Source organism: Bradyrhizobium sp. USDA 4341 (assembly GCF_054063755.1).
In genome coordinates this window covers 9,758,092-9,811,896 of the sequence record NZ_JBSSGO010000002.1, presented here as the reverse complement: position 1 = coordinate 9,811,896, position 53,805 = coordinate 9,758,092, and the positions used below count along the sequence as shown (strand labels likewise).

Below are 53,805 nucleotides of genomic sequence, written 5' to 3'. Positions count from 1 at the left end.
TCGGCCAGCAGCACCTTGAACTCCGGCGGCACCGTGACCGGATCGGGCGTGAACAGCACCGCGATATCAGGTCCCGACAGCAGTGCGCCGAGCGCGGCAAAACTATTGGCCGACATATCGACCATGTCGGCGAAGGGTCCGATGGCGACCGGAAAGCGCCTTGCCTCGGCGCCGCCTTCCGCAAGGTCCCGTTGCCTCGTGGTCAGCGCGCTCCAGATTGGGCGATCAAGCGGATGGATCGGCGGGACTTCGGACATGCGGCGCTTCGCTCCTGATTTTCCTCGAACAGAGCAAGAAGCGCCGACAAAATCCAGCGTGGCGTGATCTCATTACAGCTCACAATCACGCCAGCAGGATTTCTTCGCCGTGCCGAACCGATCCTTAGGCGACCTTCAGGCAGAGCTCGGTACCGCCCTTGAGCGGCAGCGTGATCGACACAAAGCCATTTTTGGGATCGCGCACGAACTCCAGAAAATCCGCCTCGGCATTGTCGTTCATGACATAGCCACCGACGCGAAGCTGCGGAGCAACGATCTCGATCACCTGGCGGGCGAGTGTCGGTCCCTTCTCACCCGGCCAGCCGTCGATCAGGATGAAGTCGACCGGGCCGCCGAGATCGCGCAGCGTTTGGCGCGCATCGCCCTCGCGGATCTCGGCGTAGTCGGCAAGGCCGGCCTCGGCGAGATTGCGTTTTGCGGTTGCGACCTTGGCCGGCACGATCTCCGAGCCGATCACCTTGCCGCCGCCATTGTCGCGCAGCGCGGCGGCGAAATACAGCGTCGACATTCCGACCGACGTCGCGAACTCCGCGACGCGTTTGGCGCGCAGGCCGCGGCACAGCAGATAGATCAGCTCGCCCTGCTCCGGATGGATCGAGAAGCCCTGCTCGGCGTAGTCGAGAGGATCGCGACTCATCGTCGGATTGCCGCGCGGACCGCCGGCGGCCGGCCTGCGGCGCGTGGCCTGCAGGCGCGCGATGACGGCAGCGACGCGGGCGTCGGCAATCGCGCTGTGCGGTTCAGCGTTGTACATGAAGGGTCTCCTTTGCTGCGACTGCGTCATTGCTGCAGGATTTCGGCGGCGGCGCGGTCGAGGATTTTCGCGATGCGGCGCGCCTCGGCGGCATCGCAGCCGCGCTTCTGGCGCAGCGCGCTCTTCAGGGCGTGACGGGCGCGGTGCACGTCGTCGGAGGATTCGCCATCGAGATCGCTCACGCCGGCGAAGGCTTCGCGCACCTCCTCCATGCGGCCGCCGATCCGCGACAGCGCCTGGAGAATGGTGTCAGCGGTGGCGCGGTTCTCGGCGAGATGCGCCTTGCCCTGCTCGGTGACGCTGTAGAGCTTGCGCGCCGCATCCCGGGTGACGCTGGCGTGGCCGATCTCCTCGAGGAAGGTCAGCGCCGGATAGATCACGCCCGGGCTCGGGCTGTAGAAGCCGTCCGACCGCTCCTCGATTTTCTTGATCAACTCGTAGCCATGCGCCGCCTGCTCGCCGAGCAGCGCCAGGATGACGAGTTGCAGATCCTGCGACGAGAGCCGCCGCGATCCCGGAAAGTCGCCGCCGCCACCCCGCCCGAAGAAGCCATGACCGCCGCGGCCGAAGCGATGGCCGCCCCGGCCGTGCCGTCCCATGGCGAAGAACCCAAACCGGAATCCGTCATCGTCCCGGCCGCCAAACATCGATCGTCTCATTGGTCATTCCTTACTGAAAACATATCTTACGATATATCTACAGATGAAGCGGCGGCAACCCACGTTTTCGTGAGGCCCCGCGGACAAGCAGCGACCGGAACTGGCCCGGGACCGCGGACTCACGCCGGGCTTGTCGACGATCACGCGGCTGGCCTATGGCTTTGCAGCCCTCCAGCCGCTCCGACTCATGCGTCCAAAAACCTTCGAAGCTCATTGCCTGCGCCTGCCCGCCGTCACCAAGGTGGTGCAATGGGAAGGCACGTCGGTGTTCAAGGTCGGCGGCAAGATGTTCGCGCTGGCCGGCGGCTTCATCGCGAGCACCGGCGGCTTCATGTTCAAGACCTCGAACATGGCCTATCAGCTTCTGATCGAGCAGGAGCTCGCGCGGCCGGCGCCGTATCTCGCGCGTGCCAAATGGGTGCAATTGATCGGCAACGACGTCCTGCCCGACGCCGAGCTCAAGGCCTATCTCGATCAGGCGCATGCGCTGATCGCTGCAAAGCTGACGCGGAAATCGCGCAAGGCGCTCGGGCTCGACTGACCGGCGCGGCCGCGGCGCTCTTCAGCCACCCAGCGGCTCGTCGGAATCGCCCGACAGCAATTTCGGAAACAGCTCCTTGAAGGCGAACTTGTCGTCACCCTTGGCGCGGTGGAAGCGCAGTACGACGTCGAACCGGCTGGCGTCCCATTTGGTGGGCGGCTTGCCCCTGCTGACTGGTATCAACGGAAGGACGTCGGCGATGATCGCCTTGTGCTCCCAGCACAGCAGCACGACGCCGTTCAGCGCCAGCAGCGCCTTGACCAGCGCCGGCTCATCACCTTTGCCAAAACCTTCGTTGGGCATCGCGCCAAGACGCGCCGCCAGCGCCGAGATCGTCTCAGCGGGACGGCTGCTCGGCCCCCGGTTGGGCGTGGTGCCGGGCGTCGCGGCATAGATCGCGTCAGGCTTGGCATAGTCGCCCTTGGCGAGGTCGGTGCCAAACAACGCGGTCCATGCGCCGGCGCGCTGCCAGCCGCGCAGGACAAGCGACTCGGTATCGGACACACCGTCCGCGGTGAAGCCGGGCCCCGGCCAGCCATCATCGGGCTTTTCGGCGTGACGGATGATGAAGAGCGTGAGTGCGTCCATGGCGTCCTCTCGGGCGAAGATGTGTTGCTGGCAACGGCAATTTCGATCCTACGCTGGCGGCATGCTCCCCTTCATGAACAGCGTCACAATTTGCGAAAACTCGAGCGGTACTGCGTCGGCGACACGCCGAGCCGCTCGGTGAACACGATGCGCATCCGGTCGGCCGAGCCGAAGCCGCAATCGAACGCGACCGCCTTCAGCGGCCGGTCCGAGCCCTCGAGCAGCCGGCGCGCGGCGTCGACCCGCGCGCGTTCGACGAATTCATGCGGCGTGATGCCGGTCCCCTGCGCGAAGGCGCGGCCGAAATTGCGCACGCTCATGCCGACGGCCTCGGCCAGCGATTGCAGCGTGTGGCGCTCGCCGACACGCTGCATGACATGCGCCTGCGCGCGCGCAATCGGCGAATCCTCGTCGACCGGCGCGGTGAGATAGGGGCTGAACTGCGACTGGCCGCCCTGGCGTTGCGCCACCACGACCAGCCGCTTGGCCACCGCGACCGCCACCTGCGGCCCATGACGCTCGGCGACCAGCGCGAGACCGAGATCGATGCCCGCGGTCACGCCGGCAGAGGTCATCAGTCTGCCGTCACGAATGTAGATCCGGTCGAAGATCACCTCGGCAGCCGGAAAGCACGCCGCCAGAAGCTGCGCGTTCTGCCAATGCGTCGTCACCTTGTGCCCGTCGAGCAGCCCAGCATGGCCGAGCGCGAAGGCACCGGTGCAGATCGAACCGTAGAGCTCGGCGCGCGCGGGCGCCCCGCGCAGCCACTGCGTCAGCGCCGGATCCGGCTCGGCATCGGGCAAGGCCGGTCCGCCGGCAACCAGCAGGATGTCGAATTTCTCTTCTGCCTCATCGAAACTGAGGTCGGCCGATATCTTCATGCCGTTCGATGCGCGCAGCGGTTCGCGGCTGGCGCCGACCAGCACCGTCTCGTAGCCGTCGCCATCAGCGACAAAACCATTCGTCTCCGCGAACACATCGACGGGCCCGGCGACATCCAGCGCCTGAACCCCTTCGTGAATCGCGATCGCCACTTTCTGAACCGCCATACCCTCTCCCTGCCCCAGCCTTTCCTTGCCTGTGGCGCGAAACGATGTCTGGTTGGCCCGATCCGGCGGCGCACGAGCGTTGCGAGATCAGGCCAAAGCGGGCGACAAGCACACCACGGATCACGCCACCGGGCGATCCGAACCCACCGCAGAGACGAGCGCTGGCGCGCCCCGCGTGTTCGCACGCCACGGCATCGTCTTGCCATATCGAGGAGCGTCTTGAAATGACCGAGATCATCGCCGGCATCCGTGTACCCGACAGCGCCATGGCCCGTGCCGCCACCCAGCTGGTGCGCGATACCGAGGACGACCTGCTCTACAATCACAGCCGCCGCGTGTTCTTCTGGGGCGCGCTGACCGGCAACCGCCGCAAGCTGAAGTTCGATCCCGAGCTGCTCTATGTCGGCGCCATGTTCCACGACATGGGCCTCACCGCCGAACATGCCAGCCCCGATCTGCGCTTCGAGGTCGACGGCGCCAACGCCGCGCGCGACTTCCTCAAGGGCTACGGGGTCGCCGAACGCGACATCGATGATGTCTGGGCCTCGATCGCGCTGCACACCACACCGGGGATCCCCGAGCATATGCGCCCGACCGTCGCGCTGGTCACCGCCGGCGTCGAGATGGACGTGCTCGGCATTGCCTATGACGATTTCGCGCACGAGCACCGCGACCATGTCTGCGCGCATCATCCGCGCGAGGCGAACTTCAAGGAGAACATCATCGATCATTTCGCGGCCGGCACCATCAAGAAGCCGCTGACCACCTTCGGCAACGTCAAGGCCGACGTGCTGGCGCTGAAGGACATGAACTACACACGGGTGAACTTCTGCTCGATCATCCTCGGCTCGAAATGGCCGACATGACTGCGCGCCGAATTTCAATCCGAACCGCAAAGGAGAAGACCATGACGATTGCCGTCAACACCGGCTTCGCCGAGGCCGAGCGGACGAATATCGCGGCGGCGCTCTCGACGGTTCTCGCCGACACCTACGCGCTGTATCTGAAGACGCATGGCTACCACTGGAACGTCATGGGTCCGATGTTCCAGGCCCTGCACACGCTGTTCGAAGGGCAATATCGCGAGCAATGGCAGGCGCTCGACGATGTCGCCGAGCGCATCCGCGCCCTCGGCGAACTGGTGCCGCAAACCTATTCCGCATTCGCCAAGCTCACGGCGATCAAGGACGGATATGCCAGCCTCGACTCGGAGGCGATGGTGGCCGAATTGCTCCACGACAACGAGACGGCCGTGAGGACCATCCGCGATGCCTTCGCAGTCGCCGAGTCCGCCGGCGATCAGGCGACGATGGACATGCTCAACGTCCGCACCACAGCGCACGAGAAGCATGCCTGGATGCTGCGTGCGACGCTCGACGTCAAATGAGCGAACCGACTGAACCGCACCAGCGTGTCGGTTCAGGCGTGCGGACCGCGGTCGGGGCCTGGAGCTCGCCCAGCGGCCACGAGCGCGAGCCTGGCAAGGTAGTGCGTCCAACCCTTGCTATGGCTCGCGCACTGCTCGGCGTTCGGCAGGCCGCTATGGGTCATCCGCAACAGCGTGCCGCTGTCCTTGCCGATCAGGTCGATCTCGATCAGGCTCGATCCCGGAGGGACCTCCGCGCCGCCCTCCCAGCCGAAGCTGTAGGCGAGACGGTGCACCGGCACGACCTCGCGAAATGCGCCGCGTGCCGCCCGCGACAGATCGCCGGAGACGCCCTTGAGCAGATAGAGCCCGCCGGGATGCAACTCGGTCTCGGCCTCGAGCCCCATCCAGCTCACGATCTTCTGCGGATCGGTCAGGAAGGCGAACACGGTTGCCGGCGGCGCTGCGATCTGGATCTCGCGTTGAACGATGAAGGCTTCAGTCATCGATCCATCCTCCATGGACGGTGGTCTTCAGGGATAATTCGTGACAAGGGCGGTGCGTCAACCCCATGATGGGGTGATGCAATTGTCCTCGACGTTGAGCTGGCTGGTCGACGCCGCCGCCGAGACCGCGGGCGCCAACCGGTTGCTGGCGGATCTGGGTAGCCACCTTATCACGGATGGCCTGCCGCTTGCCGGCGGTGCGCTGACGCTCGAAGTTCCGCACCCGCTGATCGCCAGGCGCACCTGGCTGTGGCGCGCCGGCAATGGCGAGGTCATCGAGGCGCTCGGCTTCGCGCCGGAACAGCCCTTTGCAATGCCCGATATGGTCGGATCCGGCGATGCCGGCCGGCGCTGGCTCAATAGCCTCGCGCCCGGCCCCATCCACGAGGACACGATTGGAACGCGGCCGGATGGCCCGACCCTCGGCTGGATCGGGACCCGCGCCTTCACGCCGGCCGAGGCGGATCAATTGCGCGAGGCGGCGCGCTTCACGGCCGCACCGCTCGCCGCGCTCGCGGCGCGCGCGACATTGACGGCGGCGCTGGAGGCCTATCTCGGCCGGCGCAGCGCTGCGCGCGTCCTGGCATCGCCGTTGCGGCGCAACACCGGTGAAACCATCCGCGCGGCGCTGCTGTTTGCCGATCTGCGCGGCTTCACCGCGCTCTCCGAAAGCCATCCGCCTGCTGAGGTTATCGCCGCCCTCGACGCCTGGTTCGACCGCATCGCCGGCGCGATCCACGCCTTCGGCGGCGAGGTGTTGAAATTCATCGGCGACGGGCTGCTCGCGATCTTTCCGGTCACGACGAGCGCGCGCAGCGCATGCGAGGCGGCATTGCGCGCGGTGTCGGCGGCCCGCGTCGGCATGGCGCATCTCGATACCGAGCGGCGCAAGCACGGCCTGCCGCCACTGCCATCCGGCGTGGCGCTGCATCTCGGCGAGGTACATTGGGGCAATATCGGCGCCGCCGACCGCCTCGACTTCACCGCGATCGGCGCCGCGGTCAATCTGGTCAGCCGGCTGGAAGGCCTGTGCAAGCCGCTGGAGCAGACCGTTCTGGTGTCGGGCGCGCTTGCCGCCGAGACCGAGACGCCACTGGTCGCGCTCGGCACCCATGAGCTGCGCGGCATCGCACGGCCCTGCGTGGTCTTCACCCTGCCGGAGGGATGAGCCGGTCATCGGAACAGGCGCAACCACGGCGCCAGATGAAATGCGCTCATCAGCGCGTACATCGGGACCATGCCCTGCAACGAGAGCGGTCCCTGCATGGCGCCGCAGATCATGTCGGCCGGCGCCAGCGCGGCCACCAGCGCCATCACGGCGAAGGTCGGCGCCGCCGTCAGCGACAGCCAGCGCGCGACCATGGCACCGCGGCCGCCGAACCGGCCTTTCAACCAATCCTCATGTGTCTCGATTCCGGTCATCATTCGATCTCTCTGGAGATGATCCATGTCGTCATGTGCTAGGTTAGGACCGGGCCTCGGAGGGCGAGAGTGACAAGTGTGTCGGGATTCGAATGGACTCGCTGATTACCGCTGCGGCGCGCGCGCTCGCGGCGGGTGATCCCCTCGGCGCACTGAAACGGGTAGCCCTGCGCGACGATGCGCCGGCGCTGGCGCTGCGCGGCATCGCGATGGCCCGGCTCGGCGATTTCACCCGCGCCAAGGAGCTGTTGCGGCGCGCGGGCCGCGCCTTCGGTCCGCGTGAAGCCATCGCGCGGGCGCGCTGCGTGGTCGCCGAAGCCGAGATCGCACTGGTGTCGCGCGACCTTTCCTTTCCCAGCAAGAGCCTTGCTGCGGCGCGCGCGACGCTCGCGGCGCGTGGCGACGCGCTCAACGCCGCCCACGCCGGCTATCTGGAAATCCGCCGCTTGCTGCTGATCGGGAGCCTCGATGCGGCCGAACGCATGCTTGAAGACCTCGACCCGGCACCCTTCCCGCCGGCGCTGCGGGTCGGACATGAACTGGTCGTCGCCGGGATCGCGATGCGGCGGCTGCGGACGAAGCCGGCTCGCGAGGCGCTGGCACGGGCAAGGGATGCCGCACGCCGCGCCGGCATCGCCGAGCTTGCGGCCGAAGTGGAGAGCACTGCGAATCTGCTCGCCACGCCGGCGGCACGCCTGATCACGCGCGGCCACGAGCGGCCGCTGCTGCTCGAGCAGGTCGAGGCCCTGATGGCATCGAAGGCGCTCGTCGTCGATGCCTGCCGCTACGTCGTGCGTGATTCCCGGACCACGGTCTCGCTGACGCGGCGGCCGGTGCTGTTCGCCCTCGCCCGCACGCTCGGCGAAGCGTGGCCGCAGGACGTGTCGCGCGGCACGCTGATCGCACGCGCGTTTCGCGGCAAGCATGCCGATGAATCGCACCGTGCGCGGCTGCGGGTCGAGATCGGACGGCTGCGGCGGGCCTTGCTGCCGCTCGCCGATCTCAGCGCGACGCCCGACGGCTTCGTGCTGGAGCCGCATGGCCGCCGCGAGGTCACCGTGCTGGCGCTGCCGGTCGAGGAGGAGCACGCGGCGGTGCTGGCCTTCCTCGCCGACGGCGAGGCCTGGTCGAGCTCGGCGCTGTCGGTGGCGCTGGGCGCGAGCCAGCGCACCGTGCAGCGCGCGCTCGACGCTCTGGCCGCCACGGGCAAGGTGCAGTCGGTCGGCCGCGCCCGCGCCCGGCGCTGGATGACGCCGCCGGTGCCGGGATTCACGACGACGTTGTTACTCCCTGCCCCGCTGCCGAACGGCTAGCATCAGGGAGCAATCACAGGAGCGCCGCATGAAGAAGTCCGAGGCCGAGATCATCCGGGAATATGCCTTCGAAGGCGTCGAGAGCGTGGGCGGCGTCAGCTTCGACGGCGAGCAGGTCTGGTTCGCGGCCGGCGGCCGGTTGGTCGCCTTCGATCCCGACAGCGGCAATACCACCCGCACCCTCGACATCGCGGCCCATGCCGGCACCGCCTTCGACGGCAGGCACCTCTATCAGATCGCCGAGGACCGTATCCTGAAGATCGAGCCGAACAGCGGACGCGTGGTGTCGACGATCCCCTCACCCGGCGGCGGCCGCGACTCAGGTCTTGCCTGGGCGGAAGGCTCGCTGTGGGTCGGCCAGTATCGCGATCGTACCATCGTTCAGGTCGATCCGGACACCGGCAAGGTTTTGCGCACCATCGAAAGCAACCGGTTCGTCACCGGCGTCTCCTGGGTCGATGGCGAACTCTGGCACGGCACCTGGGAAGAGGATCAGAGCGACGTCCGGCGCATCGATCCGCAAACCGGCGAGGTGATGGAACGGCTCGAGATGCCGCAGGGCGTGTTCGTCTCCGGGCTTGAGTCCGACGGCAAAGACCGGTTCTTCTGCGGCAGCGGCTCGACCAACAACAAGGTGCGCGCCATCCGGCGCCCGAAGCGCAGCCGCGCGTGATCGGCGTGACGTGATCGGACAATCACGTCACGCATCGAATCCTCAAGCGGGCGCGGGCACCGCCGATGGCCGCGCCGCCGGAATCGGCCGGAAGGTCATCATGATCAGGAACGCGCCGAGGCCGACGGCCCAGGAGCCGACGTAGAGCCACGTATAGCTCGCAAAGGTGTCGTAGATCAGGCCGCCGGCCAAGGGACCGGTCGCCATGCCGAGGCTGCCGGCCATCGCGGTGCCGCCGATCACGGTGCCCATCATGCGCAGCGGAAAATTCTCGCGGATCAGCACGGAATACAGCGGCATGGTGCCGGCATAGATGAAGCCGAAGATCGCCGCGACCGCATAGAACGCAGCCAGCTCGCGCACGAAGACATAGCCGAGCGCGCCGAATGCCTGCGCCAGCAGTCCCAGCACCAGCACGCGCTTGGCGCCGAAACGGTCGCCGAGCAGGCCGAAGGCGATGCGGCCCCCCCATCCCGGCGAGCCCCTCCACGCTGTAGATCGTCACCGCGGCGACCATCGGAATGCCGCAGGTGACCGCGTAGCTCACCGTGTGGATGATCGGCCCCGAATGGGTGGCGCAGCAGAGGAAATTGGTCGCGATCAGGATGATGAATTGCGGCGAGCGCAGCGCCTGCGCCAGCGACATCGACGGCTCACCATTCGAGCTCGCCGCTTCAGCGTGGCCGCCTTGCAGCGCCGGCGGGCGTCGGACCAGGAACGAGACCGGGATCATGATCGCGCCGACCACGCCTGAGACGATCAGCATCGACGTCCGCCAGTCGTGGTTGGAGATCAGCCAGGCCGCGAGCGGCGACATCGTCATCGGCGCCATGCCCATGCCGGCCGACACCAGCGAGACGGCAAGACTGCGATGGGTGTCGAACCAGCCGGTGACGCAGGCCATCATCGGGGCGAAGATCGCGGCCGTTGCCGCGCCGACCAGCGCGCCGAAGAGAAACTGAAATGCCAGCAACGACGGTGCCTGGCTAGCCAGCGCAAGGCTTGCCGCCAGCACGACCGATCCGGTCAGCACCACCGGAAGCGGCCCGAAGCGGTCGGACAGCGTGCCCCAGATCATGCTGGTGAAGGCCATTGCGAGGAAGCCGATCGTCATCGCGCTGGAGATGCCGGTCACCGACCAGCCGGTCTCCCGCGCCATCGGCTGCAGGAACACCGGCAGCGAAAACATGCCGCCGATCGCGACGCAGCCAAGCAGGCCGCCGGCCGCGACGATCACCCAGCGATAGGCTGAATTGGTCATTCCGGAACTCCCATGCAGTGCGTTCTGGCTGGAAGACGAACGAACCGGGGTGGAACCGACAGCGGACGACCGCCCTGGCTCACTTTTTTGCGAGCGTGCGGCTTTCAAGGCTCATGCCCGGCCGAGCGTCAGCGGCCAGCCAAACCGCATCCGGGGTGCGGCGCGATCTCGCCGAGCGGCCGGACCTGCACCAGCTCGGTACCTTGCGTCTTGGCGATGAACATGTTCATCGCCGCATGGTGATCCTGGCCGAGCGTCACCGGCCCGGTCGGCGACGCAATGGTGAGGCCGGCCATCGCGTCGATGATGGCCTCCTTGTCGAGCCTGCCGGCCTTCTCGGCCGCCGCCTTGAGTGCGATCAGGGTGTTGTAGTGCGTCATCACATAGTTCGACACCGCGACGCCCGGGTTCGCGGCGGCGCGCGCCTTGGCGACGAACGCCTTCACGGCCGGATCCTCGCTCGCTGCGACCGCCGGCACCACCGTCACCATGTTCTGGCCCTTGCCGCGGAAGATGCCGAGGTCGACTTCCGACAGTCCGAGGAATGCGACGGTGATATCCTTGAGCAACCCGGCCTCGTCGGCCTGCCGGATGAAGTCCATCCCGTCGCCCTTCAGCGCGAACAGCAGCACCTTGGCCTTGCTCGCCGCGACCTCCTTGATCAGCGGTGAGAAGTCGATCTCGGTCCCCAGCGTGTACCTCGTCCCGACCACCTTGCCGCCGAGCTTCTCGATCAAGGGCTGCGCGATGTCGAACATCTGATGCGGCCAGACCCGGTCGGCGCCGAGCAGGAAGTACGTGTTGCCGAAGGTCTGCGTCATGTAGGGCAGCAGCTGGCCGAGTTCCTGGTTCGGCACCGCGCCGAACGAAAGCAGATAGCGGCTGCATTTGCCGCCCTCGTAATTGGTGGCGTAGAGCAGCGGCGTCTTCGAGCTCTCGGCGAGCGGCACCAGCGCATTCAGATTGCGCGAGGTGATCGGACCGACCACGGCCAGTACACCCTGCTGCTCGACCAGCGAACGCATGGCCTCAGCGGCCGCCTCCGGCCGCGTCTTGTCGTCGGTATAGATGATCTCAACAGGCCGGCCGAGAATGCCGCCGGCCGCGTTGATGTCCTTGGCAGCGAGATCGAGCCCGAGCCTGGCCTGCTCGCCGTACAGCTCGACGCCGCCGGAAAACGGCAGCACGGCGCCGACCCGGATAGGTGCGCCGGATTCGGCAGCGCGCGGCGAACCGACGCCCGCGAAGCCGAGGAGAAGCAGCCCCATACAGATGATCGATCGGCGCGGCATACGTGTCTTCCTCTCGTCATGCCGGATGGGCGATCCGACTCAACATCTCATGGACGTCATAGGTCATGATCGCAAGCAGCGCTGCAAGTCCGAGATAGGCGGCGCCGTATTCGAGCTTGGTCTGAAGCGGAACGCCATAATAGGCGATGTTCTCCGGAGCATGAGGATCGTAGCGCCACGCCTGGACCAGCTGGGGCGCGGCAAGGATCGCGACGATCAGCAGCATCGGGCTCGGCCGGTAAAGCATCAATGCCAGCAGGATCGGCACGCCGACGAACCAGATCCGGGGACTGAGCACCGCCGTCACCCTGCCGCCGTCGAGCGGCGACACCGGCAGCAGATTGAACAGATTGAGGAACAGGCCCGAATAGGCGATCGCCAACAGAAGACCGCTGTCTTCGGATCGCGCCCATAGATAAACCGCCAGCGCCGCGACCGTTCCGGCCACGGGACCTGCGATTGCGACATAGGCCTCGGTCTCGACATCCTCCGGATGGTCCTTCAGTGCGATAAAGGCGCCCATGAACGGAATGAAAGCCGGCGCCCCAACATCGAGGCCGCGTTGCCGCGCGGCAACGTAGTGCCCCATCTCATGCGCAAACAACAATGCAATGAAGCCCGCGGCGTAGCGCCAGCCCCATATCGTCGCATAGACCACGAGCGACAGCAGCATGCTGCCGCCGCTGGCAGCCAGCTTGCCCCATTTGAGACCCGAGAGAAGAAGAACCAGCAGCGCCTTCACGTCACATCACCGCCCACATCGGTGCGCGGCTTGCGACGGAAGAATTTCATGATGCCGGCGCCGAATGCCGCAACGGCGATCAGGATCACCTTGGCGAATTTCAGGACAAACGCCGTCGCGATCGCCAGCAGCCCGAGCTTCTTGGCGGCAACCCCGCCGATCAGTGCAGCGAGGCCGTAGGCGGCAACGCGATCGGTGCCGGCGCTGAAATCCTCGTAACGCTTGCCCTCACTGTAGGAAAGGTCGCCGAGCAATTCCCGCGCGACCGGCTTTTCGCTTTCGATGCGATCGGACTGCGACAGCAGGTTCAGGCTGAAGTAGCCGTCTCGTCCGAGCGCATAGGTGTTGAAGTTGACGCCCTTAGGCAGGCTATCGGGCTGCCCCTTGTCCTTGCCCAGCATCGACCACACCAGGCGGTGCGTCGCGGCATCGTAGGCCGGCGGCTGGATCCATCCGACGACCTCCAATTCAGGGAAGCCGCGCGCGACGCGATCCTTGTTGCTCTCCTCAACGCCTTCCTTGATGCTGCTCAAGAGCTCGTCGGCGTTCCAGTTCTTCGCATCATCATCCTTGATGTAGCCTTCCTTGACGTAGCGAATGACCACGATCCACTGATCGTTCTGGTGCGTGCCGACGACAAGACCGACAAAGGTCGTGTCGTTGACGAGATTGCCAAGCGCCCGCAACACGCGTGTCCCCTCGGTCCTCGGGACGAAGAAATATCCCTCCGGCAGCTTCAGCCTGGCTTGATCGATCAGCGTCACGTCTGCGGGACCAGCGGTGCCGGCCTGGCTCGCAGCCTGCCAGGCGGCCACCAGTTCGGCTTTTCGTGCGGCTTCACTTGGCGGCGAGCCCTGCCCGAATGCCGGTAGCGCCGCGAACAGAACCGCCAACATGATGGCAGCGATGGAAATCACCTTTTGCACGGGTGCGCCCCTCTTGATCATGAACTGGACCGGGTGTCCGGTAACAACCCTAAATAGCAGTGTTAGACGACAAACTACATAAGGGATCGGCGCTTTTCCAAAGCGTCGACACCGCCCTGCTCCAGTACCGCCGGCCGCGCGACCCGGAATGCGGAATCGCTTCACGTCATGAAAGCGCGGCGCGATCACACGAACCGCTCGTGCACGCCACTTGACATTCAGAGGTTGCAGGCATATTTCGGCGGCCCTCGCGAGCGCCATGTTCGCGAACCAATGCGAGCGAATCGATGCAACCGATACCGCAGCAAGGATACGAACGGATCCGCCGACTGTCAGCCAGTCTACGGCCGATCGTCTGTGCATGCCCGGTTCATGGGAGCGGTCTCGCTTAGGCGCGATCGACAATCCGTACTTCACGGACCCTCCCGAGCCAGCCGCTTCGGAGGGTTTTTTGTTGCCCACGCGCGGCTTGGTCGAACTCCGGCAGCAACAATCCCGAATGGCCGCGTGGAATGCGCGCGGCTGATCCAGATTCAGCAGGAACCAAGACAATGCGACGATCTGATCCCTACCGGGAGCGCGCCCGCGAACTCTGCCTCGCCGCGGGCGTCGATCCGGATTCCCGCGTCGGCGAAGGCCGTGGCCAACCGGCCTGGTGTCTGTATCGCGATGCCGCCCGCAAGGAGAAGCTTGCGCGCGAGGCCGATGCGGCCTCGGCGGAGATTGCGATGTTGCGCCCGCAGGAGGAGCGCTTCAAGAACGCGCCGCTGACGGTGTACGGCGAGCATGATCCGGCGACCATCAAGCAGATGCGCAACTGCATGGCGGTCGGCAACGTCGTGTCCGGCGTGATCTGCGCGGATGGCCATCTCGGCTACGCCCAGCCCGTCGGCGGCGTGATCGCCTACGAAAAGCAGATCAGCATCTCCGGCGTCGGCTTCGACATCGGCTGCGGCAACATGGCCGCGCGGCTCGATGTGCGCTTCGACGACATCCGTGCGACCGTCCCGACCATCATTCGCGACGTTGCCAAGGTGATCTCCTTTGGCATCGGCCGGAAGAACATCGAGAAGGTCGAGCACGCGCTGTTCGACGATGGCGACGCCTGGCGCGAAAGCGACATGGAGGCTTACCGGCAGAAGGCGATCGGCCAGCTCGGCAGCGTCGGCTCCGGCAACCACTATGTCGACCTGATGCGCGACGAGGCCGGCTTCGTCTGGATCGGCGTTCACTTCGGAAGCCGCGGGCTCGGGCACACCAGCGCGACCCGCTACCTCAAGGCCGCCGGCGGCAAGGACGGAATGAACGTTCCGCCCGCCATCGTCGACGAGGATTCCGAACTCGGGCGCCGCTACATCGCCGCGATGCAGCTCGCCGGGCGCTATTCCTATGCGGGCCGCGAGTGGGTCGTGGACCGTGTCCGCCAGATCATCGGCGGCAAGGTCACCGATTCCGTGCACAACCACCACAACTATGCCTGGCGAGAAACGCATGACGGCAGGGATTTGTGGGTGGTGCGCAAGGGCGCGACGCCGGCGTTCCCCGGCCAGCGGGGATTTGTCGGCGGGTCGATGGGCGATGATGCCGTCATTCTCGAGGGCGTCGATAGTCCGGAGGCGAAGGCCTCGCTCTACTCGACGGTGCACGGCGCCGGCCGGCTGTTCGGCCGCAACGAAGCCAAGCGCCGCTTCACGCGCGAGGAGATGGACCGCTGGCTCAACGAGCGCGGCGTCACGCTGGTTGGCGCCGATCTCGATGAAAGCCCGATGGCCTATCGGCGCCTGCCGGAGGTGCTTGCCCGGCATGCCGGAACGGTGAAGGTGCTGCACACGCTGCGGCCGTTTGCCGTGGCCATGGCGGGCGAAGGCGAGTTCGATCCGTTCAAGGATTAAGGCGAGGCGCACGCGCCTCGCTCGGGTGCGGTGGCGAAATGGGAACGCTGCGGTCTGCAAAACCGCCATGAGCCGGTTCGATTCCGGCCCGCACCTCCAGCAATGTTGCCTGCGCTCGCTCCGAACGCTAACCTGATCGCGCCCGTCGAGCGATCTCCGGACAATCCCCCAGACATGCAAGTGCCGTCAGACGTTCCGCGACCGCGGAACGCCACTCTGCTTTCTCCGTTGCCAGGAAAGGACCTCCTCTTGAACAGTCGCTTCGTCCTGATCTCCGGCTGCTCCGGCGGCGGAAAATCGACCCTGCTGGCGGAACTGCGTGGACGCGGCTATCCGGTCGTCGAAGAGCCCGGCCGCCGCATCATCGCGGAGGAGCTTGTGTCGGGCGGCAACGCCCTGCCCTGGGTCGATACCGCGGCCTTCCTGCGCCGCGCCATTGACGTCGCGCTGAAGGATATGGCGATCGCCGAGGCTCAATCCGGATGGGTGTTCTTCGATCGCGGCCTCGTCGACGCGGCGTCGGCGCTGGAGGCGTTGACGGGCGAACCGGTGCTGCGCCCGATCTGCTTCGACCATCGCTACCACGCGCGCGTGTTCATGACGCCGCCGTGGCCCGAGATCTACGTCGCCGACGCTGAGCGACGGCACGACTTCGAGGCGGCGACGGCGGAGTATCAGCGGCTGACGGAGACGCTTCCCATGCTCGGCTACGACGTCATCGGCCTACCGAAGATATCGCCATCTGCGCGCGCCGATTTCCTGCTTGCGACGCTCGATGGTGTCACCCCGCCTGTGGCCTGATCAGGCCGTCACTCCGCGGCCTCACGATGCGGAACGCCCTGCTCGACGTCGAGCTGCAAGCGAAGCCATCGCCTCAGAACGACGTCCCGCCGCCGAACCTGAACTCCTGCACAATGTCGTACTTGCCCTTGGTGATCGGCACCGCGTAGTCGAAGCGCAGCGGACCGAACGGCGACGCCCAGATCAGACCGACACCGACAGAGGTTCTCACGACGTTCTGATCGTCGTATTGCAAGCCGCAGGTCGGGCACGCCGGCGTGTTGACCTCGCCGGTCGCGGTCCACGACGTCGGCCCTTCGTAGCCCCAGAGCGAACCGGCATCGGCATAAACCGCGCCCTTCAGCCCAACCTCCGAGGGCAGGAACCAGAACGGCATCTGCAGCTCCATCGACGCACCCCAATATTTGGTGCCGCCGAGCGCATCGCCGACCGCCCCGAAGCTCGCATAAGTGATGTCACGCGGCCCGATGCCGTTGGTGGCAAAGCCGCGCACGAGGTTCGGCCCCATCTGGAAATGATCCAGCATGCGCAGATCGTTGTCGCCGACCTTGGTGAGCACGCCGCCCTGCAGATGGATCAGGCCGATGAGGTCGGACACCAGCGGCGTGTAGTATTTCGCATCGACCGCACTCTTCAGATACGTCACGTCGCCGCCGACGCCGGCAAAATCCTGCTTGAAGTCGATCAGCAGGCCGTCGGTCGGGTTCTTGGTGTTGTCGAGCGTGTTGTAGGTCAGTGTATAGCCGATCTGCGAGGTCCAGGTCGCGCCCGCAGCCAGCTCCTTGCGCACGGGCAAGGTGGATTCGCCGTCGCCGTAGCAACCATATCCATAGAGTCCTGATGAGACCGAGTTGGTCGGATCGACGCCGCCGAGCACATTCTTGATGTAAGCAGGTGTCGGATTGAATGCGAGCGATGTGTTGGAGGCATTGTTGTTGCAGTTGTTATAGGCGCTATCGAGCGAGACTTCCTGCTGATAGAGCGAATAGCGCAGCTGGAGCGTCAGGTCCTCGCGCAAGGCGAGACCCAGCCGCGGCGAGAACCCGATCGTCTTCACGCCATAGGTCGTGTAGTCGGTCGGCAGCTGCTCCTTGTAATACGCATCGAGCCCGAGCGCGACGCGGTAGTCGAGCAGATACGGCTCGACAAAGGAGAGCGACAGGCCGCGCGAATACTGGCCGTAGCTAACCGTCGCCTTCGCGAGCAGACCGCGGCCGAGCAGGTTGCGTTCGGAGACGCTGACCTCGGCGAGCGCGCCGTCGGTCGTCGAGTAACCGCCCGAGACCGAGAAGTCGCCGGTCGACTTCTCCTCCAGATCGACGATCAGGATCACCCGATCGCTCGATGAGCCGGGCTCGGTCGTGATCTTGACCGTCTTGAAGTAGTCCAGATTCTTCAGCCGCCTCTCGGCACGATCGACCAGCGCACGGTTATACGCATCGCCCTCGGAGAGATCGAACTCGCGCCGAATCACGTAATCGCGCGTGCGGCCGTTGCCGCGAATGTCGATCCGCTCGATATAGGTGCGCGGCCCCTCCTCCACGCGGAACATGATCCCGACCGTGTGGGCCTCGAAGTTCCGGTCGCCGTCCGGACGGACCACCGCGAAGGCGTAGCCGCGGCGCGACGCTTCGATCTGCATGTCCTCGACCGACTTCTCGATCGCCTCTACATTGTAGAGCGAGCCTTCGTTGACCCGCGAAAGTGAGCGCAGGATGCTCGGATCGAAGCCCGCGACAGTCGAGCGGAAGCTTACCGTTGCAACGCGATACTGCTGCCCCTCATCGATCTTGAACGTGACCTGAAAGCCCTTGCTCTCGCGGTCATACTCGGCGAGCGCGGCCACCACCTGCACGTCCGCATAGCCATGCTTCAGGTAGAAGCGGCGGATCAGGTCGCGGTCGGCCTCGACGCGGTCGGGGTCATAGATGTTGGCGCTGCCGAGAAAGCTCAGGAAGTTCGTCTCATGCGTCTTGATCACATCCTTCAGGCGCGCGGCCGTGAAGCTGTTGTTCCCCATGAACTCGATGGTCTTGATACCGGTCTTGGCGCCCTCGTCGACGGTGAAGACGAGGTCGACGCGGTTGTTCGAGCGTTCGATGATCTCAGGCGTGACACGTACGTCGTAGCGGCCCGAGTGGCGGTAGATCTCGGCGATCCGCAGCGCATCCGACTGCACCATTGGTCGCGACAGCGTGCCTCGCGGCTTGGATTGCACCTCGGCCGAGAGCTGCTCGTCCTTGACCTTCTTGTTGCCCTCGAACGCGACACGGTCGATCACCGGGTTCTCGACGACCGAGACGACGATCCGCGCACCCGCGTGATTGATCTGGACGTCCTGGAACAACCCGGTCCCGACCAGCTCCTTGAGCCCGTCATCGATCGCAGCCTGATCGAGATGACCGCCCGGCCCCGGCCTGAAATAGGAGCGGATGGTCTCCGCCTCTACCCGCCGGTTGCCTTCGATCGCGATCGCATCAACCGATTGGGCCGCCACCGGCGCCAACAACAGCCAAATCACTGACGTCGCCGGGATCGAAAGGCCCGAGAGCACAATCGCCGCGACAAAGCTTCGCCACGTCTTCATTCCACACCTCGCGAACAAGCCACCCGTTGTGACGGGATCGTGATGGCTGCGGTGTGGCTGCTGGATTGCGGGATTATTTCCAGTGATTGGGGACTGTGAGCGCTGTACGACGCAGCCCCGGTCCCGGTTTTGTTTCCGGCCGCGAGCGCCGCTTACAGTTCAGAAACACTATGCTTACGAAAAGGCGCAATGCCGCCCACAAGCGATGCGCATGCTGGTCGATTGGTGGCTAAGCCAGCGCGCTGCAACGCGCGCAAATGCCCTGATGACGAGGTCCAGTCGCAAACCATGCTCGCACATACGCCAAAAATCCTGGTCGTCGAGGACGATCTGCCGACCAGAGACTTGATTGCCCGCTACCTTCGCGACCAATCGTGCCTGGTGGCCACCGCCTCGAACGGCAGGGAAATGGATCGTTACCTTGCCGGGCACTCCCTCGATCTCGTGGTGCTCGATCTCATGCTGCCGGGAGAGGACGGACTGACGCTGTGCCGGCGCCTTCGCAGCGACTCGACGATTCCAATCATCATGCTCACGGCGAAGGGCGAGGACCTCGACCGGATCCTCGGGCTCGAGATGGGGGCGGACGACTATCTCGCCAAACCCTTCAATCCGCGCGAGCTGCTGGCGCGGATCAACGCGGTGCTGCGCCGCCAGGCCCAGGCCGGTCTTGCCGGACGCTCCGGCCAGAGCGCCGCGCGCCTGCGCTTCCAGGATTGGACCGTCGATCTTCGCCTGCGCGAACTGCGCGATCCCGACGGCGCCCAGGTCCCGCTGACCAGCGCCGAGTTCGACCTGCTGCAGGCGTTCTGCGAGCGGCCCGGCCGGATCCTGACGCGGGATGGCCTCTTGACCATGACGCGCAGCCGGCCGGCCAGCCCATTCGGGCGCAGCATCGACGTGCTCGTCAGCCGGCTTCGCCGCAAGCTCGACACCGGCGAAGGACCGTCGGTGATCAGGACGGTGCGCACCGGCGGCTACATCTTCACGCCGCATGTGGAGGACGCATGAGCTGGACCCGCAGGATTGCCGCACTCTTCAGCTTCCGGCGGATCAGCGGCCAGATCGCCGCGCTGGTCCTGTTTTCGCTGGTGTTGATCCACGCGCTGATCGGGCTTTATTTCACCAGCCAGAAACCGAGATCGTTTGGGGACAGGCCGATCCATCAGTTCCAGCTGGTTGCCAGGCTTCTCGCCGAGACCCCTGCTGGCGAGCGCGCAAGGCTGTTGCAGGCTGCCGATCGGGCGTTTCCGCGGCTGCATTTCACACTGCGCGACGCAGCTCCAGGCTTGTCCGGCGATGCTTCGTCCGAGATATCAGGCGTCGACGATGTCGATCTGGAGTTTTCGTCGAAGACCACGCCGGCGGCGGTACGGTTGCCGGACGGGGCGCTGTTCGAAGCGACGATCGGCCCGACGAAAATGCCGCCCTTCTTCGGCGTATTCTGGGTCAGCACATTCCTGTTCCTGTTCGTCAGCGTCACGCTGCTCGGCGTGTGGGCCGGCCGCGCGCTCAGTGCTCCGCTCTCGGCATTTGCCCGCGCTGCCGAGAATTTCAGCATCAGCCAAGCGGCCGCCCCGCTTGCCGAGACCGGCCCGGAGGAAATCCGTGCCGCAGCAGTCGCGCTCAACCGGATGCGCGAACGCATCACCACGCTGATGAATGACCGCACGCGCATGCTCGCCGCCATCAGTCACGATTTGCGAACGCCGATCACCCGGCTGCGGCTCAGATCCGAATACATCGAGAACGACACCCAGCGCGCGGAGACGCTGCACGACCTCGACCAGATGCAGGCCATGCTGGAATCGGTGCTGTCATTCCTGAGCGGCGGCAGCGCGGCGAAACCGACCCTTGTGAACGTAGCCGCCCTGCTGCAGACGATCAGCGAGCGGTTCTCCGATTGCGGCCACGTCGTGCGTTACCACGGCCCGCTCAGGGCTACGCTGTTGATCCGCCCGAGCGATATCAGCCGCACCGTGACGAACCTGGTGGAGAATGCCCTGCGGTTCGGCAGCGAAGTCGATATCCGGCTGACCGCATCCGCCGATCACACCACCATCGACGTATCGGACAACGGCCCGGGGATTCCGGAGCACCGCCGGGCCGAGATGTTGAAGCCCTTCGTCCGCGGCGACGAGGCTCGCACCATGGACGAGAAGAGCGGCTTCGGGCTCGGCCTTTCGATCGCTCAGGCCATGGTATGCGGCCACGGCGGCGAGCTTTCCTTGCACGACAATGCACCGCACGGCCTGCTTGTCCGGATCAAACTGCCAGGGGCCGTGCATCCTGGATCGGATCGAAGCGGGGCAAGCCCGACGCGCCCCACGCTTCCCGAGCTCGTGTCCGGCTAGACCGAAGCTCAGGATCGCTTGCCTCTGCCGCCCGGCCGCTTCTGCTCGGTTCCGGAATCCTTCAGTTCGTCCGGCGTGACGCGGCAGTCGCCGTTCTTGTCGTTCTGCAGGATGAACTCGTTCGGCTTCTCGACGAACTCGCGGCGGGTAATCTTGCCGTCCTGGTTCTCGTCGAAGTAACCGAAATCCGCATCGGCGAGCGCGCTGCCGGCGCGGCGAACGCCCTCGAACTCCGCAGGCGTGAGTTGTCCGTCGTGATTGCGGTCGGCGCGATCGAACAGCCGCCCGAGATAGGCTTTCCACTCGTCGCAGGTGTAAACGCCATCATGATTGGCGTCCCAGATCTCGGCCGCGACCGCCGGCGAACGATCGCCGCCTGCGCGCGGCGATGGCTGCGCTCGATCCAGTGAGGCCGGTTGCGCCACGGCAAACGACGCTGCCGTACAAAGCAAACTCGCCGTCGCGATCATCCCGCAGACGGATGGCAACATTCTGCGCAAGCTGAACTCTCCTCCGCGTCATCCAGAAGCGGAGCGGAGTTGCCGGTTGCGCCGTGGCGAAAGTGCGGAACGACGCGGCGCGGATACAGCCCGTTACAATTTGATCCGGCAGCACGTCGTGAAGTATCGGCGCGCCGCTGCCGCAGCATCAGCCCTTCTTCGAATCGCCGCGCGTGTGGTGCAGCAGATTGTCGCGCAGCCTGACCACGCTCTTCTGCACGATCGGAAATTCATCTCCGAGCCCGGTGGCGTCGACCAGGGACGCGTTGATCTCCTTCTCGAGCAGGCGCCGGCCCGCCGCCGTCAGGCTCACCCGCACCTGCCGCTCATCGGCGGGATCGCGGACGCGGCTGATGTAGCCGCTCTGCTCCAGCTTCTTGAGGATCGGCGTCAGCGTGTTGGATTCCAGGAACAGCTTCTCGCCGAGTTCGCTCACGGTCTGCTCGTCGCCCTCCGACAGCGCGATCATGGCAATGTACTGGGTGTAGGTCAGGCCGACCGCGTCCAGGATCGGCTTGTAGGCGCGGCCAAAGGCCAGATTGGCCGAATAGACCGCAAAGCACAGAAAATTCGAGAGTTTTCGGCCTTTGGTCTCGGCCTTGGCGGTGCGGGTCACGGGCGTCTCCGGAGTTTGTGAAGTCTCGGCCAATATAAATCGCATCCGATTAAATCGGAAGTGCTTGACATGGTCAAGCGCGAGGCCTATTTCAACGCGCGTCCGATTAGATCGGATACGATTTATATTCAACCAAAGGAGCTCGCCATGACCGCCAATGCAAAGGTTCTCGCCACCGGAAAGACCCACGTCACCGCCGGCCCGAACGGCGCCGCCCGCTCGCGCGACGGCTTCCTCGACGTCAAGCTGCCGCAGCCGCACCCCGCCGCCGAAAACCTGTTCGCCTCCGCCTGGTCGGCCTGCTACATCGGCGCGATCCAGCTCGCCGCCGGACAGCGCAAGGTCAAGCTCGCGAGCGAGCCCGAGGTCGACGCAGAGATCGATCTGAACCAGGCCGGTAGCGCCTTCTTCCTGAGCGCGCGCCTCAACGTCCACGTTCCCGGCGTCGAGCGCGAGGTTGCCCAGGAGCTGATCGAAGCCGCGCACGGCATCTGCCCCTACTCCAAGGCAGTCCACGGCAACATCGACGTCACCACCACCCTCGTCTGAGACGATCGCATGACGACCTCCGACGCGGACCGGCGGCCTGCCGGTCCGCGGTCGGACAAGTCCAGAAGACAACCCCGGAGTTCAACATGACCAGCAAGCTGATGACGGCGACGCGCCTGCTCGCAAGAGCGGCCCTGATCGCCGGAAGTTTCCTGACGATACCGACGGCCCAGGCGCAGCAGCCGGCCGGCTTCACGCGAACCGACCTGCAACGCCACGACCTCAGCGCGCCCGGACGTGAAGCCGTCCAGGCGCGTGTCGACATCGCGCCCGGCAAGGCATTCGGCCGGCATACGCATCCCGGCGAAGAGATTATCTATGTGCTCGCCGGGACGCTCGAATACGATGTCGACGGCAGACCGCCGGCAACGCTGAAGGCGGGCGACGTGCTGTTCATCCCCGCAGGCACGATCCATGCGGCAAGGAACGTCGGCAGCGTCACCGCCAGCGAGCTTGCGACCTATGTCGTCGAGAAGGACAAGCCGCTGCTGACCCTCGTGAAGTGATCTCCGCTGCCCGCCCGCCCCTGTCCTGGGGCGAGCGCGGCGACATCAGGTTCACTTGGTGCACTGAACTTCGGCCTGCCGCACCGGCCGAGCGCTGAAGATCAGGAAGCTCAACGCGGCCATGATCCACACGCCGGTGCCGCCATAGAGCATCACCCAGCCAAAGCCGCTCGCCAGCGCCTGGTGCACGACAGGGCCGGTCAGCTCCGGCGCGGATGCGGCATCACCGGCCGCGATCCGTTCCGCGATGCTGCGGAGCTGCGCGCCGTCCAGCGCGGGCAGCACGGCCTTCAGATGCGCCAGCACGCCGCTCGCCAAGATGAAGCCCATCAGGGCGATGTTGACCGAAAGCGAGACCATCCGCGCGCTCATGTCGATGCCGGAGGCCATGCCGGCGCGGTCGCTCGAGACCGAGCCCGTCGTCGTGTTGGTGACCGGCGTGTTGGTGATGCCGAGGCCAATTCCGGCGATCAGGCAGCCCGGCAGCATCGTCAGCCAGTCGGGCTGTGCGGCGGCGCTGCCGAACTTCATCAGCATGAATCCGACGCCGATGGTGAACAGACCGGCTGGAATGACCAGGCCCGGCTGGTAGCGCAGCGACAGGCGCTCGGCGAAGGGTGGCATCACCAGCGTCGGCAGCGTGTAAGCGAGCAGCGCGAGGCCGGCGGACACGCTGTCATAGCCAAGTCCGGCGTGAAACCAGATCGGCAGATAGATCATGAAAGGCCAGTAGCTGAGGTTCATCGCGGCCGAGCCGACGATCGAGCCGGAGAAAGCCGGGATGCGAAAGACCGAGAAGTCGAACATCGGCCGCCGGCTCACTCTCCCCGCAACGAGGAATGCGATGAAGCTCAGCGCGGAGACGCCGAGGATCGCGAGCCCCTTCGGGCTGACGAAGCCGAGATCCGGCCCCTGCGTGATGTAGAAGGCGAGGCAGAACACCGCGAGCGACATCGTCACGATGCCGGCGACATCGAGGCTGCTCGCCTTCGGATCCTTCGATTCATGCACGCCGCCGATCGTGAGCACGAACGCGACGGCTGCGAACAGCACGTGGACAAGGAATACCCATTCCCAGCTCAGCAGCGCGACCACAGCACCGCCGATGATCGGCCCGAAGCCGAGACCGATGCCGAAGATCACGCCCCACCAGCCCCAGGCGACGGCGCGCACCCGGCCGCCCTGGAATTCGTGCGACAGCACGGCGATCTGGCAGATCAAGAGCGCACCGCCGCTCAGGCCCTGCAGCAACCGGGCGATGATCAGCATTTCGACGCTCTGGGCGACGCCGCAGATCAGCGAGGTGATGCCGAATGCCGCGATCGCGACCAGGAAGATGCGCTTGCGCCCGTAGCGGTCCGCCACCGTCCCGATCGCCATCAGCACCGTGGTCACCGCGATCGTGTAGGCGTTCATGATCCATTGCAGCGCCTTGAAGTCGGCATGCAGCACCCGCTCCAGCGTCGGCAGGATCGCCGGAATGCTGGATATCTCCAATCCAAACATCAGGCAGGCGAGACATACGGCGGACAACACGACGGCGCCGCGGCGGCTCAGTTCAGTGGACATGATCAGGCCTTTTGTTGTGGCAAGCCAACGGCATACCGCACGCTGTTGCCAGGGTGCTGGCAGCAGCGTCGGTCGATCGACTCACGATGTATTGAGGCAGCAACGGCAGGAATCGGGTGGCCGCGGCGCTTCACAACGCAAAGCTAGTCACGGCTTGAGCATTGGTGAATTGGATGACTAGATATTTCAGAGACAACAATTCCGGATGACTGACATGACCACGCTCGACATCGATGCCGTGAAGACCTTCCTGACCATCGCCGACCTCAGGAGTTTTACGCGCGCAGCCGAAACGCTCGGCACCACGCAGGGCGCGATCAGCGTCAAGCTGAAGCGGCTCGAGAGCCAGGTCGGCCACAGGCTGATCGAGCGTACACCGCGGCTGGTGCGCCTGTCGGCACAGGGCGCCGCGTTCCTCGCGCCCGCACGCGACCTGCTCGCCGCACATGATCGCGCCGTCGCGGGGCTATCGCCGGCGCGGCCACGCCGCTTCTCGCTCGGCATTGCCACCCATGTCGGAGGCGCCGAGGTCCCAACCCTGCTGGCGCGGCTCCACGCGCACGATCCGGCGCTGACCATCGAGGTCCGGCTCGATGATTCCCGCGATCTCCTCACCGCCTTCGATCGCGGCGACATCGATGCCGCCATCATCCGCCGCGAGGACGACGGCCGCGACGGCGAGATGCTGACGACGGACCACTATGGCTGGTTCGCGACGCCGGACTTTGTCCGTCGCACGGGCGAGCCGCTGCGCCTGGCCGCCTCCTCGCCATCCTGCGGCGTGCTCAACATTGCGACCCGCGCGCTCGCGGCGGCAGGCATCCCGTGGACGGAAAGCTTCCTCGGCTGCGGATCCTTTGCGGTCGCCGATGCGGTGGCCGCCGGGCTCGCCACGTCGGTGTTCTCCTGCCGGCTTGCGCCTGCCGGAACGATCGAGGTCAGCCGGCGGTTTGGCCTGCCTGCCCTTCCGCCCTCCGAGATTGTGCTGCTGTCCGCGCTCTCGGATGCGAGATCCCGCGCCACGCTGAAGGCGATCGTCAGTGCGTTTCGCGAGCATCATCGGCTGCCTGCGGATCGCGCGGCACGGACCATCCCGGCGGAAGTTCTCGAGATGTGAACGGTCCTATCGCCGTGCGCGGCCGGCTCGCCTTCCCTCGAACAGCGCGCGCTCCGATGCGAGCGCCTTGGCCAGAAAATCGAGCGTGGCGCGGATGCGCGCGGTGCGCTTGAGATCGTCATGCGTCAACAGCCACAGCGCTGATCGCGGCTCAGCGAGCGCCTTGGGTGTCAGGCGGCGCAGCGCGGGCGCGAGATCGCCGACATAGCAGGGAAGCAACGCAAGCCCCAGTCCGGCAGCCGCGGCATCGCGCAACGCCGGAAGCGCATCGACGCGGCAAGCGAAGCGCGCCGAGCGCAGGTTCTCGCGCATCCAGCCGGCGATCACGGTCTCAGCCAGCGTATCGTCGAGCCCGACCCAGTCGTGTGCCGACAGATCCTTGTCGTCATGCCGGGCGAGATAGGCCCGCGACCCGTAGACCGCATGGGCAATATCGGCGACGCGCCGTCCGACCAGCAGCTCGGACGGCGCCGGCGTCGGCCGGATCGCGATCTCAGCCTCGCGGCGCGTCAGGTTCGCCATGGCATTCGAGATGATGATCTCCGGCTGGATCTCCGGATGCGCAGCGCGCATCGCGGGCAGATGCCGCATCAGCACCGCGCCGAGCGTATCCGTCGTCGTGATCCGGACCGGGCCTGATGGCCTCAAGTCCTGTCCCGCCAGCCTGCGCTCGAGCGCGAGCACTTCGTCCTCAAGCCGCGCCGCCGACGCCGCCGCGGTCTCGCCGGCCGGCGTCGGCGCGTAACCATCGCGGAAGCGCTCGAACAGGCGCGTGCCGATCGCTGCTTCGATCGCGCCGAGGCGGCGAAACACCGTCGAATGCGTGACGCCCAGTCTGCGCGCCGCCCCGGACAGGCTGCCTTCGCGCGCGACGGCGAGAACGAGGCGAAGATCATTCCAGTCCAGCGGGCTGTTCATTCTTGCAAACTCGATTAGCAGAGTTCGCGAATACCTTATCACAAACAGACAGGCCATCTTCCCGAAATGTTCGGCAGACCGGCGCACCTCGTGCGCCGCGCCGGCAACGCAGAGGAGATGGCGGGTGACAAGCGAGACCACCGAGACGTTGCAATTGCACGACACGCGGCCCGCAACGGTCGACCCGCGGCGATGGCTGGCGCTGCCCGTGCTGCTCACCGGCGCCTTCCTGCCGATCCTCGACTTCAACGTCGTCAACCTCGCGCTACCAGCCATTCGCGACAATCTCGGCGCGACGGCGAGCGAGGTGCAGTTCGTGATCTCGGCCTATGCCGCGACCTACGCGGTGTTCCTGATCACGGGCGGCCGGCTCGGCGACCTGCTCGGCCGCCGGCGCATGTTCCTGACCGGGGTTGCCGGTTTCACGATCGCGTCGGTGCTGTGCGGCGTTGCCTGGTCGCCGGACGTGCTCGTCGCCGGGCGGATCCTGCAAGGCCTCACCGCCACCGTGATGGCGCCGCAGGTGCTCGCCTCGATCCGCGTGCTGTTTCCGCCGGCCGAACAGGGCCGCGCGCTCGGCTTCTACGGCGCGACGTTCGGCCTTGCCAACATCTGCGGCCAGGTGCTGGGCGGCGTCCTGGTCTCGGCCCATCCGTTCGGACTGGCCTGGCAGGCGATCTTCCTCATCAACGTGCCGATCGGCCTCGCCGCGTTCATCGGCGGACTTCTGTTCCTGACCGACTCGCGTGCCGAGCGTGCCCAACGGCTCGACATCGGCGGCGTCATCCTGCTGTCGCTTACGCTAGGCCTGCTGGTCTATCCGCTGATCGAGGGACGAGAATCCGGCTGGCCGGCCTGGATCGTCGCGACGCTGCTGGCCTCTCCGCTGATGCTCGCCGCCTTCGTCCGCTTCGAGGCGCGCCTCGCAGCCCGCGGCGGCGACCCGCTGGTCGCACTGCATCTGCTGCGCAACAGCGATTTCGTCATCGGGCTGGTGATGGCGCTCGCCTTCTACATGCTGTCGTCGTTCTACCTGACCTTTGCGGTCTACCTGCAGAGCGGGCTGCATTTTTCACCGCTGGCGGCTGGCCTCGCCACCCTGCCCTTTGCCACCGGCTTCTTCGTGAGTTCGCTGGTGTCGTCGCTGGTGATGCAATGGCTCGGCGCACGCACGCTGACGGTGGGCTTCGCGCTCCAGGTCATCGGGTTTGGTGTCGTGATGCTGTCGGTCAGTGGCACGCTACCCCAAAGCCTTGAATTCGGCCTGATCTGCGGTGGACTGGGCTTCGGCACCGTGATGCCGTCGGTCATCAAGGCCGTGATCGGCAGCATCGATCCGCGTCACGCCGGGCTGGCATCGGGGATGATGATCTCGACCTTCCAGATCGGCGCCGCACTCGGCGTCGCCGTGATCGGCGGCGTCTTCTACAGCCTGCTCGGGCCGCATCCGCAGGCCGACGATTATGCCCACGCCTTCACGGTCGCGCTCGGCTGCAATGTCGCGCTGCTGGCGCTCGGCGGCTGGCTATCGCTGTGGCTGCCGCGCGAGCCTTCGGCTTGAGTTGGGACGAGGACAATTCCATGAACGCCCCGTTATACGACGCCTCCGTTCCCGTGTTCCGGCAGATGCTCGACGCACTCGCCGATCTCCTGCGCAAGGGCGAGGCCCACGCCCGGGAACGCGGCCTCGATCTCGACGCCGTGCTCGCGGCGCGGCTGGCGCCGGACATGCTGAATTTGGCCGGCCAGGTGCAACGGGCCAGCGATCACGCCAAGGGCGCTGCCGGGCGGCTCGCCGGCCTCGAGCCACCGCCCTTTGCCGATGACGAACAGAGCCTCGCCGACGCCTACGCCCGGATAGCGCGAACGCTCGACTACATCGACACAGTCCCGGTTCGGGCCTTCGACCGAGCGGCGGAACGCACCATCACCCTGCCCTTCGGCGTCCCGCAAATGCCTGCAGCGCGCTATCTGTACGGCTTCGCGCTGCCGAGCCTGTTCTTCCACGTCGCCACCGCCTACGCCATCCTGCGCCATCGCGGCGTGCCGCTCGGCAAGCGTGACTTCCTGGGCAAATACCTCTCGGAGTGACCTCTATTTCTTCGCAACCTCGCGAAGCGTGTTGTAGACCCACTCCGCCCCCTGCTTGATGGCCTCGACGCCGATCCTTTCGTCGTTGCCATGCATCCGGCTCAGGATGTCGTCGTCGAGCGGATAGGGATAGATGCCGTAGACGGGCACGTTGCGCTCGCGCCAGGCGATGGCGTCGGTGCCCGCTTCGAACATCGTCGGCACCAGGACGGCGTCCTTCCAGACCCGCTTTGCGTTGCGGTCCAGCGCCGCATAGAGCTCGGTATTGATGGGTGACGCCGGGATCTTGGAGCGCGTCAAGTAAGCGTCCCGCGCATCCTGTTGCGACAGCGACGTTACAATGCTGACTTCGATGCCGGGATCGCCGATCACGCGCTTGATCTCCTCGATCATCTGATCCGTGGTGGTGCCCGGCAGCAGCCGCGTGTTCACGACCGCCTTGGCGTCGCCAGGAATGACGTTGGGCTTGATGCCGGCGTCGATCATCGTAATGACCATGGTGTCGCGCAGCAGCGCGTGCAGCAGCAGGCTGTCCTTGGGATTGTCGGCGACCAGCTTCTTTCCGGCTGCATCGAGATCGCCCTGGTCCCTTGCGGCCAGTAGCTGCTTGATGTCAGCTGCCGTCTGCTCCGAACTGATCGGAAGCAGCGCCTTGAAATAGGCTTCGGTCGCCGGCACCAGCTTGACGGCCGGATCATGCACCGCCAGCTTGGCCAGCGCCGCGATCAGGCGGTCGTTGGCCATCGCACCTGCCGGGAACGGCCGCGAGGAATGACCGGAGGGACCGGTCGCCTTCAAGGCGAAGGTCGCCGAGAGCTTTTCCGCCGTCGTAACATTGATCTGGCGCACCGTGCCATCGCGCTCTTGCAGGACATAGCCGCCTTCGTTCAGCGCGAATTCGGCTTCGATCTTATCCCAATGGTCCTTCGCCAGCCACACCGTGCTGTACTGCCCCTGCTCCTCGTCGGCCTCGGCCAGGAAGATCACGTCGCGCGACAGCGGCGTCTTCTCCTCCGCAAGCCGCATCACCGCGCTGGCGAAGACGGCAAGCCCGCCCTTGAAGTCCATCGCGCCGCGCCCGTAGACGAAGCCGTCCTTCTCGACACCGGCGAACGGCTCCACGGTCCACTTGTCGCGCTCGACCGGAACGACGTCGGCATGCGCTGCCAGCAGCACCGGTTTCCGCGAACCATCGCTGCGCAGCCGCGCGATGAAATGCGCGGCCTTGCCGTTCGGGGCGACGAAGATGTCCACCTCGGCGCCGAGCGGCGCGAATTGTGATTTCAGATACTCGGCGAGCGCCCGCGTATCGCCTGGGCCATTCGACGTATCGAAGGAGATCAGCTTCTTGAGCAGCGCAACCGTCCGGTCGCCGGGCTGCTCGGCACGCGCCTGTCCCGCTCCGGCACAGGACAGCAACGCGGCAAGGGCCAACGCAACGACGCGGGTCTTGGTCGACGGCACCATGTTCTTCTTTCTCCCTTATCTGGTTTTGAAACAGGATAGCTTGCGCCGCTCACCGCAGCGAGTCCTTGAGCTCAAGAAGTTCTGGGGAACATCACCTTCAGCATCGCGGCCGCGAGCAACGTCGTCACGGCAAGGCCGGTGGAGAGATAGAGCGCGCTGGCATCGCCGTACCGGTCGATCACGATCGCATAGACCAGCGGCGCCGCTGCGGGCAGGATGAAGCTCGGAACGATGAGCCGGCCGACCAGCGTGCCATAGCTGCGGTGATCGAACAGGATCAGCGGCAGCGTTCCCCTGGTGATGGTCAGAATGCCGTTGCAGGCGCCGTAGAGCAGCGCGAAGGCGATCCCCATCTCCTTTGACGTTCCACTGAACAGTCCGGCGATGAACGACAGCGGCATGATCAGGCAGGCCATCAAATTGAGCGCGAGCGGATCGAGCCGTGCACCGAACAGAACTTCGCAGAGACGCGCGGCGGATTGCCCAATGCCCCGGAGCGTCGCGATCCATACCGCCACCGTGACGGTGAGCCCGAGCCCGGCGAGCACTGCGATCATGTGCGCGGACATGCCGGCATTCAGGAAATTCGCGCCGGTCATGATGACGGCGTAGAGGGCGCCTGCCGCCGCAAGCTGCCGGCGGCTGGCGGCGCGTGGTTGCTTGGATGCCGGCGCCGTGGAGCTCGGCACGCCGGCAAACCGCTTGTTCGGGATCAGCAGATGCAGCGGGACCGTCAGCAGTGCGAGACCGGCATAGACCAGCACCGCAATGCGCCAGCCGAAATGCTCCGAGAGCATATGGCCGAGCGGCCAGAACACGGTGGCCGCCAGGCCACCGAGCAGGGTGATTCCGGACATCGCGCGGCGCGCGCCCGGTCCGCCGATCCGGGCCAGCGCGGCGAACGCCGCATCGTACAGCGTCAGCCGCATGCCGAGGCCGAGCACGATCCAGGATGCGAAATAGGTCGAGATCTGATGCGAGACCGCGAGACCGGCGCAGCCGAGCGCGTTGATTACAGCACCTGCGACCATGGCCTCGCGGCCACCGCTTCTGTCCACCCATCTCCCCGCAAGCGGTGACGCCACACCCATCGCCAAGAGCGACGCGGCGAAGCCGCCGTAGACGATGTCGCGCCCCCAGCCGAGATCCGCTGATATCTGCTCGCCGAAGCCGCCGATCAGATAGTAGGTGGCGCCCCACGAGATCAGTTGAGCCAGCCCGAGGGCGGCCACGACGCGGCGGGCGATCACCGTGGCAATTCCCTCTCCGCGGGAAGCGTGAATGCGCCCGGCCCAAGCGGCCGCTGCATCAGCACGGTGTCGACCCATTGCCCCAGCTTGAAGCCGACCGATCTCAGCGTCCCGACCATCTCGAAGCCCATGCGACGGTGCAGCGCGATTGATCCGGCGTTGCCGCTGTTGCCGATAACGGCCAGCATCTGCCGCCACGGCCCCGCTTCGGTGCGCGCGATCAAGCCCTGAAGCAGCGCCGCGCCGATACCGCGGCCGTGTAGCCCGTCGGACACGTAGACCGAGTCCTCGATGGTGTGGCGATAGGCCGGCCGCGGCCGATACGCTGTCGCATAGCAATAGCCGGCGACAAGGCCATCCACCTCAGCCACCAGATACGGCAAGCCCGCGGCCACCACCGCGTTCCGGCGGCTGCGCATCTCGTCCACCGTCGGCGGCACTTCCTCGAAGGTCGCCAGTCCGTTGAGCACGTGATGGGCGTAGATGCCCTGCACGTCAGCCATGTCGTCGTCCGCTGCGTCGCGCACCACGACGCCGTTGTTGCCTGCCGCCATTCCGTCTCTCACCCGAGCCGTCAATCTTGCCCAAGCATGCGCCCTCGCGTTATATAAGTGAAGCTTTGGTTGGTTATGCGCAGCATAAGAGATGCTTTGATGAAGAACCTCAACCTCGACTATCTCGAAAGCTTCGCCGTCGTAGTCGATTGCGGCAGCTTCTCCGCCGCGGCCGAGCGGCTGCAGCTGACCCAGCCTGCGGTGAGCCTCCAGGTGCGCCAGCTCGAGCGCAGCCTGAATGCGACCTTGATCGAGCGGGTCGGACGCAAGGCCAGACCGACCGCCGCCGGCGTCGCGTTGCTCTCGCACGCGCAGCAGATCAGCGCGGCGGTGACGTCGGCGGTCGACGCCGTTGCGCAGCAGACCACGGGAACGGCAGGCCGCGTGCGGCTCGGCACCGGCGCGACCGCCTGCATCTTCCTGCTGCCGCCGATCCTGAAGGAGCTGCGCGCCGCACTGCCCTCGCTCGAGATCACGGTCACGACCGGCAACACGGCGGAGATCGCGCGGGCGGTCGAGGACAACGCGATCGACGTCGGGCTGGTCACGCTGCCGGTGTCGGGGCGCAGCTTCGAGATCACCCCCGTCATGAATGACGAGTTCGTGCTGATCGCGCCGCGCGACATGAAGCTGCCGTCGCGAATCACGCCGGAGGTGCTGGCGACCCGGCCGGTTCTGCTGTTCGAACCCGGCGGCAACACAAGGCGCACTGCGGATGAATGGCTGGCGCGCGGCGGCGTGTCGCTGAAGCCGCTGATGTCGCTCGGCAGCGTCGAGGCGATCAAGGAGATGGTGCGCGCCGGCCTCGGCTGCGCGATCCTGCCCGGCATGGCCGTGCCTGCCAAGTCCAAGCAGCGTGACCTGATCGTCCGGTCGCTGTCGCCGAAGCTCCATCGACGGCTCGCCGTCGTGATCCGCCGCGACAAACGCCTCGACCGCGGGCTGCGGCAGACGCTGTCGGCGCTCAAAGCACTCTCGGCGGCGAAGGACAACGACAGGTAAGAGGACGCTGCGTGCGTCCTCCCTGCTCCACCCCCGTCAAGTCGCCTTGCGTTCCTGCTCCGCGATCTTGCGGAACGCGGCCTCGCCGGCGTCGGTCACGGCCGCCCACTTCGCGTTCGGCGCGGCCTCGGCCTCGTAATTGTCGTGCCAGTTCCACCATTTGTAGGTCGGGCCCTGCGGATAGCCTTTCGGCGAATCCTCCCAGAGCTCCTGGCGGCCGAACGGTGTGATGTCGAGATAGCTCCACACCGTGCCCATCGATTCATCGCCGCGGCTGTTGACGAGATAGGTGCGGAAGATCCGCTCACCGTCGCGGACGAACACGTTGTGGCCGTGCCATTCGGCGACGCCGAAGTCGGCATCAAAACTGTCGGTGATCGTGTACCACGGCATCTCCCACTCCATCCGCGCCTTCAGCCGCGCGATGTCGGCCTGCGGCGCGCGCGACGCGTAGGCCAGCGTGGTGTCGCGCTGGTTCAGATGCGAGAGATGGCCGACCTGATCGGCGCCGAGCGAGCAGCCGCGGCAGCCGTGATCCGGCCAGCCGAACACGCCGGGCTCGAAGAACGCGCGGTAGATGATCAGTTGCCGGCGGCCTTCGAACAAATCGAGCAGGCTCGCCTTGCCGTTCGGTCCCTCGAAGACATACGGCTTCTCGACCGCCATCCACGGCATCCGCCGCCGCTCGGCGGCAAGCGCGTCGCGTGCCCGCACCTGCGCCTTCTCCTTCACCAGCATCTCCAGACGCGCCGCCTCCCACGCCTCCCGCGACACCACGGGCGGGGTCTGCATTGCCGCCAGTCCGCCGCGATCGTTTTCAGCCGATTTGCTCATGATGATCTCCATCTCCGAATTGGACGAACTCCGCGACCACGGCGCGGTTCCCGCGCCGAGGCCGTTCGTCATTGGCCATGCCGCAATCTGGCGCGGCGGCAGCGGATGATGGGAGTGACAAGTGTGTCGGGATTTTCGCGCGTGCGCTCCGATCGCCTCAATCTCTTTGCACAATACTTGCATTTTGCAATTATCTGTGCGAGCCTCGCCGCCATGAAGCAAACCGCTGCCCCCGCAACCGACGATGGCCTGAAGCTCAGCGCCTGGCTGCCCTATCGCCTGTTCCTCGTCGCGGCGCAGGTCGCCCGCCCGCTCGAGAGCTTCTACAGCGAGACGTTCGGATTGAGCCAGGCCGGCTGGCGCATCCTCGCCGTCATCGCCGAGCGCGATGCGGCCAACGCCTCCGAGATCGGCCGCGCCTGCGCGCTCGATCCGTTCGCGGTCAGCCGCGGCATCGGCCAGCTCGCAGATCTCGGCTTCGCGGTGCGACGTCCCGGCAAGACCGATCGCCGCTTCGCCGCGGTCAGCATCACCCGCAGCGGCCGGAGCGCCTTCAACCGGATTGCCGCATTGGGCAGCGCGATCGAGGCACGGCTGCTGGCGCGCCTGACGGAGAGCGAGCGGACAACACTTGATTCCGCGCTCACCCGGCTCGAGGGAGAGAGTGCGCGGATCGACGCCGTCGGCTGGCGCGCGCTGCTCGACGACGCCGCAACGCCATGACGGCCGCACTGTTCGCGCTGACCGCACTGCTGTGGGGCGGCGGCGCGCTGGCAACCGCGATGCAGGCCGGCGTCACGCCCGCACCGTGGTCGGTCGCGCTGCGCATGGTGGTCGCGGGCCTCATCCTGCTCGGCTACGGCCGGCTGCGCGGCGTGCCGCTCGCGATCCCGCGCAAGGACCGGCTGGCCGTCGCATTGCAGGGCCTGCTGTTCTTCGCCATTGCCTTCATCGCCTTCTATGAAGCGACCGCGCGCATGCCGAGCGGACTTGCGGCGCTGGTGCTGTCGACATCGGCGCTGTTCGCGGCCGTGATCGCGCGGGCCGCGCTCGGCGTCCCGATCTCGCCAAGCTTCGTGTGGGGCGCGCTGTGCGGCATCCTTGGCCTTGCGATCATCTTCCTGCCTGGCGCCATCGCGCATGGTAGCGCGCCGCTCGCGGGTCTGGCCTGGGCGCTCACAGCGGCGATCGCGACCGGTGCCGGGACGACGGTCGGCGCGCGCAACCAGCGCGCCGGGCTGCCCGTCGTCTCCGTGCTCGCCTGGGGCGCGTTCGTCGGCGCGGCGGCGAGCGCACTGTGGGCTATCGCGACCGGCACGCCGTTTGCCGCCGACGTCTCGCTCTCCTATTTGACGAGCTTCCTCTATCTCGCCATCGCCGCGTCCTGCATCACCTTCATGCTCTATTTCGAGCTGGTGCGCCGGCTTGGTCCCGGCCGCGCCGCCTATACGCTCGCGCTGGTGCCGCTCGTCGCCCTCGTGCTGTCGGCGCTGTTCGAGCATCTCGTGCTGGGCTGGCCGGTGCTCGCCGGCGCAGCCGCGATCCTTGCCGGCAACGTGCTGGTGCTGGCGCGCGGCTAGGTTCCAGCAATATGCGGCTCGCAGCAGGTTCGCACCGGCTCCATCAACGGGATCGGCCGCCGATTGACGCCACAACGATATCTGACTAAAGTCAGATATATGCTCGACCCCGTTTCCCGCGTCCGCCGCTTCAACCGTGCCGTGACCTCCGCGGTCGGCGCGCTCGACACCTCGTTCCTCGGCCGCGGCCGGCCGCTCGGCGCGGCGCGGGTGCTGAACGCGATCGGGCACGGACGCGCCGATGTCGGCGACATCAGGGATTATCTCGGGCTCGATTCCGGCCTGATGAGCCGCCTGTTGCGCAGCCTCGAGGACGAAGGGCTGATCGAGACCACGGCGCATGGCGACGACGCGCGCCGCCGCATCGCCAAACTGACGCCTGCGGGCAAGCGCGAGTTCAATGCCTATGAGGCGATCTCCAACCGGCAGGCCAAGGATTTTCTCGCCCACCACACCCAGCGCGAGGCGCTGCTTTCGGCGATGGATCTGATCGCCTCGGCGCTCGGGCGCGACGGCACGGCACTGCAGGAGATGGACCCGCGCAGCGACGAGGCGCGTTACTGCCTCGGCGAATATTACGCCGAGCTCGCGCGGCGCTTCAAACAGGGTTTTGACGTCAAGCTGTCGCGCGACCCTGATGCGAAGGACATGGTCCGCCCGCGCGGCAGCTTTATCGTGGCGATGTCGGACGGCCTGCCGATCGGCTGCGTCGGGCTGAAGGGCAGCAGCAGTGAGTTCGCGGAGATCAAGCGGCTCTGGGTCGCACCTAGCGCGCGTGGGCTTGGCCTCGGCCGCCGCCTGATGGATGCGGCCGAGAAGGCCGCAGGCGAGCTCGGCATCGTGGTGCTGCGGCTCGACACCAACAGCGCGCTGGCGGAAGCCGGTCAACTCTACCGCCGGACCGGCTGGACCGAGATCCCGCGTTTCAACGACGACCCCTACCCCGACCTGTTCTTCGAGAAGCGCCTCTGAGCGGCGCGACCCACGCTGCCGCCGCATCGGCGTGTTGTCCAGCGCGATGCGCTGGACTAAGACACCGACATGACCATCCGCCCCATCGTCCGCTATACCGATCCGCGGCTTGCGCTGCCGGCCGAGCCGGTGACCATGTTCGACGACCCGCTGCGCGAACTGGCGGCCGACCTGCTCGAGACCATGCATGCGGCACCGGGCATCGGCATCACCGCGCCGCATATCGGCGTGCCACTGCGGGTCGTGGTGCTCGAGCTCGACGCCACCGAAGGGCCGCGGGCCTATGTCAATCCGGAGATCATCTGGACCTCGCCGGAAATGATCCTGCACAAGGAAGGCAGCGTCTCGATGCCCGGCGTCACCGACGACGTCGAGCGCCACGCGCGGGTCCGCATCCGCTATCAGGACGTTTACGGCAACGTGCAGACCGAGGAGTCGGACGGGCTGCGCGCGGTGTGTCACCAGCACGAGATCGATCAGCTCGACGGCGTGTTCTGGATCAGGCGGTTGTCCCGCCTGAAGCGTGAGCGGCTGATCAAGCGGTTCGAGAAGCTGTCGCGGGGATGACGCGGAATCGTAGGGCGGGTTAGCAAAGCGTAAACCCGCCGCAGCCTCGTAGCCCGCATGAGCGAAGCGACATGCGGGATAATCTCCACTGAGCGGATGGAAGAGCCCCGGATATCGCTTCGCTCATCCGGGCTACACGTCCTACGCGACTGACCGAAGCTCCCTGCGTCTCTACCCTCCCGCCATCAAATCCTTCGCCAGCGCCATGTAGGCCGGCAGCGTCACCGGGTCGTTGGCGGCGTTGCCGGCGGCGTGATGCGAGGCGTAGCGCGCGATCACCATCTCGGCTTTCGGATCGATATAGATGCCCTGGCCGTGCACGCCGCGCGCCATGTAGGCGCCGTGCGCGTTGTGCGTCACCCACCACTGATTGCGGTAGGACGCGCCCGGCAAGGTGGTGTAGCCGGCCGGCTTGAATTTCTCGGGATCACCGCCGCGCGCGATGTCCTCGACGACCGTTGACGGCACGATCTGGCGGCCGTTGAAGCGGCCGTGATTGCGGATCGTCTCGCCGAAGCGGGCGAGATCGCGCAGCGTGGTCGACAATCCACCGCCGCCGCTTTCGGTGCCGATGCGATCGACGTGGTAATGCGCGTCCTCTTCCGCGCCCATCGGCGCCCAGATCTTCTCGGACAGCAGGTCCGACAGCGTCATGCCGCTGGCGCGCCGGCAGATGAAAGCCAGCACGTCGGTGTTGACGGTCTTGTAGGCGAAGGCCTTGCCGTGCTCGCCCTGCTTCTGCTGCGCGCAAAGGAAATCGAAGATGTTGGTGGCGCCCTCATAGCCTGCCGGGATCGGCGCCATGCCGTTGGCGCGCCGCAGCCCCCATACGTCGGAGTTCTTGTCGGTATAGACCTCGGTGTATTTGAGGCCCGTGGTCATATCCATCACCTCGTACACGCGCGCATCGCCAAACGCGCTTCGCGCCAGCTCCGGTACGTAGTCGGTCACCGGCGCCTGCGGATCGATCTTGCCCTCGGCAACCAGCATGCCTGCGAGCACGCCGGTGAACGACTTCGTCACCGACATCGCGATATGCGGCTTGTGCGGCTTCAACGCGCCGAAATAGCGCTCGTAGATCAGCCTGCCCCGGTGCAGCACGGCGATGCCATCGGCATAGCTCTCCTCGAGCATGCGCGCGAACGTCTGCGGGCGGCCGTCCATCGTCACCGACGCGGAAGCGCCGATGTCGTGGTCCTCACGCGGCAGCACCGACGCCGGCCCCGCCCCGCGCCAGACATTCACGGTCGGCACCAGCTGGCGGATGTTGCTCCAGGCCCAGCGCAATTCGGGGAAGCTGCGGAACGAGCCGTTCTGGAATGTGATCGTCTTGTCCTGCGGCGGCGGAAAGCCCTGCATCCAGCCGAGCGTCTCGGGACCGCTCTCGGCGGCGGTGGGCGTTTGTTGCGGAGTGGCGGCGGCTGCGACGGACATCAAGGCGGGCTCCAGAGCTGCGATGCGAAATCCGTATCACGCGACGGCACGAGACACATCCCGCGTTTGAGCCGGGGTGACCGGCGCCGCGAGCGCGGGCCGCGGCGCGAATAGATGCGCGACCGCGCCACCAGCTTGATCCGACACATGACTGTCGCGTCCGGGCCAAATCATTCCACCAAGCGGATTACGCCGCGGCCGCCCGCTCGATCGCGGCGATGTCGATGTTTCATCGTCATCATCGCCTCCATCGCGCGCTGTCCGGCGGCGCGATCGGATCCGTTGACGAGCTCGAGCAGCCGCCGCGGCGTGATCTGCCAGGTAAATCCCCAGCGATCCCGGCACCAGCCGCACGGCAATTCCTTGCCGCCGTTCGAAGTGACCGCATTCCAGTAACGATCGGTCTCCTCCTGGCTGCCGGTGAGCACCATGAAGCTGACCGCCTCGTTCGGCGTGTAGTTGGAGCCGCCATTCAGCCCGACGAAGCGGCGGCCGAGCACGGTGAACTCCACCGTCAATTCATCACCCTGCCCGATGCCAGGTATCGGCGAGACATGCCCCGCATCGACATGGCTGTCGGGAAAAGTCGCAGCATAGAATTCCGCCGCTGCGCGCGCCTGGCCCTGATCGAACCAAAGGCATGTGACGAGATCGGTCATTTGCAGTCTCCTGGTTTATGCGAAGGACGCTTGGCGAAGACGCCAGCCGACAGCGGGGCAACACGCCGGTGAAAATAATTTTCGGGTTCGTGCGTTCCGCTGGTCTTAGCGAGATGCGTCCGGTTGCCGCGACGGGAACCGAAAGCACGGGGTAGGATCACAGGTGCCCCGGAACCGCCCCGCCCCCAGCCTGCATCCGGGCTACGCTTGGTCAAAAGATTCCAGGATCGGCTGTCGGGGCGCGCGCCGTTCGTTCGTCCTCGGGATGCAAGGACATGGAGAGAAACGATGACCCCCACCATCACCGCCTTCGAACGGTCACCCGATGGTGGCAAGGGATTGGCGCGCGATACGCGCGTTCGCTGGGCGCTTGAAGAAGTGGGCCAGCCTTACGAGGTTCGCCTCGTTTCGTTCCAGGCGATGAAAGAGCCAGCGCATCTGGCGCGGCATCCGTTCGGCCAGATTCCAACCTATGAGGATGGTGATCTCGCGCTGTTCGAGACCGGATCGATCGTGCTCCATATCGCCGAGCGTCATGCGGGCCTGTTGCCCGGCGATGCCAATGCCCGCGCCCGCGCAATCAGCTGGATGTTCGCCGCGGTCAACACGGTCGAACCGCCGATCCTCGAACTCGCAACCGCCAGAATTCTGGAGAACGACAAGCCATGGACCACGGAGCGCCTGCCCCTGGTCATGGATCGCATCCGCGACCGGCTGAAGCAGCTCGTCGCCCGCCTCGGCGATGCCGACTGGCTCGATGGCGCGTTCAGCGCGGGCGACCTGATGATGGTGTCGGTGCTGCTTAGGCTGAAGGCATCGGGCATCCTCGACGAATATCCGAACCTCGCCGCCTACGTCGCCCGCGGCGAAGCCCGGCCGGCTTACAAGCGGGCTTTCGCCGCACAGCTCGCGGTGAACACAAGCGAGCTACCGACCGCTTGATCAGGGGGGCGTCTCGCGTGGATACCGTTGCAGTCGACGCATGATGTCGTTCGGCCGCATATCCCGCATGAGCGGAGCGACATGCGGGATACCAACGATGTGCTGATCGGAAACGCCAGGATGTCGTTCCATCCGGGCTATGCTTGCCGGTCGAGCAGTTGTTCGCAGACTACGATTTCAATCAAGATGCCTCGATCGGCTCGGACATCGTTATCCGGTTCTTGACACTAGGACGCTCCTGCATCCTTGCATACCATGCCGAAAGAGCCTCGCACTCCACCGGCACCGGCACGTTTACGAGTCCCGCAAAGATCAAACCGCCTATGAGGGTGATATCGGCCATTGTGAACGCCTCGCCGGCGACGAACGGCTGTCTTTTCAGAATGCCGTCAAAATAGTGCATCCCCCTGAGGGCCTTGTCGCGCTGACGGAATCCCCATTCGGGATTCTGATAGATCTCGACATGAGGCCCAAGACCCGGCGTGGCGTGGTGGAAATAGACACTGATGGCGTCGAGCAGTTCGAGTTCGGCGCGCTTGCTCATCATGTGGATCACGCCCTTTTCGCGCGGCGTCCTGCCGGTCAGCGTCGGCGCGCCACCGAGCGCGTCAAGGTACTCGGTAATGGCCGTGCACTCGCCAATGAAGATCCCGTCATCGAGTTCGAGCACCGGCAGGGTGCCCGAGTAGTTTTTGGCGAGGAATTCGGGCTTCTTGTGCTCGCCCTTGTAGAGATCGACCAAGACGAACTGCACGTGCGACCGCAGGTTCTTCTCGGCCAGGGCGATGCGAACGCGGGCCGGATATGGGCCGGTTGGCCAATCGTAAATCTTCATCATGACACCCTTGTCTACCTGTCACTTGGTAGGCCTCATATGAAGCCTTCAAATCCGGCTGGTCAACGTCTATCTATCACTTGGTAGGTAACGAAGCAGTGAGGCGATGAAGTGAGTTCAAGCTCTCGGGAGGCCATCCTGGCGGCAGCAAAGCGTACCGCGCAGGCGCGCGGCTACAGCGGCTTGAATTTCCGCGATCTCGCGGACGAGGTCGGGATCAAGGCGGCCAGCATCTATCACCATTTCCCGAGCAAGGCCGATCTCGGCGTAGCCGTCGCGCGGCGATACTGGGAGGACACCGCCGTCCAACTCGAGTCGATGCTGGCAGAGGCGACGGATCCTGTCCGCTGCCTGCGTCGATATCCCGATGTGTTTCGCAAAGCGCTCGAGAGCAACAATCGCATGTGCCTGTGCAGCTTCATGTCCGCGGAAGTCGACGATCTTCCGGACGCGGTGAGGAAGGAGGTCCAGACCTTTGCCGATGTCAACGTGGCGTGGCTGAGCAAGCTGTTGGTGGCCGCGGGCCTGGTCAATTCGAGGAAGAGCGAACAGCGGGCCCGCGCCATCTTCGCCGCAATTGCCGGTGCGCAGCTCGTCGCCAGAAGCCGCTCCGATATTTCGCTCTACGACTCGATGATCGACAACTATCGCGCCGCTGGTCTTCTGCCGGCATAGATGGTCCGAACATCAAACCGCAGTGGGGCGGCGACGCCTACTCCCACTCGAAGACGACCGTCAGCACGGGGGATTGACCGCGATGGCGCCTGGAACGATCGCAGCTCGGCTTCCGACCAGATTTCGGCAAGCGCCATCGCCGACCTACCGCGCGTCAGTCGCGCGATATGGATAGCCCGGCGAGAAGCGGAGCGTACGCGGCGAGCCTGCGGGATACGAATTCCGTGAAGAGCCGCACGCGCTTCGTCTTGCGTGTCTCGCCCTGTGTGAGAAGCCAGAGCGTCCCGTACATGTGCAGGCCGGTGCCCGGCACCCTCACCAGCAGGGGGTCGGCATCTCCGACGAAGCACGGCAGTGTCGTGATCCCGAGCCCTTGCCGTACAGCAACGATCTGCGCCTCGGCGTCCGTGGTCCTGAATGGAACCCCCGTGGTGCGCACCTCGCCCTCGCTGGCCCAATCCGGAATGCCATGAATGCTGATGACGATCCACCGGATCGGATCAGGCGCGCCGGCGCGCCACGCGGCTAGTCGATCGCGGGACATGTAGACGCCGCCGAACAGCTCCGGTCCCTTCAGGCCGTGAAGATTGAGCGGCAGGGTTTTGCGGTCGTAGACGACGCGGATCGCGACGTCGGCCTCTCGGTTGGTCAGATTTGCCAGCTCGCCGAACGACAGGATTTCCATCTCGATGTCCGGATGCAGACGCGCGAAATCGGCGAAGTCCGGCATCAGCAGGTGTGCCGCAAGCGGCGGCGCCAGCGTCACCCGCAGAAGCCCTCGCACGCTCTGGTCGCGCCCGAAAACGCGCGTCTCCAGCAGATGCGACGACGCTTCCATCTGCTCCGCGAACTCGAGGACCTCCTCGCCCGCGGCCGTCAGGCGGTAGCCCGAAGGCAGCTTTTCGAACATGTGCACCCCGAGCCGTTCCTCGAGCTGGGCGATGCGTCGCAGCACGGTCGAGTGGTTCACACCGAGGCGCTCGGCGGCAGCTCGCACCGAGCCTCCGCCCGCGACGGCCAGAAAGTAGCGAACGTCATCCCAGTCGATCATGGTGCAATCCGGCACCGCGGGGTGTGCCTTCCAAAGCCTGTGTCCAATACATCAAACGGCATCCCGTATGTGGGTAGCACGGGCAGTTATCATAGCCCATGCCGACAAGCGCAGCCCAATTCCGAGCTGCGGACACCGATCGTCGCGGCTGGCGTACTCATCCAGCCGGATCGATTTCGCACCACCGATGTGCGCGCTTTCGCACTCAACGCCTGACGCCGGCGGACCCATTTCGAGGTTCTCGGGGAGCCTCCCCGAACGACCAAGGACGGAATTTGAAGGAGAAGTCATGGGAAAGCTTGAAGGTAAGGTTGCAGTCATCACGGGTGGATCGAGCGGCATGGCGCTGGCGAGCGCCAGGCGGTTCGTTGAAGAAGGCGCCTATGTTTTCATCACGGGCCGGAGGCAGGAGGCGCTCGACGAGGCCGTCAGGCTGATAGGCCGGAACGTGACCGGCGTGCGCGGCGACGCGGCCAATCTCGACGACCTCGACCGTCTGTTCGACACGGTCAAGCGGGAAAAGGGCAGGATCGACGTCCTGTACGCGAGCGCCGGCGTCGGCGAAGCCGTCCCACTGGGCGAGATTACCGAGCAGCATTTCGATGCGACCTTCAACCTGAATGCGCGCGGCACGCTGTTTACGGTCCAGAAGGCGTTGCCGCTGTTCAACGATGGCGGATCGATCTTCATGACCGGGTCAGTTGCTTCGATCAAAGGCTTTCCTGGTTACAGCGTGTATGCGGCGAGCAAGGCGACGTTGCACGCATTCGCACGCGGTTGGCTCAACGAACTGAAAGGCCGGAATATCCGGGTGAACGTGCTGCACCCGGGGCCGATCGCCACGCCGATGCAGGACCAGGTTCTCACCGAGGAGGCGAAGCGGATGTTCGAATCCCTGATCCCGCGGGGAACGATGGGTCGCCCTGAGGAAATTGCCGCGGCCGCGCTGTTCCTTGCTTCAGACGCTTCCAGCTTCGTGAATGGCGTGGAGTTGTCTGTCGACGGCGGCTTCTCGGCCATTTGAACGCGGGCAATCAAGACCAACTGGGGATCGGAGAAGCATCATGAGCTACGCGATTGTAGGATTCGGAAAGATAGGCCAGGCCCTCGCCCACGCCTTCGCCCGCAAGAACATCGAGGTGACCGTCGCGAGCCGCCGGCCGCCCGAGGCGTTGGCGCCGCAGGCTCTGGCGATTGGACCCACGGTTGTCGCCAAGTCGCTGCGGGATGCACTCGAGGCCGACACCATCATCCTGGCGGTCCCGTTCGGGGAGCATCGCGAGGTTGCGAAGGCCCTGCCGAGCTGGACAGGCAAGACGATCATCGACGCGATGAACGCGTTTCCGGTCCCTGAAGAGCTGCACGGTCTCCCGTCCTCCGCCTTCGTCGCGAAGGCTTTCGCCGGCGCCAAGCTCGTGAAAGGTTTCAATCATCTGGGCGCGGCCAAGCTGGCCGCCGATCCGATCGTCGAGGGCGGCCACCGGGTGATCTTTCTGTCTGGTGACGACGAGGACGCGATCGCTCCGGTAGCGGCCTTGGCCAGGCAACTCGGGTTCGCACCCGTCAAGCTGGGAAAGCTCAACGAGGGCGGCGCGCTGGTGCACGCACGCGGCCGCATTTGGGGCCCGCTCATCTTCCAGGATTTGTTCAAGAAGGAGCAGTGATCGATCGACGACCGTGTGATCTGACCCGAGTTATGATCCTACGACGTCGGCCATCTACTGCTATCGATGACCCAGGATTCGCCCAAGCCGCAATATTCACAGTTCAAACAGCATGAACGTCCGCGATCTCGCGACATGATCTGTCCGAGTTTCGCGCTTCGTCTCGCCCTCGCTTCTAACAGAGGGCGCAGGGAAGACCGGGTGCCGATCGCACCCATGGGCCCCGAGCAATGGGTAGAAAGCTCGGGGGTAGGACCACAGGTGTAACCGGGAACATCCCGGCCTTCCCTGCGCGATGGTTGTGCGGCTTACTTCGTGCTCTCCCCGGCGAGACTGGGCTTTTTTGTCACCGCCCTCGCACGCGCATTGCGCAATGCGAGAAGACACCTACCAGTAGGGCGTCAGGACCACACGACTTCACCGTCCGCTATCCGCGCGCACTCGTCAGTTGCGCACTCAGCGTCCACCGCATCTCGACCCGCGTTCGTGACGATCGCGATCCGCCCCTCGTGTCGGGTGAGACGCGCATATTGAACAGCTGAGTTGGGTCAAACGCCAAGCGGAATATTTTCTTATTCGCGGATTGACAGGTTTTGCTGAGTTGCCCGTCGGGGTGATTTGTCGCAGGTGGTGGAGCGGAATTTGATTTGCGTCGAGGCAACTCAGTCCCTTGAGCGGCCGCATTGTAGCGGGCCGGCAACTATCGGGGCGGCTATTTGCTCCGTGTTATGAAGCGAGCGCGCTCAAGTAGCTCATCAAATGTCACGATATCGATGCTACGAATTTCACGACGGAAGAGTTCGAACGTATCGCGCATAATGTTCTCTTCTCGAATCCCACGCGAACGTGAGAATTCGTTTCTCGACCCAATGACCAAAACACTCTTGGCGTTCTTGGTACGAGCCGTCAAAGCCTCAGTACCTGATTTATTGTAGTGCTCGCCCAATTGAGCGAAGGATAACCTTGTCTGACGACACTCGAAATACAATGACTTCGCCATCGATATCTAGCAGATTCGATCCGGAGTAGCACGCAAAGAACAATGCAACCAAGGGGTTTCCTGAGATATCAAGAAGACGGGTCGGCAACCCGTAGTGCTGCATGCGAACGAGACGGTCGAAACAATACTGATCACTTTGGAAGTCGTCATAGTGGGCGATTAGCAATTCCTTACAGAGCCGATCCTCATTTGGCATAAACTGCCATGCTCCGTCCGGAGATTTCCGCAGCAAAGACGGCGTCAACTCAAACCGCGCATCTTCATGCCCGCGGAAGAATGTCTCGGTCGGTCCCTTGGCTGGCAAGCCGTACAGCAGTTGCAGAAAGGCTTCCACGCTATCGGCTACGCCGATTGTTTTCTTTGCGCGCGGCGGCGGTTCAGCTTGCTCGCCGATCAAGTCCGGCGCCAGGAATCCCGCGATTGTAGGTGAAACATCCGGCTTCAGTTCTGCTAGCTTTCTCAGAATTTCCTGAGCGTTACCTTTCCGAACCGCCCAATGCGTACGGTAAAGCTGAAAACGATCAACGCCGAAGATCTCTTGGGCATGCTCGACAGAAGGGAATTGGACTTCACCAAGGTCAATAAGCGTCTTGAAGACCGTCGAAACTTCCTTCCGGTCTGACTTTGTATTTTCAATCCGCCCGTATTTGATTGCCATCGAAGGCGCATCGCCAGAACGGTCGATCTCGCTACAGAGGAAGGTGGGCAATTTCTCTAAGAAAGAGATCGACGTTGGGCCGAGATCGTCAAGCCGCTTCTCGATTTCCGTGGGCGTATGTTCGAACATACGTCCCCGGCTCATTTCGATGACGTCGACCACCCCCTCGACATAGTCCCGGTTTCCGAAGGAGACGTAATTGAAGTTTTCTGACACGTGCCTTCGTCCTGTCTGTAGTAGCCACCGAAATAACAGCCCAATATCGGGGATCGCGGCGGCCGAGATGGTCGCAGAACGGCGCCGCCAAACTAGTTCGGACCGATAGCCAGTGGCGCTAGAAAACGGCGCTCGCGCCGCCTGCCCCCTACTCCCACTCAATCGTCCCCGGCGGCTTAGACGTCACGTCGTACACCACCCGGTTCACGCCCTTCACCTCGTTGATGATGCGCGTCGCGGTCTCGCCTAAGAACTTCATGTCGAACTGGTAGAAGTCGGCGGTCATGCCGTCGGTCGAGGTGACGGCGCGCAGGCCGACGACGTATTCGTAGGTGCGGCCGTCGCCCATCACGCCGACGGTCTTCACCGGCAGCAGCACGGCGAAGGCCTGCCAGATCGCATCATAGAGGCCGTGCTTGCGGATCTGGTCGATATAGACCGCATCCGCGTTACGCAGGATGTCGAGCTTCTCCCTGGTGATGTCGCCGGGACAGCGGATCGCAAGGCCCGGGCCCGGGAACGGGTGGCGGCCGACGAAGACTTCGGGCAGGCCGAGCTCGCGGCCGAGCACGCGCACCTCGTCCTTGAACAATTCGCGCAAGGGTTCGACCAGCTTCATGTTCATGCGGGCCGGAAGGCCGCCGACATTGTGGTGCGACTTGATGGTCACCGACGGGCCGCCGGTGAAGGAGACACTCTCGATCACGTCGGGATACAGCGTGCCCTGCGCCAGGAACTGCGCGCCGCCGATCTTCTTGGCCTCCGCCTCGAACACGTCGATGAACAGACGCCCGATGGTCTTGCGCTTCACCTCGGGGTCGGTGACGCCTGCGAGCTCGCCGAGAAACTCTTTCGACGCGTCCACATGGACCAGCGGGATGTTGTAGTGGTTGCGGAACAGGTCGACGACGGTCCTGGCCTCGTCGAGCCGCAGCAGGCCGTGATCGACGAACACGCAGGTGAGCTGGTCGCCGATCGCCTCGTGAATCAAGACCGCCGCCACAGCAGAATCGACGCCGCCGGAGAGGCCGCAGATCACCTTGCCCTGGCCGACCTGGGCGCGGATCTTCTCGATCGCCTCCTCGCGGAAGGCGCGCATGGTCCAGTCGCCGGTCAGCCCTGCGACCTTGCGCACGAAGTTGCGCAAGAGTTTTGCGCCATCGGGCGTGTGCACCACCTCGGGATGGAACATCAGCCCGTAATATTTGCGCTTCTCGTCCTGGATGATCGCGAACGGCGCGTTCGGCGAGGTGCCGGCCACCGAGAAGCCGGGCGGCATCTTGGTGATGCGGTCGCCATGGCTCATCCACACCTGGTGCTTCTCGCCGTGGCCCCAGACGCCGTCGAACAGCTGGCTGTCGGTCTTCACCTCGACATCGGCGCGGCCGAATTCGCGGTGGTGCCCGCCTTCGACCTCGCCGCCGAGCTGGGCCGCCAGCGTCATCTGGCCGTAGCAGATGCCGAGCACGGGAACGCCTGATTCGAAGATCAACTGCGGCGCGCGCGGCGAACCGGTTTCATGCACGGACTCAGGCCCGCCGGAGAGGATCACCGCCTTCGGCTTCATCTCCTTGAAAGCGGCCTCCGCCTTCTGGAACGGCACGATCTCGGAATAGACGCCCATCTCGCGGACGCGGCGGGCGATCAGTTGCGTCACCTGGCTGCCGAAATCGACAATCAGAATCTTGTCATGCGCCGAGGCCACGGAGGGCGCCGACGATTCACGGTCTGTGTGCTGGGCTGTCATGGCAAGCAGATACGCGACACGGCCCGCCCCCGCAACCGCGCTCTCCGGGGCTCCCACATTCTTCTTTGGGCATGGACAAATCTATATGGGTCAGTATTATTGACCTAATTTGGCCATAAGCAACAAGGAGGAAACTCATGCCGGATTTTCACGAGCCGTCGCGCCTCTTAGCGCTCGGCCGCGACTGGATCGCCGCCTGGAACGCGCGCGATCTCGAGCGCGTGCTGGCGATGTATTCGGAAGATACCGAAATGACCTCGGACCGGATCCCGGCGTTCGGCTTCGGCCCCTCCGGCACCGTGCGCGGCAAGGCGCAGCTCCGCGCCTATTGGAGCGCCGCGCTCGCCAAGCTGCCCGAGCTGCACTTCGACCTGATCGACCTCTATGTCTCGCCGGACAGCGTCGTCGTGTTCTACCAGAACGAACGCGGCAGGAAGATCTGCGAGTATCTGAGGCTCGATGTCGAAGGCAAGATCCGGCAGGGCTCGGCGAACCATCTGGTGGGGTGAGCGCAGCAGCGTGCAGTAATCCGTCACCCTGAGGTGCGAGCGGAGCGAGCCTCGAAGGGCGACGGCCCGGCTCCGACCATCCTTCGAGGCCCGTCGAGCGCTGCTTGCGCACCGCTCGACGCGCACCTCCAGCGACAACGGCGAAGCCGTTGCGCGGGGATGACGCCAGTATTTGTGGATGCAGAGGCGTAGAATGAGCCAAACACCAGGATCCGCGCCCATGAAAATCCCGACCCTGCCCTTCACGGTCACCGACTGGAGCAACGTCGAACCTTCAGTGCATCCCGGCGAGGCCGGGCAAGCGTTGTGGCGCACGCTCGACATCGGCGATCTGCGGGTGCGGATGGTCGAATATTCGCCGGGCTATCTCGCCGATCACTGGTGCGATCGCGGCCATGTGCTCTTTGTCGTCACGGGTGAGCTCGACACCGAGCTGCGCGACGGCCGCAAATTCACGCTGAAGCCGGGCATGAGCTACCAGGTCTCCGATTTCGGCGACGCCGCGCACCGCTCGTCGACCACGACGGGTGCGACGCTGTTTATTGTGGATTGATAGCCTCTACTCTCTCCCGTCACCCCCCGCGCAAAGGCTTCGCCTTTGTCGCTGGAGGAGGTCGCGAAGCGACCGTCTCGAAGGGCGACAGCCCGGCTCCATCCTCGTCATTGCGAGCCACCCGGTCGGCGCGAAGCGCCGCCGGATGACAGGCTCCACGAAGCAATCCACTTCTCCGCATATGCGGAGCGATGGATTGCTTCGTCGCTTCGCTCCTCGCAATGACGTGGAGGGAGCTCCTCTTCGCGCAGCGCCGCTCACCGCCTCCGCGCCGCAACCTTCCTCACCTTGGTGTCCGCCCAGCTCAGCGGCTTGCCGCTCTTCGACGGCAGCACGAGTTGCCCGACCGCCTGCCCGGCCTGGTCCAGCAGCACCGAATGCGCTTCGCCGCGCGCATAGAGATGCGCCTCGCCCCATTGCCTCAAGGAGACCACGATCGGGAACAGGTCGTGGCCCCGCTTCGTCAGCACATATTCGAGGTAGGCGCTGCCGTCCGACGCCGCCACCTGCTCGAGCACGCCGGTTTCGACCAGCTTGCGCAGCCGCGCCGTCAGCATGCCCTTGGCGATGCCGAGGTTCTTCTGGAAGTCGCCGAACCGGCGCAGGCCGTCGAACGCGTCGCGCACGATCAACAGCGACCACCAGTCGCCGATCGCATCCAGCGCGCGGGCCACCGGGCAGTCCGCCTTTGCGAATCCGGTCCGCTGCATCGCGCTCCACCTCCTCTCGATCACGATTCCGAACTGGTCTTAAAATAGGACTAGACAGGCCGCGATGCAACTGGTCTCATGATAAGACCAGATTGCGAATTGCAGCGGAGCCAAGATGACGAACCAGACCATGACGGAGGCCGGGCCGGCCACGGGCGATCACAAGACGGACGGCAAGCCCCGCGACACCAAGGCAGGCGCGCTTTCGCCCGCGATCGTGCTGCTGTTTGCGGTCGCCTGCGGGCTGAGCGTCGCCAACATCTATTCCGCCCAACCGCTGCTCGACACCATGGCGCAGGACCTCGGCATTACCCCCGCCGCGATCGGCATCGTGGTGACGCTGACCCAGGTCGGCCTCGCCTTCGGCCTGATGCTGATCGTGCCGCTCGGCGACCTCTTGGACCGCCGCAAGCTGATCGTCGGCCAGATCATGCTGTCCGCGGGCGCGCTCGTCGTGGTCGGCACCGCGCCGAACGCGATCGTGCTGTTTGGCGGAATGGCACTGGTCGGGCTGCTCGCCGTCGTGATCCAGGTGATCGTCGCCTTCGCCGCGACATCGGCCTCGCCGGCCGAGCGCGGCCAGACCATCGGCACCATTCAAAGCGGCGTCGTGTCGGGCATCCTGCTCGCCCGCTTCGCCTCGGGCACGCTGGCCGACATCGGCGGATGGCGCATGGTCTACCTGACCTCGGCGGTGCTGATGCTCGCGATGGCCGCGCTGCTCGCCCATGTGCTGCCGCGGCAGCCGCCGCGGGCGCTGACCGGATCATCCTATGCAAAGCTGTTGCGCTCGACGGCCGCGCTGTTCGCCGAGGAGCCGGTGCTGCGCGAGCGCGCCGTATTCGCGTTCCTGATTTTCGCGAGCTTCAGCGCTTTCTGGAGCTCGGTCGTGCTGCCGCTCGCCGCGCCGCCACTGTCGCTGTCGCACACCGCGATCGGCATGCTCGGCATTGCCGGCCTCGCCGGCGCGCTGGCGGCGCGCAATTCGGGCCGCCTCGCCGATCGCGGCTGGGGCCAGCGCACCACCGGATTGTCGCTGCTGCTGATGCTCGCCGGCTGGGCGCCGATCGCCTGCCTGCACGCTTCGCTGTGGCTGGTGCTCGCCGGCGTCGTCATGATCGACTTCGCGGTGCAGGCCGTCCACGTCACCAACCAGAGCCTGATCGTTGCGGCGCGCCCAGAGGCGTCGAGCCGCCTGATCGGCGTCTACATGGTGTTCTACTCGGTCGGCAGCGGACTCGGCGCGATCGCTTCGACGATGGCCTATGCCGCCGCCGGCTGGCTCGGCGTCTGCGCGCTGGGCGCTGCGATCAGCACCTGCGCGCTGCTGTACTGGGTCATTGTGGTGAGCAGGACGCCGGTGCCGGCGGGTGTGTGTTCCGAAGCGTAGATACTCAACCCGTCATTGCGAGCGGAACGAAGCAATCCATCGTGCCGCACGTGCGGAGCCATGGATTGCTTCGTCGCTACAGCGCAAAATTGCTTCGCAATTTTGTCGCGAGCTCCTCGCAATGACGGCGGAGAAGGCCTCACGCCTTCTTCAGCACCGAGACGAAGAACCCGTCCGTGCCGGTGCGGCGCGGCGTCATCAGCAGGCCCTCCGCCGATTGCAACGCGGCTTCCGCAAATGGCTCGGCCTTGTCCCACAACACCGATGCGGTCTGCTCCGGCGGCTGCACCGAAAACTCCGGATGCCGCGCGATGAACGCCTTGACCTGCTCGCCGTTCTCCTCCGACAGCACCGAGCAGGTGATGTAGGCGATGCGGCCGCCGCTCTTCACCAGCGGCGCGGCGCGCGCCAGCACCTCGGCCTGATCCTTCAGCCGCACCTCGAGCGCGCCGGGGCGCATGCGCCATTTGGCGTCGGGATTGCGGCGCCAGGTGCCGGTGCCGGTGCACGGCGCGTCGATCAGCACGAGGTCGGCGGAGGCCTTGATGTCGGACAGCACCTCCTCCTCGCCGCGCGGCGTGCGCACATCGCAATTGTGCACGCCGGCGCGTGACAGCCGCTCATGGATCGGCACGAGCTGGCGCTTGTCGCTGTCGGTCGCGATCAGCCGGCCCTTGCCGTCCATCATTGCGGCCAGCGCCAGCGTCTTGCCGCCGGCGCCGGCGCAGAGATCGATCACCTGCTCGCCGGGCTTGGCCGCCGAGAACAGCGCGGCGAGCTGCGAGCCCTCGTCCTGGACTTCGATGGCGCCCTTGATGAAATCCTCCTCGGCATGGATGCCGGGATTGCGCGCGTCGGCGCCGAGCTCGATGCGCAGGCCGAGCGGCGACCACGGTGTTTCCTTGGCGCCGAGATACGACAATCGCGGCAGCACCTTCTCGCGCTTGCCGCGCAGCGTGTTGACGCGCAGATCGAGCGGCGCGCGGCTCGCCATCGCGGTCGCCTCCGCTGCGCGGTCATCGCCGAACACTTTTGCCAGATACGGGTCGAACCAGTCCGGATAGTCACCCGCGACATGCGCCGGCGCATCCTTGAGCGAGCGCGAGGCCAACGCGGCCTCCTCGGCCGCGGTCAGCGGATCCGGCGCAAAGCGGCTGCCGTCGCACAGCGCCGAGATCGTCGGGACGTCCATGCCGCGCTCGAGCTTGAGCATGCCGAGCACCCGCGACCGGGGGCTGGCATCGTCCATCAGATAGGCCGCGGAGGATTGCCGGCGCAGCACGTCCCAGATCAGGCCGGAGATCGCGGCGCGATCGCCGGAGCCGGCATAGCGGTGCGCGGTGCCCCATTCCTTCAGCGCTTTCGCCGCGGGAATGCGCTGTGCGTCGATGGTAGCGATCAGCTCGATCGCGGCGGAAAGCCGTGCAGCGGGGGTCATCGATCTCTTTCGGTTGGGCGCATCAGATCAACAGCAGGAGCTTGAGCGCGAAATACAGCCACATCGCCGCCAGCACCAGCACGCCGGCGAACCAGGCGAGCGAGCGCGGCCGCACGTCGTTGGAGGTGACGAATATCCCGGCATGGGCAAACCGCGTCACCACGAAAACCCAGGACATCAGCACGATGAACAGATCGGCACGGCGCAGCGGCAGCGCAATGGCGATCAGGACATAGAACAGCACCGGCAGCTCGAACTGGTTGGCGAAGCAATTGCCGAGCTGGGTGGCGCGCTCCGGCCAGTTCGGCTGGCGCAGCGCGATATCGGCCATCTTGGTCTCACCGCTCGCCAGCGTCCGCGTGCGCAGCGTGGCCATCCCAAGCAGAAGCGCGAAGGTGAGTCCAATCTGGATGAAGACCGGCAGCAGAACCATTTGAACCGACATCAAGAATCTCCCTTAAGCCGGGCGTCCGGCCGCCCTCTTAGCCGCCACGGCCGCTCCTGACAATGAAGCGCGCCAATAACGCGCCTGGGTAACCCGTTGAACCATCATCCGAGCCCGGGTGACCAACTCCCGAGAATAATGGCGGTTTCAGTTCCTCACGGCTGACGCGATGGGCATCATCACCCCGATCCTGGACGGCGCGGCCCTGGCAGCCGCGAGCCTCGGCGATCTCCTCACCTCCCTATTGAAGGCGATCGACCCCGGCATCGGCTGGTTCGACGACGCGGCGGATGGCGGACTCGGCATGGTGCTGTCGGGGCTCGCCGGCGTCGCCGCTGCGCTCCTGGTCGCCATCCTGCTCTCGGTTTATTTCCGCAGCGGCTATCGCTCGACGCGCGACATCGTCAGGCACAGCCTCGCCACGGCGCTGGTGCTCAGCCTGCTCGGCTATGCCGCCTACGACATGGGACACGAGGCGCTCGCCTATCTCGGGCTCAACGCAGCGCCGGCCGTGACGGGAACAAACCCGCCGAACGCCGGACTGCTCGGAGGTCGCGGCGGTCCGCCTGCCCTGCCCATCCGCGCGGATAAGCAGCTTGCGATCTAGCGACCTGCGCCGCCGGATCAAACAAGACATCAAACAACGCATCAAACAGAGCAGCGAAGAACACACTGAAATCGTCATCGTTCCGACTTCGCGCCGACACTATAATTCGGCCGAAAGGATCGATGCATGCCCCAGTTTCGCCTGACCCAAATCTCCGACACCCACCTCGCGCGTCG

At 65.4% G+C, this 53,805-nt stretch carries 57 protein-coding genes, 1 tRNA gene and 2 pseudogenes (2 of these 60 cut by a window edge); 30 read left to right on the top strand and 30 right to left on the bottom strand.

Translation table 11 applies throughout. The features are described 5' to 3' along the window. The 3 genes from ACVIGB_RS51410 to ACVIGB_RS51400 form a co-directional block, all read right to left on the bottom strand. Nucleotides 1-257 carry the 5' end (the start) of a GNAT family N-acetyltransferase gene (locus tag ACVIGB_RS51410; protein ID WP_456723469.1) on the bottom strand. 457 nt of this gene lie to the left of the window's left edge, so 257 of the gene's 714 nt are visible here — the first part of the coding sequence; it begins with the start codon at nt 255-257; its stop codon lies beyond the left edge, outside the window. Nucleotides 258-381: 124 nt separating this feature from the next. Then, nucleotides 382-1,032 (bottom strand): O-methyltransferase, encoded by a 651-nt coding sequence (locus ACVIGB_RS51405; RefSeq protein WP_456723470.1) that lies wholly within the window; start codon nt 1,030-1,032, stop codon nt 382-384. A 26-nt stretch (nt 1,033-1,058) separates the two neighbouring features. After that, nucleotides 1,059-1,679 carry a PadR family transcriptional regulator gene (locus tag ACVIGB_RS51400; protein ID WP_456725233.1) on the bottom strand — a complete coding sequence of 207 codons (621 nt, stop codon included), beginning with the start codon at nt 1,677-1,679 and terminating at the stop codon, nt 1,059-1,061. Nucleotides 1,680-1,878: 199 nt separating this feature from the next. Here ACVIGB_RS51400 and ACVIGB_RS51395 point away from each other — a divergent pair, with 199 nt between their 5' ends. Further along, nucleotides 1,879-2,232 carry an MmcQ/YjbR family DNA-binding protein gene (locus tag ACVIGB_RS51395; protein ID WP_456725234.1) on the top strand — a complete coding sequence of 118 codons (354 nt, stop codon included), beginning with the start codon at nt 1,879-1,881 and terminating at the stop codon, nt 2,230-2,232. 21 nt (nt 2,233-2,253) lie between these two features. Here the strand turns inward: ACVIGB_RS51395 and ACVIGB_RS51390 are convergent, their stop codons facing one another. Beyond that, entirely contained in the window at nt 2,254-2,820 is a 567-nt protein-coding gene (locus ACVIGB_RS51390; protein WP_456723471.1) for a histidine phosphatase family protein, read from the bottom strand. Between the two features lie 83 nt (nt 2,821-2,903). After that, nucleotides 2,904-3,869 carry a GlxA family transcriptional regulator gene (locus tag ACVIGB_RS51385; RefSeq protein WP_456723472.1) on the bottom strand — a complete coding sequence of 322 codons (966 nt, stop codon included), beginning with the start codon at nt 3,867-3,869 and terminating at the stop codon, nt 2,904-2,906. 224 nt (nt 3,870-4,093) lie between these two features. Here ACVIGB_RS51385 and ACVIGB_RS51380 point away from each other — a divergent pair, with 224 nt between their 5' ends. Together ACVIGB_RS51380 and ACVIGB_RS51375 are read left to right on the top strand one after the other, a co-directional pair. After that, the gene (locus tag ACVIGB_RS51380; RefSeq protein WP_456723473.1) at nt 4,094-4,735 is read left to right on the top strand and encodes an HD domain-containing protein; all 642 of its coding nucleotides are present in this window, start codon (nt 4,094-4,096) and stop codon (nt 4,733-4,735) included. Nucleotides 4,736-4,776: 41 nt separating this feature from the next. Next, the gene (locus tag ACVIGB_RS51375; protein WP_456723474.1) at nt 4,777-5,256 is read left to right on the top strand and encodes a Dps family protein; all 480 of its coding nucleotides are present in this window, start codon (nt 4,777-4,779) and stop codon (nt 5,254-5,256) included. Nucleotides 5,257-5,288: 32 nt separating this feature from the next. On the opposite strand, the gene ACVIGB_RS51370 is transcribed toward ACVIGB_RS51375, so the two are convergent. Continuing rightward, nucleotides 5,289-5,741 carry an SRPBCC family protein gene (locus tag ACVIGB_RS51370; RefSeq protein ID WP_456723475.1) on the bottom strand — a complete coding sequence of 151 codons (453 nt, stop codon included), beginning with the start codon at nt 5,739-5,741 and terminating at the stop codon, nt 5,289-5,291. A gap of 76 nt (nt 5,742-5,817) precedes the next feature. Between ACVIGB_RS51370 and ACVIGB_RS51365 the strand changes: the two genes are divergently transcribed. After that, nucleotides 5,818-6,909, top strand: coding sequence for an adenylate/guanylate cyclase domain-containing protein (locus ACVIGB_RS51365; RefSeq protein WP_456723476.1), 1,092 nt, complete (start codon nt 5,818-5,820; stop codon nt 6,907-6,909). 5 nt (nt 6,910-6,914) lie between these two features. Here the strand turns inward: ACVIGB_RS51365 and ACVIGB_RS51360 are convergent, their stop codons facing one another. Beyond that, nucleotides 6,915-7,103, bottom strand: coding sequence for a hypothetical protein (locus ACVIGB_RS51360; RefSeq protein WP_456725235.1), 189 nt, complete (start codon nt 7,101-7,103; stop codon nt 6,915-6,917). A 152-nt stretch (nt 7,104-7,255) separates the two neighbouring features. Here ACVIGB_RS51360 and ACVIGB_RS51355 point away from each other — a divergent pair, with 152 nt between their 5' ends. Both ACVIGB_RS51355 and ACVIGB_RS51350 read left to right on the top strand, forming a co-directional pair. Next, the gene (locus tag ACVIGB_RS51355; RefSeq protein WP_456723477.1) at nt 7,256-8,476 is read left to right on the top strand and encodes a helix-turn-helix domain-containing protein; all 1,221 of its coding nucleotides are present in this window, start codon (nt 7,256-7,258) and stop codon (nt 8,474-8,476) included. Nucleotides 8,477-8,504: 28 nt separating this feature from the next. Next, a complete protein-coding gene (locus tag ACVIGB_RS51350) occupies nt 8,505-9,149 on the top strand; it encodes a Vgb family protein (protein ID WP_456723478.1) in 645 nt (214 codons plus the stop codon). Between the two features lie 42 nt (nt 9,150-9,191). Here the strand turns inward: ACVIGB_RS51350 and ACVIGB_RS51345 are convergent. The 4 genes and pseudogenes from ACVIGB_RS51345 to ACVIGB_RS51330 form a co-directional block, all read right to left on the bottom strand. Further along, nucleotides 9,192-10,410 (bottom strand): annotated as a pseudogene (locus ACVIGB_RS51345) (MFS transporter). Between the two features lie 128 nt (nt 10,411-10,538). After that, nucleotides 10,539-11,678 carry an ABC transporter substrate-binding protein gene (locus tag ACVIGB_RS51340; RefSeq protein WP_456749366.1) on the bottom strand — a complete coding sequence of 380 codons (1,140 nt, stop codon included), beginning with the start codon at nt 11,676-11,678 and terminating at the stop codon, nt 10,539-10,541. A 40-nt stretch (nt 11,679-11,718) separates the two neighbouring features. Next, nucleotides 11,719-12,444 carry a site-2 protease family protein gene (locus ACVIGB_RS51335; protein ID WP_456723481.1) on the bottom strand — a complete coding sequence of 242 codons (726 nt, stop codon included), beginning with the start codon at nt 12,442-12,444 and terminating at the stop codon, nt 11,719-11,721. Continuing rightward, entirely contained in the window at nt 12,441-13,370 is a 930-nt protein-coding gene (locus ACVIGB_RS51330; protein WP_456723482.1) for a DUF2167 domain-containing protein, read from the bottom strand. Before ACVIGB_RS51330 ends, ACVIGB_RS51335 begins: the two co-directional genes overlap by 4 nt. Before the next feature lie 551 nt (nt 13,371-13,921). Here ACVIGB_RS51330 and ACVIGB_RS51325 point away from each other — a divergent pair. The 3 genes from ACVIGB_RS51325 (at nt 13,922) to ACVIGB_RS51315 (ending at nt 16,063) form a co-directional block, all read left to right on the top strand. Further along, nucleotides 13,922-15,262 carry an RtcB family protein gene (locus ACVIGB_RS51325; RefSeq protein ID WP_456723483.1) on the top strand — a complete coding sequence of 447 codons (1,341 nt, stop codon included), beginning with the start codon at nt 13,922-13,924 and terminating at the stop codon, nt 15,260-15,262. Between the two features lie 24 nt (nt 15,263-15,286). Beyond that, nucleotides 15,287-15,361, top strand: a tRNA-Cys gene (locus ACVIGB_RS51320). 150 nt (nt 15,362-15,511) lie between these two features. Then, nucleotides 15,512-16,063, top strand: coding sequence for an AAA family ATPase (locus ACVIGB_RS51315; RefSeq protein WP_456723484.1), 552 nt, complete (start codon nt 15,512-15,514; stop codon nt 16,061-16,063). A gap of 73 nt (nt 16,064-16,136) precedes the next feature. Here ACVIGB_RS51315 and bamA read toward each other — a convergent pair whose 3' ends face one another. Beyond that, nucleotides 16,137-18,650, bottom strand: coding sequence for an outer membrane protein assembly factor BamA (gene bamA, locus ACVIGB_RS51310; protein ID WP_456723485.1), 2,514 nt, complete (start codon nt 18,648-18,650; stop codon nt 16,137-16,139). Nucleotides 18,651-18,938: 288 nt separating this feature from the next. Between bamA and ACVIGB_RS51305 the strand changes: the two genes are divergently transcribed. Continuing rightward, nucleotides 18,939-19,661 (top strand): response regulator, encoded by a 723-nt coding sequence (locus ACVIGB_RS51305; RefSeq protein ID WP_456723486.1) that lies wholly within the window; start codon nt 18,939-18,941, stop codon nt 19,659-19,661. Beyond that, complete coding sequence (locus ACVIGB_RS51300; protein WP_456723487.1) at nt 19,658-21,004, top strand: ATP-binding protein; 1,347 nt, start codon at nt 19,658-19,660, stop codon at nt 21,002-21,004. Before ACVIGB_RS51305 ends, ACVIGB_RS51300 begins: the two co-directional genes overlap by 4 nt. 8 nt (nt 21,005-21,012) lie before the next feature. Here the strand turns inward: ACVIGB_RS51300 and ACVIGB_RS51295 are convergent, their stop codons facing one another. Continuing rightward, nucleotides 21,013-21,495 (bottom strand): EF-hand domain-containing protein, encoded by a 483-nt coding sequence (locus ACVIGB_RS51295; protein ID WP_456725236.1) that lies wholly within the window; start codon nt 21,493-21,495, stop codon nt 21,013-21,015. Nucleotides 21,496-21,652: 157 nt separating this feature from the next. Then, nucleotides 21,653-22,120 (bottom strand): MarR family winged helix-turn-helix transcriptional regulator, encoded by a 468-nt coding sequence (locus ACVIGB_RS51290; RefSeq protein WP_456723488.1) that lies wholly within the window; start codon nt 22,118-22,120, stop codon nt 21,653-21,655. 147 nt (nt 22,121-22,267) lie between these two features. Between ACVIGB_RS51290 and ACVIGB_RS51285 the strand changes: the two genes are divergently transcribed. Both ACVIGB_RS51285 and ACVIGB_RS51280 read left to right on the top strand, forming a co-directional pair. Next, complete coding sequence (locus tag ACVIGB_RS51285; protein WP_456723489.1) at nt 22,268-22,669, top strand: Ohr family peroxiredoxin; 402 nt, start codon at nt 22,268-22,270, stop codon at nt 22,667-22,669. A 101-nt stretch (nt 22,670-22,770) separates the two neighbouring features. Beyond that, entirely contained in the window at nt 22,771-23,175 is a 405-nt protein-coding gene (locus ACVIGB_RS51280) for a cupin domain-containing protein (protein ID WP_456725237.1), read from the top strand. A gap of 51 nt (nt 23,176-23,226) precedes the next feature. Here the strand turns inward: ACVIGB_RS51280 and ACVIGB_RS51275 are convergent, their stop codons facing one another. Next, on the bottom strand, nt 23,227-24,744 hold the full coding sequence (locus tag ACVIGB_RS51275) for an MFS transporter (protein ID WP_456723490.1): 1,518 nt from the start codon (nt 24,742-24,744) through the stop codon (nt 23,227-23,229). 214 nt (nt 24,745-24,958) lie between these two features. Here ACVIGB_RS51275 and ACVIGB_RS51270 point away from each other — a divergent pair, with 214 nt between their 5' ends. Then, a complete protein-coding gene (locus ACVIGB_RS51270) occupies nt 24,959-25,861 on the top strand; it encodes a LysR family transcriptional regulator (RefSeq protein ID WP_456723491.1) in 903 nt (300 codons plus the stop codon). A 6-nt stretch (nt 25,862-25,867) separates the two neighbouring features. Here the strand turns inward: ACVIGB_RS51270 and ACVIGB_RS51265 are convergent, their stop codons facing one another. Then, complete coding sequence (locus tag ACVIGB_RS51265; protein ID WP_456723492.1) at nt 25,868-26,779, bottom strand: LysR family transcriptional regulator; 912 nt, start codon at nt 26,777-26,779, stop codon at nt 25,868-25,870. Between the two features lie 124 nt (nt 26,780-26,903). On the opposite strand from ACVIGB_RS51265, the gene ACVIGB_RS51260 reads away from it, so the two are divergent. Further along, nucleotides 26,904-28,340, top strand: coding sequence for an MFS transporter (locus ACVIGB_RS51260; RefSeq protein WP_456723493.1), 1,437 nt, complete (start codon nt 26,904-26,906; stop codon nt 28,338-28,340). Between the two features lie 20 nt (nt 28,341-28,360). Beyond that, nucleotides 28,361-28,870, top strand: a complete 510-nt coding sequence (locus ACVIGB_RS51255) for a DUF1993 domain-containing protein (protein ID WP_456723494.1) — start codon at nt 28,361-28,363, stop codon at nt 28,868-28,870. Between the two features lie 3 nt (nt 28,871-28,873). Here the strand turns inward: ACVIGB_RS51255 and ACVIGB_RS51250 are convergent, their stop codons facing one another. From ACVIGB_RS51250 to ACVIGB_RS51240, 3 genes are all read right to left on the bottom strand, one after another. Then, nucleotides 28,874-30,337 (bottom strand): M20/M25/M40 family metallo-hydrolase, encoded by a 1,464-nt coding sequence (locus ACVIGB_RS51250; RefSeq protein ID WP_456723495.1) that lies wholly within the window; start codon nt 30,335-30,337, stop codon nt 28,874-28,876. A 71-nt stretch (nt 30,338-30,408) separates the two neighbouring features. Continuing rightward, nucleotides 30,409-31,587, bottom strand: a complete 1,179-nt coding sequence (locus ACVIGB_RS51245; RefSeq protein ID WP_456723496.1) for an MFS transporter — start codon at nt 31,585-31,587, stop codon at nt 30,409-30,411. After that, nucleotides 31,584-32,141 (bottom strand): N-acetyltransferase family protein, encoded by a 558-nt coding sequence (locus tag ACVIGB_RS51240; protein ID WP_456723497.1) that lies wholly within the window; start codon nt 32,139-32,141, stop codon nt 31,584-31,586. Before ACVIGB_RS51240 ends, ACVIGB_RS51245 begins: the two co-directional genes overlap by 4 nt. 99 nt (nt 32,142-32,240) lie before the next feature. Here ACVIGB_RS51240 and ACVIGB_RS51235 point away from each other — a divergent pair, with 99 nt between their 5' ends. After that, a complete protein-coding gene (locus tag ACVIGB_RS51235; RefSeq protein WP_456723498.1) occupies nt 32,241-33,143 on the top strand; it encodes a LysR family transcriptional regulator in 903 nt (300 codons plus the stop codon). A gap of 36 nt (nt 33,144-33,179) precedes the next feature. Here the strand turns inward: ACVIGB_RS51235 and ACVIGB_RS51230 are convergent, their stop codons facing one another. Next, nucleotides 33,180-33,977, bottom strand: a complete 798-nt coding sequence (locus ACVIGB_RS51230; RefSeq protein ID WP_456723499.1) for a DUF899 domain-containing protein — start codon at nt 33,975-33,977, stop codon at nt 33,180-33,182. Nucleotides 33,978-34,190: 213 nt separating this feature from the next. On the opposite strand from ACVIGB_RS51230, the gene ACVIGB_RS51225 reads away from it, so the two are divergent. The 4 genes from ACVIGB_RS51225 to ACVIGB_RS51210 all read left to right on the top strand — a co-directional run bounded on the left by ACVIGB_RS51225 (nt 34,191) and on the right by ACVIGB_RS51210 (nt 37,096). Then, complete coding sequence (locus ACVIGB_RS51225) at nt 34,191-34,700, top strand: MarR family winged helix-turn-helix transcriptional regulator (RefSeq protein WP_456723500.1); 510 nt, start codon at nt 34,191-34,193, stop codon at nt 34,698-34,700. Continuing rightward, nucleotides 34,697-35,557 carry a DMT family transporter gene (locus tag ACVIGB_RS51220; protein ID WP_456723501.1) on the top strand — a complete coding sequence of 287 codons (861 nt, stop codon included), beginning with the start codon at nt 34,697-34,699 and terminating at the stop codon, nt 35,555-35,557. The genes ACVIGB_RS51225 and ACVIGB_RS51220 overlap by 4 nt, the downstream gene beginning before the upstream one ends. Nucleotides 35,558-35,656: 99 nt before the next feature. After that, nucleotides 35,657-36,529 (top strand): bifunctional helix-turn-helix transcriptional regulator/GNAT family N-acetyltransferase, encoded by an 873-nt coding sequence (locus ACVIGB_RS51215; RefSeq protein WP_456723502.1) that lies wholly within the window; start codon nt 35,657-35,659, stop codon nt 36,527-36,529. A gap of 69 nt (nt 36,530-36,598) precedes the next feature. Further along, the gene (locus tag ACVIGB_RS51210) at nt 36,599-37,096 is read left to right on the top strand and encodes a peptide deformylase (protein WP_456723503.1); all 498 of its coding nucleotides are present in this window, start codon (nt 36,599-36,601) and stop codon (nt 37,094-37,096) included. 171 nt (nt 37,097-37,267) lie between these two features. Here ACVIGB_RS51210 and ACVIGB_RS51205 read toward each other — a convergent pair whose 3' ends face one another. Together ACVIGB_RS51205 and ACVIGB_RS51200 are read right to left on the bottom strand one after the other, a co-directional pair. Beyond that, nucleotides 37,268-38,530, bottom strand: a complete 1,263-nt coding sequence (locus ACVIGB_RS51205) for a serine hydrolase domain-containing protein (protein ID WP_456723504.1) — start codon at nt 38,528-38,530, stop codon at nt 37,268-37,270. Nucleotides 38,531-38,717: 187 nt separating this feature from the next. Then, nucleotides 38,718-39,189, bottom strand: a pseudogene (locus ACVIGB_RS51200) (VOC family protein). A gap of 288 nt (nt 39,190-39,477) precedes the next feature. Between ACVIGB_RS51200 and ACVIGB_RS51195 the strand changes: the two are divergent. Then, on the top strand, nt 39,478-40,131 hold the full coding sequence (locus ACVIGB_RS51195) for a glutathione S-transferase family protein (RefSeq protein ID WP_456723505.1): 654 nt from the start codon (nt 39,478-39,480) through the stop codon (nt 40,129-40,131). Nucleotides 40,132-40,312: 181 nt separating this feature from the next. Here ACVIGB_RS51195 and ACVIGB_RS51190 read toward each other — a convergent pair whose 3' ends face one another. After that, nucleotides 40,313-40,966 carry a glutathione S-transferase gene (locus tag ACVIGB_RS51190; protein ID WP_456725238.1) on the bottom strand — a complete coding sequence of 218 codons (654 nt, stop codon included), beginning with the start codon at nt 40,964-40,966 and terminating at the stop codon, nt 40,313-40,315. A 111-nt stretch (nt 40,967-41,077) separates the two neighbouring features. Here ACVIGB_RS51190 and ACVIGB_RS51185 point away from each other — a divergent pair, with 111 nt between their 5' ends. After that, nucleotides 41,078-41,641, top strand: coding sequence for a TetR/AcrR family transcriptional regulator (locus tag ACVIGB_RS51185; protein WP_456723506.1), 564 nt, complete (start codon nt 41,078-41,080; stop codon nt 41,639-41,641). A 154-nt stretch (nt 41,642-41,795) separates the two neighbouring features. Here ACVIGB_RS51185 and ACVIGB_RS51180 read toward each other — a convergent pair whose 3' ends face one another. Further along, nucleotides 41,796-42,692, bottom strand: coding sequence for a LysR family transcriptional regulator (locus ACVIGB_RS51180; protein ID WP_456723507.1), 897 nt, complete (start codon nt 42,690-42,692; stop codon nt 41,796-41,798). 289 nt (nt 42,693-42,981) lie between these two features. Between ACVIGB_RS51180 and ACVIGB_RS51175 the strand changes: the two genes are divergently transcribed. Next, on the top strand, nt 42,982-43,716 hold the full coding sequence (locus ACVIGB_RS51175) for an SDR family NAD(P)-dependent oxidoreductase (RefSeq protein WP_456725239.1): 735 nt from the start codon (nt 42,982-42,984) through the stop codon (nt 43,714-43,716). A 40-nt stretch (nt 43,717-43,756) separates the two neighbouring features. Beyond that, entirely contained in the window at nt 43,757-44,356 is a 600-nt protein-coding gene (locus tag ACVIGB_RS51170) for an NADPH-dependent F420 reductase (protein ID WP_456723508.1), read from the top strand. Between the two features lie 712 nt (nt 44,357-45,068). On the opposite strand, the gene ACVIGB_RS51165 is transcribed toward ACVIGB_RS51170, so the two are convergent. The 3 genes from ACVIGB_RS51165 to guaA form a co-directional block, all read right to left on the bottom strand. Further along, entirely contained in the window at nt 45,069-45,356 is a 288-nt protein-coding gene (locus ACVIGB_RS51165; protein WP_456723509.1) for a Shedu anti-phage system protein SduA domain-containing protein, read from the bottom strand. Then, nucleotides 45,283-46,230: an FRG domain-containing protein gene (locus ACVIGB_RS51160; RefSeq protein ID WP_456723510.1), complete on the bottom strand. Its 948-nt coding sequence runs from the start codon at nt 46,228-46,230 to the stop codon at nt 45,283-45,285. The genes ACVIGB_RS51165 and ACVIGB_RS51160 overlap by 74 nt, the downstream gene beginning before the upstream one ends. A gap of 148 nt (nt 46,231-46,378) precedes the next feature. Then, nucleotides 46,379-47,977 (bottom strand): glutamine-hydrolyzing GMP synthase, encoded by a 1,599-nt coding sequence (gene guaA / locus ACVIGB_RS51155; protein ID WP_456723511.1) that lies wholly within the window; start codon nt 47,975-47,977, stop codon nt 46,379-46,381. Between the two features lie 137 nt (nt 47,978-48,114). Between guaA and ACVIGB_RS51150 the strand changes: the two genes are divergently transcribed. Next, a complete protein-coding gene (locus tag ACVIGB_RS51150) occupies nt 48,115-48,486 on the top strand; it encodes a nuclear transport factor 2 family protein (RefSeq protein ID WP_456723512.1) in 372 nt (123 codons plus the stop codon). A 220-nt stretch (nt 48,487-48,706) separates the two neighbouring features. Next, entirely contained in the window at nt 48,707-49,039 is a 333-nt protein-coding gene (locus ACVIGB_RS51145) for a DHCW motif cupin fold protein (protein ID WP_456723513.1), read from the top strand. 257 nt (nt 49,040-49,296) lie between these two features. On the opposite strand, the gene ACVIGB_RS51140 is transcribed toward ACVIGB_RS51145, so the two are convergent. Beyond that, nucleotides 49,297-49,749 carry a winged helix-turn-helix transcriptional regulator gene (locus ACVIGB_RS51140; RefSeq protein ID WP_092113213.1) on the bottom strand — a complete coding sequence of 151 codons (453 nt, stop codon included), beginning with the start codon at nt 49,747-49,749 and terminating at the stop codon, nt 49,297-49,299. A 115-nt stretch (nt 49,750-49,864) separates the two neighbouring features. Here ACVIGB_RS51140 and ACVIGB_RS51135 point away from each other — a divergent pair, with 115 nt between their 5' ends. Next, nucleotides 49,865-51,139 carry an MFS transporter gene (locus ACVIGB_RS51135; RefSeq protein WP_456723514.1) on the top strand — a complete coding sequence of 425 codons (1,275 nt, stop codon included), beginning with the start codon at nt 49,865-49,867 and terminating at the stop codon, nt 51,137-51,139. A gap of 139 nt (nt 51,140-51,278) precedes the next feature. On the opposite strand, the gene ACVIGB_RS51130 is transcribed toward ACVIGB_RS51135, so the two are convergent. Next, a complete protein-coding gene (locus ACVIGB_RS51130) occupies nt 51,279-52,577 on the bottom strand; it encodes an RsmB/NOP family class I SAM-dependent RNA methyltransferase (RefSeq protein ID WP_456723515.1) in 1,299 nt (432 codons plus the stop codon). Between the two features lie 22 nt (nt 52,578-52,599). After that, nucleotides 52,600-53,022 carry an MAPEG family protein gene (locus tag ACVIGB_RS51125; protein ID WP_092113205.1) on the bottom strand — a complete coding sequence of 141 codons (423 nt, stop codon included), beginning with the start codon at nt 53,020-53,022 and terminating at the stop codon, nt 52,600-52,602. Nucleotides 53,023-53,191: 169 nt separating this feature from the next. On the opposite strand from ACVIGB_RS51125, the gene ACVIGB_RS51120 reads away from it, so the two are divergent. Together ACVIGB_RS51120 and ACVIGB_RS51115 are read left to right on the top strand one after the other, a co-directional pair. Beyond that, a complete protein-coding gene (locus ACVIGB_RS51120) occupies nt 53,192-53,629 on the top strand; it encodes a hypothetical protein (protein ID WP_456723516.1) in 438 nt (145 codons plus the stop codon). A 126-nt stretch (nt 53,630-53,755) separates the two neighbouring features. Beyond that, on the top strand, nt 53,756-53,805 hold the beginning of the coding sequence (locus tag ACVIGB_RS51115) for a metallophosphoesterase family protein (RefSeq protein ID WP_456723517.1). It continues 787 nt past the right edge of the window; 50 of the gene's 837 nt are visible here — the first part of the coding sequence; it begins with the start codon at nt 53,756-53,758; the stop codon falls past the right edge of the window.

Excerpts from the sequence above, each read along its gene's own strand:
- ACVIGB_RS51225 (WP_456723500.1), top strand. The coding sequence starts at position 34,191 with ATGAAGCAAACCGCTGCCCCCGCAACCGACGATGGCCTGAAGCTCAGC.
- ACVIGB_RS51235 (WP_456723498.1), top strand. The coding sequence starts at position 32,241 with ATGAAGAACCTCAACCTCGACTATCTCGAAAGCTTCGCCGTCGTAGTC.
- ACVIGB_RS51165 (WP_456723509.1), bottom strand. The coding sequence starts at position 45,356 with ATGGCGAAGTCATTGTATTTCGAGTGTCGTCAGACAAGGTTATCCTTC.
- ACVIGB_RS51240 (WP_456723497.1), bottom strand. The coding sequence starts at position 32,141 with ATGGCGGCAGGCAACAACGGCGTCGTGGTGCGCGACGCAGCGGACGAC.
- ACVIGB_RS51300 (WP_456723487.1), top strand. The coding sequence starts at position 19,658 with ATGAGCTGGACCCGCAGGATTGCCGCACTCTTCAGCTTCCGGCGGATC.
- ACVIGB_RS51130 (WP_456723515.1), bottom strand. The coding sequence starts at position 52,577 with ATGACCCCCGCTGCACGGCTTTCCGCCGCGATCGAGCTGATCGCTACC.
- ACVIGB_RS51270 (WP_456723491.1), top strand. The coding sequence starts at position 24,959 with ATGACCACGCTCGACATCGATGCCGTGAAGACCTTCCTGACCATCGCC.
- ACVIGB_RS51265 (WP_456723492.1), bottom strand. The coding sequence starts at position 26,779 with ATGAACAGCCCGCTGGACTGGAATGATCTTCGCCTCGTTCTCGCCGTC.
- ACVIGB_RS51190 (WP_456725238.1), bottom strand. The coding sequence starts at position 40,966 with ATGAAGATTTACGATTGGCCAACCGGCCCATATCCGGCCCGCGTTCGC.
- ACVIGB_RS51255 (WP_456723494.1), top strand. The coding sequence starts at position 28,361 with ATGAACGCCCCGTTATACGACGCCTCCGTTCCCGTGTTCCGGCAGATG.
- ACVIGB_RS51215 (WP_456723502.1), top strand. The coding sequence starts at position 35,657 with ATGCTCGACCCCGTTTCCCGCGTCCGCCGCTTCAACCGTGCCGTGACC.
- ACVIGB_RS51285 (WP_456723489.1), top strand. The coding sequence starts at position 22,268 with ATGACCGCCAATGCAAAGGTTCTCGCCACCGGAAAGACCCACGTCACC.
- guaA (WP_456723511.1), bottom strand. The coding sequence starts at position 47,977 with ATGACAGCCCAGCACACAGACCGTGAATCGTCGGCGCCCTCCGTGGCC.
- ACVIGB_RS51120 (WP_456723516.1), top strand. The coding sequence starts at position 53,192 with ATGGGCATCATCACCCCGATCCTGGACGGCGCGGCCCTGGCAGCCGCG.
- ACVIGB_RS51360 (WP_456725235.1), bottom strand. The coding sequence starts at position 7,103 with ATGGTCGCGCGCTGGCTGTCGCTGACGGCGGCGCCGACCTTCGCCGTG.
- ACVIGB_RS51295 (WP_456725236.1), bottom strand. The coding sequence starts at position 21,495 with ATGTTGCCATCCGTCTGCGGGATGATCGCGACGGCGAGTTTGCTTTGT.
- ACVIGB_RS51145 (WP_456723513.1), top strand. The coding sequence starts at position 48,707 with ATGAAAATCCCGACCCTGCCCTTCACGGTCACCGACTGGAGCAACGTC.
- ACVIGB_RS51370 (WP_456723475.1), bottom strand. The coding sequence starts at position 5,741 with ATGACTGAAGCCTTCATCGTTCAACGCGAGATCCAGATCGCAGCGCCG.
- ACVIGB_RS51210 (WP_456723503.1), top strand. The coding sequence starts at position 36,599 with ATGACCATCCGCCCCATCGTCCGCTATACCGATCCGCGGCTTGCGCTG.
- ACVIGB_RS51380 (WP_456723473.1), top strand. The coding sequence starts at position 4,094 with ATGACCGAGATCATCGCCGGCATCCGTGTACCCGACAGCGCCATGGCC.
- ACVIGB_RS51400 (WP_456725233.1), bottom strand. The coding sequence starts at position 1,679 with ATGTTTGGCGGCCGGGACGATGACGGATTCCGGTTTGGGTTCTTCGCC.
- ACVIGB_RS51365 (WP_456723476.1), top strand. The coding sequence starts at position 5,818 with ATGCAATTGTCCTCGACGTTGAGCTGGCTGGTCGACGCCGCCGCCGAG.
- ACVIGB_RS51150 (WP_456723512.1), top strand. The coding sequence starts at position 48,115 with ATGCCGGATTTTCACGAGCCGTCGCGCCTCTTAGCGCTCGGCCGCGAC.
- ACVIGB_RS51195 (WP_456723505.1), top strand. The coding sequence starts at position 39,478 with ATGACCCCCACCATCACCGCCTTCGAACGGTCACCCGATGGTGGCAAG.
- ACVIGB_RS51250 (WP_456723495.1), bottom strand. The coding sequence starts at position 30,337 with ATGGTGCCGTCGACCAAGACCCGCGTCGTTGCGTTGGCCCTTGCCGCG.
- ACVIGB_RS51230 (WP_456723499.1), bottom strand. The coding sequence starts at position 33,977 with ATGAGCAAATCGGCTGAAAACGATCGCGGCGGACTGGCGGCAATGCAG.
- ACVIGB_RS51220 (WP_456723501.1), top strand. The coding sequence starts at position 34,697 with ATGACGGCCGCACTGTTCGCGCTGACCGCACTGCTGTGGGGCGGCGGC.
- ACVIGB_RS51385 (WP_456723472.1), bottom strand. The coding sequence starts at position 3,869 with ATGGCGGTTCAGAAAGTGGCGATCGCGATTCACGAAGGGGTTCAGGCG.
- ACVIGB_RS51305 (WP_456723486.1), top strand. The coding sequence starts at position 18,939 with ATGCTCGCACATACGCCAAAAATCCTGGTCGTCGAGGACGATCTGCCG.
- ACVIGB_RS51390 (WP_456723471.1), bottom strand. The coding sequence starts at position 2,820 with ATGGACGCACTCACGCTCTTCATCATCCGTCACGCCGAAAAGCCCGAT.
- bamA (WP_456723485.1), bottom strand. The coding sequence starts at position 18,650 with ATGAAGACGTGGCGAAGCTTTGTCGCGGCGATTGTGCTCTCGGGCCTT.
- ACVIGB_RS51405 (WP_456723470.1), bottom strand. The coding sequence starts at position 1,032 with ATGTACAACGCTGAACCGCACAGCGCGATTGCCGACGCCCGCGTCGCT.
- ACVIGB_RS51170 (WP_456723508.1), top strand. The coding sequence starts at position 43,757 with ATGAGCTACGCGATTGTAGGATTCGGAAAGATAGGCCAGGCCCTCGCC.
- ACVIGB_RS51140 (WP_092113213.1), bottom strand. The coding sequence starts at position 49,749 with ATGCAGCGGACCGGATTCGCAAAGGCGGACTGCCCGGTGGCCCGCGCG.
- ACVIGB_RS51135 (WP_456723514.1), top strand. The coding sequence starts at position 49,865 with ATGACGAACCAGACCATGACGGAGGCCGGGCCGGCCACGGGCGATCAC.
- ACVIGB_RS51350 (WP_456723478.1), top strand. The coding sequence starts at position 8,505 with ATGAAGAAGTCCGAGGCCGAGATCATCCGGGAATATGCCTTCGAAGGC.
- ACVIGB_RS51375 (WP_456723474.1), top strand. The coding sequence starts at position 4,777 with ATGACGATTGCCGTCAACACCGGCTTCGCCGAGGCCGAGCGGACGAAT.
- ACVIGB_RS51125 (WP_092113205.1), bottom strand. The coding sequence starts at position 53,022 with ATGTCGGTTCAAATGGTTCTGCTGCCGGTCTTCATCCAGATTGGACTC.
- ACVIGB_RS51355 (WP_456723477.1), top strand. The coding sequence starts at position 7,256 with ATGGACTCGCTGATTACCGCTGCGGCGCGCGCGCTCGCGGCGGGTGAT.
- ACVIGB_RS51340 (WP_456749366.1), bottom strand. The coding sequence starts at position 11,678 with ATGGGGCTGCTTCTCCTCGGCTTCGCGGGCGTCGGTTCGCCGCGCGCT.
- ACVIGB_RS51205 (WP_456723504.1), bottom strand. The coding sequence starts at position 38,530 with ATGTCCGTCGCAGCCGCCGCCACTCCGCAACAAACGCCCACCGCCGCC.
- ACVIGB_RS51180 (WP_456723507.1), bottom strand. The coding sequence starts at position 42,692 with ATGATCGACTGGGATGACGTTCGCTACTTTCTGGCCGTCGCGGGCGGA.
- ACVIGB_RS51175 (WP_456725239.1), top strand. The coding sequence starts at position 42,982 with ATGGGAAAGCTTGAAGGTAAGGTTGCAGTCATCACGGGTGGATCGAGC.
- ACVIGB_RS51275 (WP_456723490.1), bottom strand. The coding sequence starts at position 24,744 with ATGTCCACTGAACTGAGCCGCCGCGGCGCCGTCGTGTTGTCCGCCGTA.
- ACVIGB_RS51395 (WP_456725234.1), top strand. The coding sequence starts at position 1,879 with ATGCGTCCAAAAACCTTCGAAGCTCATTGCCTGCGCCTGCCCGCCGTC.
- ACVIGB_RS51280 (WP_456725237.1), top strand. The coding sequence starts at position 22,771 with ATGACGGCGACGCGCCTGCTCGCAAGAGCGGCCCTGATCGCCGGAAGT.
- ACVIGB_RS51325 (WP_456723483.1), top strand. The coding sequence starts at position 13,922 with ATGCGACGATCTGATCCCTACCGGGAGCGCGCCCGCGAACTCTGCCTC.